Origin of the sequence: Parvularcula dongshanensis, from assembly GCF_014199615.1 — a bacterium.
In the GTDB taxonomy this organism is placed as follows: domain Bacteria; phylum Pseudomonadota; class Alphaproteobacteria; order Caulobacterales; family Parvularculaceae; genus Parvularcula; species Parvularcula dongshanensis.
In genome coordinates this window covers 280685-333730 of sequence record NZ_JACHOB010000003.1, presented here as the reverse complement: position 1 = coordinate 333730, position 53046 = coordinate 280685, and the positions used below count along the sequence as shown (strand labels likewise).

General features: G+C 68.5%; 58 protein-coding genes (1 of these 58 running past the window's edge). 28 read left to right on the top strand and 30 right to left on the bottom strand.

Annotated elements, in window-relative coordinates:
• From GGQ59_RS09580 to lpxB, 7 genes are all read left to right on the top strand, one after another.
• Window positions 1-1302: BamA/TamA family outer membrane protein (locus tag GGQ59_RS09580; protein WP_183817932.1), on the top strand; the 1302-nt coding region annotated here is incomplete at its 5' end.
• A gap of 89 nt (window positions 1303-1391) precedes the next feature.
• A complete protein-coding gene (locus GGQ59_RS09575) occupies window positions 1392-1982 on the top strand; it encodes an OmpH/Skp family outer membrane protein (protein ID WP_183817930.1) in 591 nt (196 codons plus the stop codon).
• Window positions 1983-2063: 81 nt separating this feature from the next.
• A complete protein-coding gene (gene lpxD, locus GGQ59_RS09570) occupies window positions 2064-3086 on the top strand; it encodes a UDP-3-O-(3-hydroxymyristoyl)glucosamine N-acyltransferase (RefSeq protein ID WP_183817928.1) in 1023 nt (340 codons plus the stop codon).
• Entirely contained in the window at window positions 3083-3559 is a 477-nt protein-coding gene (gene fabZ, locus GGQ59_RS09565) for a 3-hydroxyacyl-ACP dehydratase FabZ (protein ID WP_425511355.1), read from the top strand. The genes lpxD and fabZ overlap by 4 nt, the downstream gene beginning before the upstream one ends.
• Window positions 3559-4344: an acyl-ACP--UDP-N-acetylglucosamine O-acyltransferase gene (gene lpxA, locus GGQ59_RS09560; protein WP_183817926.1), complete on the top strand. Its 786-nt coding sequence runs from the start codon at window positions 3559-3561 to the stop codon at window positions 4342-4344. Before fabZ ends, lpxA begins: the two co-directional genes overlap by 1 nt.
• Before the next feature lie 5 nt (window positions 4345-4349).
• Window positions 4350-5219 (top strand): LpxI family protein, encoded by an 870-nt coding sequence (locus tag GGQ59_RS09555; protein ID WP_183817924.1) that lies wholly within the window; start codon window positions 4350-4352, stop codon window positions 5217-5219.
• A gap of 3 nt (window positions 5220-5222) precedes the next feature.
• Window positions 5223-6407, top strand: a complete 1185-nt coding sequence (gene lpxB, locus GGQ59_RS09550) for a lipid-A-disaccharide synthase (RefSeq protein WP_183817922.1) — start codon at window positions 5223-5225, stop codon at window positions 6405-6407.
• Here lpxB and GGQ59_RS09545 read toward each other — a convergent pair.
• Together GGQ59_RS09545 and GGQ59_RS09540 are read right to left on the bottom strand one after the other, a co-directional pair.
• Window positions 6357-6812, bottom strand: a complete 456-nt coding sequence (locus GGQ59_RS09545; RefSeq protein ID WP_183817920.1) for a RidA family protein — start codon at window positions 6810-6812, stop codon at window positions 6357-6359. The genes lpxB and GGQ59_RS09545 overlap by 51 nt on opposite strands.
• Window positions 6809-8104 carry a DNA polymerase IV gene (locus tag GGQ59_RS09540; RefSeq protein ID WP_183817918.1) on the bottom strand — a complete coding sequence of 432 codons (1296 nt, stop codon included), beginning with the start codon at window positions 8102-8104 and terminating at the stop codon, window positions 6809-6811. Before GGQ59_RS09540 ends, GGQ59_RS09545 begins: the two co-directional genes overlap by 4 nt.
• A gap of 105 nt (window positions 8105-8209) precedes the next feature.
• Here GGQ59_RS09540 and GGQ59_RS09535 point away from each other — a divergent pair, with 105 nt between their 5' ends.
• Window positions 8210-8593: a response regulator gene (locus tag GGQ59_RS09535; RefSeq protein ID WP_183817916.1), complete on the top strand. Its 384-nt coding sequence runs from the start codon at window positions 8210-8212 to the stop codon at window positions 8591-8593.
• 35 nt (window positions 8594-8628) lie between these two features.
• The gene (locus GGQ59_RS09530; protein ID WP_183817914.1) at window positions 8629-10020 is read left to right on the top strand and encodes a PleD family two-component system response regulator; all 1392 of its coding nucleotides are present in this window, start codon (window positions 8629-8631) and stop codon (window positions 10018-10020) included.
• 27 nt (window positions 10021-10047) lie between these two features.
• Here GGQ59_RS09530 and GGQ59_RS09525 read toward each other — a convergent pair whose 3' ends face one another.
• On the bottom strand, window positions 10048-10386 hold the full coding sequence (locus tag GGQ59_RS09525; RefSeq protein WP_183817913.1) for a UrcA family protein: 339 nt from the start codon (window positions 10384-10386) through the stop codon (window positions 10048-10050).
• A gap of 278 nt (window positions 10387-10664) precedes the next feature.
• Here GGQ59_RS09525 and GGQ59_RS09520 point away from each other — a divergent pair, with 278 nt between their 5' ends.
• Window positions 10665-11297 (top strand): winged helix-turn-helix domain-containing protein, encoded by a 633-nt coding sequence (locus tag GGQ59_RS09520; protein WP_183817911.1) that lies wholly within the window; start codon window positions 10665-10667, stop codon window positions 11295-11297.
• Window positions 11298-11314: 17 nt separating this feature from the next.
• Here the strand turns inward: GGQ59_RS09520 and GGQ59_RS09515 are convergent, their stop codons facing one another.
• From GGQ59_RS09515 to ruvX, 8 genes are all read right to left on the bottom strand, one after another.
• On the bottom strand, window positions 11315-12064 hold the full coding sequence (locus tag GGQ59_RS09515; RefSeq protein WP_183817909.1) for a proteasome-type protease: 750 nt from the start codon (window positions 12062-12064) through the stop codon (window positions 11315-11317).
• A gap of 28 nt (window positions 12065-12092) precedes the next feature.
• Entirely contained in the window at window positions 12093-12899 is an 807-nt protein-coding gene (locus tag GGQ59_RS09510) for a transglutaminase family protein (protein ID WP_343074313.1), read from the bottom strand.
• A 13-nt stretch (window positions 12900-12912) separates the two neighbouring features.
• Window positions 12913-13833 (bottom strand): alpha-E domain-containing protein, encoded by a 921-nt coding sequence (locus GGQ59_RS09505; protein WP_183817905.1) that lies wholly within the window; start codon window positions 13831-13833, stop codon window positions 12913-12915.
• On the bottom strand, window positions 13833-15245 hold the full coding sequence (locus tag GGQ59_RS09500; RefSeq protein WP_183817903.1) for a circularly permuted type 2 ATP-grasp protein: 1413 nt from the start codon (window positions 15243-15245) through the stop codon (window positions 13833-13835). The genes GGQ59_RS09505 and GGQ59_RS09500 overlap by 1 nt, the downstream gene beginning before the upstream one ends.
• A 148-nt stretch (window positions 15246-15393) precedes the next feature.
• Entirely contained in the window at window positions 15394-16800 is a 1407-nt protein-coding gene (gene glnA / locus GGQ59_RS09495) for a type I glutamate--ammonia ligase (protein ID WP_183817901.1), read from the bottom strand.
• A gap of 168 nt (window positions 16801-16968) precedes the next feature.
• A complete protein-coding gene (gene plsY / locus GGQ59_RS09490) occupies window positions 16969-17565 on the bottom strand; it encodes a glycerol-3-phosphate 1-O-acyltransferase PlsY (protein ID WP_183817899.1) in 597 nt (198 codons plus the stop codon).
• Complete coding sequence (locus GGQ59_RS09485) at window positions 17566-18504, bottom strand: aspartate carbamoyltransferase catalytic subunit (RefSeq protein WP_183817897.1); 939 nt, start codon at window positions 18502-18504, stop codon at window positions 17566-17568.
• On the bottom strand, window positions 18501-18977 hold the full coding sequence (gene ruvX, locus GGQ59_RS09480; RefSeq protein WP_183817895.1) for a Holliday junction resolvase RuvX: 477 nt from the start codon (window positions 18975-18977) through the stop codon (window positions 18501-18503). Before ruvX ends, GGQ59_RS09485 begins: the two co-directional genes overlap by 4 nt.
• On the opposite strand from ruvX, the gene GGQ59_RS09475 reads away from it, so the two are divergent.
• The 6 genes from GGQ59_RS09475 to GGQ59_RS09450 all read left to right on the top strand — a co-directional run bounded on the left by GGQ59_RS09475 (window position 18976) and on the right by GGQ59_RS09450 (window position 22998).
• Complete coding sequence (locus tag GGQ59_RS09475; RefSeq protein WP_183817893.1) at window positions 18976-19746, top strand: hypothetical protein; 771 nt, start codon at window positions 18976-18978, stop codon at window positions 19744-19746. The two genes, ruvX and GGQ59_RS09475, sit on opposite strands and share 2 nt — an antisense overlap.
• 22 nt (window positions 19747-19768) lie before the next feature.
• Entirely contained in the window at window positions 19769-20068 is a 300-nt protein-coding gene (gatC, locus tag GGQ59_RS09470) for an Asp-tRNA(Asn)/Glu-tRNA(Gln) amidotransferase subunit GatC (protein ID WP_183817891.1), read from the top strand.
• On the top strand, window positions 20065-21570 hold the full coding sequence (gatA, locus tag GGQ59_RS09465; protein WP_183817889.1) for an Asp-tRNA(Asn)/Glu-tRNA(Gln) amidotransferase subunit GatA: 1506 nt from the start codon (window positions 20065-20067) through the stop codon (window positions 21568-21570). Before gatC ends, gatA begins: the two co-directional genes overlap by 4 nt.
• A gap of 2 nt (window positions 21571-21572) precedes the next feature.
• Window positions 21573-22013, top strand: a complete 441-nt coding sequence (locus GGQ59_RS09460) for a VOC family protein (protein WP_183817967.1) — start codon at window positions 21573-21575, stop codon at window positions 22011-22013.
• A gap of 116 nt (window positions 22014-22129) precedes the next feature.
• Window positions 22130-22564 (top strand): VOC family protein, encoded by a 435-nt coding sequence (locus GGQ59_RS09455; RefSeq protein WP_183817887.1) that lies wholly within the window; start codon window positions 22130-22132, stop codon window positions 22562-22564.
• Window positions 22561-22998, top strand: coding sequence for a DUF488 family protein, N3 subclade (locus GGQ59_RS09450; protein ID WP_183817885.1), 438 nt, complete (start codon window positions 22561-22563; stop codon window positions 22996-22998). The genes GGQ59_RS09455 and GGQ59_RS09450 overlap by 4 nt, the downstream gene beginning before the upstream one ends.
• Here the strand turns inward: GGQ59_RS09450 and GGQ59_RS09445 are convergent.
• Both GGQ59_RS09445 and GGQ59_RS09440 read right to left on the bottom strand, forming a co-directional pair.
• Entirely contained in the window at window positions 22949-23647 is a 699-nt protein-coding gene (locus GGQ59_RS09445) for a hypothetical protein (RefSeq protein WP_183817883.1), read from the bottom strand. The two genes, GGQ59_RS09450 and GGQ59_RS09445, sit on opposite strands and share 50 nt — an antisense overlap.
• Window positions 23648-23725: 78 nt before the next feature.
• The gene (locus tag GGQ59_RS09440; RefSeq protein ID WP_183817881.1) at window positions 23726-24529 is read right to left on the bottom strand and encodes a hypothetical protein; all 804 of its coding nucleotides are present in this window, start codon (window positions 24527-24529) and stop codon (window positions 23726-23728) included.
• Window positions 24530-25821: 1292 nt separating this feature from the next.
• Between GGQ59_RS09440 and gatB the strand changes: the two genes are divergently transcribed.
• Window positions 25822-27282 (top strand): Asp-tRNA(Asn)/Glu-tRNA(Gln) amidotransferase subunit GatB, encoded by a 1461-nt coding sequence (gatB, locus tag GGQ59_RS09435; protein WP_183817879.1) that lies wholly within the window; start codon window positions 25822-25824, stop codon window positions 27280-27282.
• 67 nt (window positions 27283-27349) lie between these two features.
• Window positions 27350-27982, top strand: a complete 633-nt coding sequence (locus GGQ59_RS09430; protein WP_183817877.1) for a GIN domain-containing protein — start codon at window positions 27350-27352, stop codon at window positions 27980-27982.
• Window positions 27983-27985: 3 nt separating this feature from the next.
• On the opposite strand, the gene rlmJ is transcribed toward GGQ59_RS09430, so the two are convergent.
• The 8 genes from rlmJ to GGQ59_RS09390 all read right to left on the bottom strand — a co-directional run bounded on the left by rlmJ (window position 27986) and on the right by GGQ59_RS09390 (window position 34496).
• On the bottom strand, window positions 27986-28756 hold the full coding sequence (gene rlmJ / locus GGQ59_RS09425; RefSeq protein ID WP_183817875.1) for a 23S rRNA (adenine(2030)-N(6))-methyltransferase RlmJ: 771 nt from the start codon (window positions 28754-28756) through the stop codon (window positions 27986-27988).
• Window positions 28757-28798: 42 nt separating this feature from the next.
• Window positions 28799-29122, bottom strand: coding sequence for a hypothetical protein (locus tag GGQ59_RS09420; RefSeq protein WP_183817873.1), 324 nt, complete (start codon window positions 29120-29122; stop codon window positions 28799-28801).
• A 104-nt stretch (window positions 29123-29226) separates the two neighbouring features.
• Window positions 29227-30051 carry a 16S rRNA (adenine(1518)-N(6)/adenine(1519)-N(6))-dimethyltransferase RsmA gene (gene rsmA / locus GGQ59_RS09415; RefSeq protein WP_183817871.1) on the bottom strand — a complete coding sequence of 275 codons (825 nt, stop codon included), beginning with the start codon at window positions 30049-30051 and terminating at the stop codon, window positions 29227-29229.
• Window positions 30048-31076, bottom strand: coding sequence for a 4-hydroxythreonine-4-phosphate dehydrogenase PdxA (pdxA, locus tag GGQ59_RS09410; RefSeq protein WP_183817965.1), 1029 nt, complete (start codon window positions 31074-31076; stop codon window positions 30048-30050). Before pdxA ends, rsmA begins: the two co-directional genes overlap by 4 nt.
• Window positions 31077-31098: 22 nt before the next feature.
• Entirely contained in the window at window positions 31099-32364 is a 1266-nt protein-coding gene (locus tag GGQ59_RS09405; RefSeq protein ID WP_183817869.1) for a peptidylprolyl isomerase, read from the bottom strand.
• A gap of 108 nt (window positions 32365-32472) precedes the next feature.
• Window positions 32473-33051, bottom strand: coding sequence for a DsbE family thiol:disulfide interchange protein (locus GGQ59_RS09400; RefSeq protein ID WP_183817867.1), 579 nt, complete (start codon window positions 33049-33051; stop codon window positions 32473-32475).
• A gap of 4 nt (window positions 33052-33055) precedes the next feature.
• A complete protein-coding gene (locus GGQ59_RS09395; protein WP_183817865.1) occupies window positions 33056-33718 on the bottom strand; it encodes a YitT family protein in 663 nt (220 codons plus the stop codon).
• 127 nt (window positions 33719-33845) lie between these two features.
• Window positions 33846-34496 (bottom strand): DnaJ domain-containing protein, encoded by a 651-nt coding sequence (locus GGQ59_RS09390; RefSeq protein WP_183817863.1) that lies wholly within the window; start codon window positions 34494-34496, stop codon window positions 33846-33848.
• Between the two features lie 93 nt (window positions 34497-34589).
• Here GGQ59_RS09390 and GGQ59_RS09385 point away from each other — a divergent pair, with 93 nt between their 5' ends.
• The gene (locus GGQ59_RS09385; protein ID WP_183817861.1) at window positions 34590-34862 is read left to right on the top strand and encodes a BolA family protein; all 273 of its coding nucleotides are present in this window, start codon (window positions 34590-34592) and stop codon (window positions 34860-34862) included.
• Here GGQ59_RS09385 and GGQ59_RS15450 read toward each other — a convergent pair.
• From GGQ59_RS15450 to GGQ59_RS09365, 4 genes are read right to left on the bottom strand one after another with little or no spacing between them, the layout of a single operon-like run.
• Window positions 34859-36163 (bottom strand): TCR/Tet family MFS transporter, encoded by a 1305-nt coding sequence (locus GGQ59_RS15450; RefSeq protein ID WP_221400971.1) that lies wholly within the window; start codon window positions 36161-36163, stop codon window positions 34859-34861. The genes GGQ59_RS09385 and GGQ59_RS15450 overlap by 4 nt on opposite strands.
• Window positions 36160-37422: an HlyC/CorC family transporter gene (locus GGQ59_RS09375; protein WP_183817859.1), complete on the bottom strand. Its 1263-nt coding sequence runs from the start codon at window positions 37420-37422 to the stop codon at window positions 36160-36162. Before GGQ59_RS09375 ends, GGQ59_RS15450 begins: the two co-directional genes overlap by 4 nt.
• Entirely contained in the window at window positions 37419-38516 is a 1098-nt protein-coding gene (aroB, locus tag GGQ59_RS09370; RefSeq protein WP_183817857.1) for a 3-dehydroquinate synthase, read from the bottom strand. Before aroB ends, GGQ59_RS09375 begins: the two co-directional genes overlap by 4 nt.
• Window positions 38516-39085, bottom strand: a complete 570-nt coding sequence (locus tag GGQ59_RS09365; protein WP_183817855.1) for a shikimate kinase — start codon at window positions 39083-39085, stop codon at window positions 38516-38518. The genes aroB and GGQ59_RS09365 overlap by 1 nt, the downstream gene beginning before the upstream one ends.
• Window positions 39086-39219: 134 nt before the next feature.
• On the opposite strand from GGQ59_RS09365, the gene GGQ59_RS09360 reads away from it, so the two are divergent.
• The 5 genes from GGQ59_RS09360 (at window position 39220) to rpoN (ending at window position 43451) form a co-directional block, all read left to right on the top strand.
• The gene (locus GGQ59_RS09360; RefSeq protein WP_183817853.1) at window positions 39220-39846 is read left to right on the top strand and encodes a ribonuclease D; all 627 of its coding nucleotides are present in this window, start codon (window positions 39220-39222) and stop codon (window positions 39844-39846) included.
• Window positions 39847-39956: 110 nt separating this feature from the next.
• A complete protein-coding gene (gene lptC, locus GGQ59_RS09355; protein WP_183817851.1) occupies window positions 39957-40664 on the top strand; it encodes an LPS export ABC transporter periplasmic protein LptC in 708 nt (235 codons plus the stop codon).
• A gap of 11 nt (window positions 40665-40675) precedes the next feature.
• The gene (locus GGQ59_RS09350; protein ID WP_183817849.1) at window positions 40676-41170 is read left to right on the top strand and encodes an LptA/OstA family protein; all 495 of its coding nucleotides are present in this window, start codon (window positions 40676-40678) and stop codon (window positions 41168-41170) included.
• Entirely contained in the window at window positions 41170-41940 is a 771-nt protein-coding gene (lptB, locus tag GGQ59_RS09345; protein ID WP_183817847.1) for an LPS export ABC transporter ATP-binding protein, read from the top strand. The genes GGQ59_RS09350 and lptB overlap by 1 nt, the downstream gene beginning before the upstream one ends.
• Window positions 41941-41993: 53 nt before the next feature.
• Window positions 41994-43451, top strand: coding sequence for an RNA polymerase factor sigma-54 (gene rpoN, locus GGQ59_RS09340; protein ID WP_183817845.1), 1458 nt, complete (start codon window positions 41994-41996; stop codon window positions 43449-43451).
• A 4-nt stretch (window positions 43452-43455) separates the two neighbouring features.
• On the opposite strand, the gene GGQ59_RS09335 is transcribed toward rpoN, so the two are convergent.
• From GGQ59_RS09335 to GGQ59_RS09320, 4 genes are all read right to left on the bottom strand, one after another.
• The gene (locus tag GGQ59_RS09335; protein ID WP_183817843.1) at window positions 43456-44106 is read right to left on the bottom strand and encodes a DUF2959 domain-containing protein; all 651 of its coding nucleotides are present in this window, start codon (window positions 44104-44106) and stop codon (window positions 43456-43458) included.
• 57 nt (window positions 44107-44163) lie between these two features.
• Window positions 44164-45804: an alpha-glucosidase gene (locus tag GGQ59_RS09330; RefSeq protein ID WP_183817841.1), complete on the bottom strand. Its 1641-nt coding sequence runs from the start codon at window positions 45802-45804 to the stop codon at window positions 44164-44166.
• Between the two features lie 109 nt (window positions 45805-45913).
• Window positions 45914-47014 (bottom strand): NADH:flavin oxidoreductase/NADH oxidase, encoded by a 1101-nt coding sequence (locus GGQ59_RS09325; RefSeq protein WP_183817839.1) that lies wholly within the window; start codon window positions 47012-47014, stop codon window positions 45914-45916.
• Between the two features lie 105 nt (window positions 47015-47119).
• A complete protein-coding gene (locus GGQ59_RS09320; RefSeq protein ID WP_183817837.1) occupies window positions 47120-47587 on the bottom strand; it encodes a GatB/YqeY domain-containing protein in 468 nt (155 codons plus the stop codon).
• 106 nt (window positions 47588-47693) lie between these two features.
• On the opposite strand from GGQ59_RS09320, the gene carA reads away from it, so the two are divergent.
• Both carA and GGQ59_RS09310 read left to right on the top strand, forming a co-directional pair.
• Window positions 47694-48878 carry a glutamine-hydrolyzing carbamoyl-phosphate synthase small subunit gene (gene carA / locus GGQ59_RS09315; RefSeq protein ID WP_183817835.1) on the top strand — a complete coding sequence of 395 codons (1185 nt, stop codon included), beginning with the start codon at window positions 47694-47696 and terminating at the stop codon, window positions 48876-48878.
• Window positions 48879-48963: 85 nt separating this feature from the next.
• Window positions 48964-50496 carry an FAD-dependent oxidoreductase gene (locus tag GGQ59_RS09310; RefSeq protein ID WP_183817833.1) on the top strand — a complete coding sequence of 511 codons (1533 nt, stop codon included), beginning with the start codon at window positions 48964-48966 and terminating at the stop codon, window positions 50494-50496.
• An 18-nt stretch (window positions 50497-50514) separates the two neighbouring features.
• Here the strand turns inward: GGQ59_RS09310 and GGQ59_RS09305 are convergent, their stop codons facing one another.
• Window positions 50515-51081, bottom strand: coding sequence for a type 1 glutamine amidotransferase domain-containing protein (locus tag GGQ59_RS09305; RefSeq protein ID WP_183817830.1), 567 nt, complete (start codon window positions 51079-51081; stop codon window positions 50515-50517).
• A gap of 228 nt (window positions 51082-51309) precedes the next feature.
• Between GGQ59_RS09305 and GGQ59_RS09300 the strand changes: the two genes are divergently transcribed.
• Together GGQ59_RS09300 and GGQ59_RS09295 are read left to right on the top strand one after the other, a co-directional pair.
• Window positions 51310-52191 carry a sensor histidine kinase gene (locus tag GGQ59_RS09300; protein WP_183817828.1) on the top strand — a complete coding sequence of 294 codons (882 nt, stop codon included), beginning with the start codon at window positions 51310-51312 and terminating at the stop codon, window positions 52189-52191.
• A protein-coding gene (locus GGQ59_RS09295; RefSeq protein ID WP_183817826.1) for a helicase HerA domain-containing protein crosses the window boundary here: on the top strand, window positions 52188-53046 show its 5' portion. It continues 794 nt past the right edge of the window; 859 of the gene's 1653 nt are visible here — the first part of the coding sequence; the start codon lies at window positions 52188-52190; its stop codon lies beyond the right edge, outside the window. Before GGQ59_RS09300 ends, GGQ59_RS09295 begins: the two co-directional genes overlap by 4 nt.

Below are 53046 nucleotides of genomic sequence, written 5' to 3'. Positions count from 1 at the left end.
TCGATCCAAGAGCTTCCGGGCTCCGCCCCGGACCGCACGATCCTCGACGTCGACGTGACCGAACAATCCACCGGCAGCTTCCAGATCGGCGGCGGTCTCAGCTCTTCCGACAACTTCATCATCAACGCGCAGCTCGAAGAGCGGAACCTGCTCGGCAAGGGGCAGTACCTCCTGCTCGACCTTCAGGCGTCCTCGCGGACCCGGCGGGCGCAGGTGCGCTTCACCGAGCCGCGCTTCTTGGGCCGCAACCTGCTGGCGGGCTTCTCGGTCTTCGCGAACCAGGTCGACTTCCGCGAGGCGGGCTACACCGCGGACTCGATCGGCGGCGGCCTGAACGTGGGCTTCCCCGTCTCCGACTTCGGCCGCTTGAACCTGAGCTACCAGCTCAGGAACGACGACATTCAGTTCGACCGCCGGCGGACCTATCGCAACGGCATCGACGTGCTGGTGCCGGGCGCGGAGGTCGACGCGGACGGCACGGTCGACATCTGCGATTTGACGGCCGGTTCCCAGGACCCGACCTGCGACAGCGTCGGCGAGTACCTCTCCAGCCAGGTCGGCTACTCGCTGTCGCTGAACCGGGTGAACGATCCCTTCCAGCCGTCGAGCGGTTTCTACGTCTCCCTCGGCCAGACCTTCGCGGGCGCGGGCGGCGACGTGCAGTACCTGCGCACCCAGGCGCGCGGCGCGATCTACAAGCCGTTGCCCTTCGATCTCGTCGGCGCGTTCAAGGTCAATTTGGGCTACATCGACGGCTTTGGCGGTGACGACGTCCGCCTCAACGACCGCTTCTTCGCGGGCGGCAACCGTGGCTTCCGCGGCTTCGACGTGGCCGGCGTTGGGCCGCGGTACTTCGCGCCGGGCGCCGCAACCAGCATCGCTACGGTGCAGAACCCCGACACTTACGGCCGGGCAATCGGGGCCAAGGCGCAAGCGATCGGGACGCTCGAATTGGCGATCCCGGTCCCGCTGCCGGAGCAGTACGGCATCCGCGCGGCGCTCTTCACCGACTTCGGTTCGGTGGGGATCGTCGACGAGAACGATAAGATCATCAACCAGGACCTGCGCAACTATGGGGTGATCGGCCCTGATGGAGAGGTCGATTGCGCCGTGGACTTCAACGGCGACGGGTTCTGCGATGCGCCCGTTCAGGACGACTTCTCCCTTCGTGCGACCGCCGGCATCTCGATCAACTGGAACTCGCCGTTCGGCCCCGTCCAGTTCGACATCGCCGAGCCGATCAAGAGCGAAGACTATGACGAGACCCAGTTCTTCCGCTTCTCAGCGGGGACCCAGTTTTAACCGCCCGGCACTCTAACGGTTTTTAACGCCGCGTCGCGAACGCGTGAGCTAGAAGCCCGGCAAGCAGACCCGATTCAGGGGGAACAAGAATGCGTATCTCACCAATCCTCGGCGGCCTCGTCGCCGCTCTCGGCCTCCTCGTCCTTCCCACCGCCGCCCTGGCGCAGAAGATGGACGTGCTCGTCATCGATCAGAACCGCCTGATCGCCGACTCGAAGGCCGGCCAGTCGATCGCCAGCCAAGTCGAGGCGCTCGCGCAGAGCGCCGGCGGCGAGGTCCAGGCCCAAGCGCAGAAGGTTCAGGCCGAAGGCCAGGCACTCGACGCGTCCAAGGACTCGATGAGCAAGGAAGACCTCAACAAACGGATGCAGGGCCTCGCGGTCGCTTCGCAGAACGTGCAACGGTTCCAGCAGCTTCGCCAAGCCGAGGTCGCTCAGGCCGAAGCCGCCGCCCTCGCGGACCTCTCGAAGCGTATCGAGCCGCTCGTCGCCGAGATCGCCCGCAAGCGGCGGGCGAAGGTCGTCGTGCGGCGTTCGGACGTCGCCTGGCTCGACGACGACGCGGACATCACCGCGGAGTTGATCCAGGACCTCGACCGGACGGTCACGACGATCACGGTCACCAAGCCCGACCTGCTCGCCCAAGCGCGCGCCGCGCAGGCCCAAGGTCAAGCGAACTAACCCACCACACGTCGCCGAAAACGAGGCCGGACCTTCGGGTCCGGCCTTTTTCTTTGCGCCGAACCGGGCTTAACCAAGAGCATGAGCGCGCCAGATTCCCGCTTCTTCACCACCGCCCCGCCGCTCAGTGTGGCGGCGGCCTGCGCCGCGGCGGACGCCACGCTCCGCCGCGGGGGCGAAGGCGCGGTCGATCACGTCTCGTCCCTTACCGGTGCAGCGGTTGGGAGCGTGGTGTTCGTCGAGACGGCGCGCGCGGCGTCGCCTGCGTCCGGCACACCCACCTTGTGCCTCGTGACGGATGCCGCAGCCGACGCGGCGGCCGATGCGTTTCCGACCGCGGCGATCGCGATCACGAAGACGCCCAAGCTAGGCTTCGCGCGCCTCGCGACCGCGTTGCATGCGAGCCACCTCGAGATCGGACCGCCGCCCGCCGGCATCGCGCCCGACGCCAGGATCGCGCCCTCGGCGGAGATCGCGCCCTCGGCAGTGATCGGACCCGGCGCCGAGATCGGTGAGGACGTCGTGATCGGCCCCTTCGCCTTCATCGGGCCGGGCGTCGTCGTCGGGGCAGGATCGCGCATCGGAAGCCACGCCACCATCACACATGCCGTCATTGGCGAGCGGTGCGCCATCCTCGCCGGCGTACGGATCGGCGAGCCGGGCTTCGGCTATGTCCCGGGGCCGACGGGGGCAGTGACGATGCCGCAGCTCGGCCGGGTGCTGATCGGCGACGCGGTAGACGTCGGCGCCAACAGCTGCATCGATAGAGGCGCCCTCGGCGACACGGTCGTCGGGAACGGAACGAAGATCGACAACCTCTGCCAGGTCGCGCACAACTGCCGCCTGGGGCAGGGCGTCCTGATCGCAAGCCAGACCGGACTTTCGGGCTCCGTCACGATCGGCGACGGCGCGATGCTCGGCGGCAAGGCCGGACTCGCCGATCACATCGAGATCGGTGCCGGGGCGGTCGTCATGGCGGGGGCGGGTGTGATGAACGACGTGCCCGCAGGCGAGCGCTGGGGCGGGGTGCCGGCGCGTCCGGCAAAGCGGTGGTTGAGGGAAGTCGCGACCCTGTCGCGGCTGGCGAAAGGACCGAAGACGTGAGTGAAGATATGACCGAGACCGCCGAGGGGCTGGCCGATCTCGACGTGACGGCGATCAAGCGGATCCTTCCGCACCGCTACCCCATGTTGCTCGTGGATAGGATCGTCGAGATCGACAGGACCGCCGGGGCGACGGGAATCAAGAACGTCACCATCAACGAGCCGTTCTTCATCGGCCACTTCCCCGAGATGCCGGTCATGCCGGGCGTCCTCATCGTCGAGGCGATGGCGCAGACGGCGGCGGCCTATACCGCCTATGCCGACGAGGTGGATACCGAGAACAAGATCGTCCTCTTCATGGGGGTCGAGAAGGCGAAGTTCCGCAGGCCCGTCGTGCCCGGCGATCAGCTGCGCATCCGCGTCACCGTCACCAACCGCCGCCCGCCCGTGTGGAAGTACGAGGCGAAGGCGACGGTCGACGGCAAGCTCGTCGCGGAGGCCGCCTTCGGCGCGATGCTGACGGAGCCCCGGTGATGAGCGTCCATCCGCGCGCCATCGTCGAGGACGGCGCGAAGATCGGAGAGGGCGTGGAGGTCGCGCCCTTCTGTCACGTCGGCGCGAACGTCGTCCTCGAAGACGGCGTGAACCTTCATCCGCACGCCACCGTGCTCGGCCATACGACGGTGGGCGAAGGCACCGAGATCTACCCCTTCGCGGTCCTCGGCTCGCCGCCGCAGCACCTCGGCTACAAGGGCGAGCCGACGAGGCTCAGGATCGGCGCGCGCAACCAGATCCGCGAGCACGTCACTATGCATCCCGGCACGGTGCAGGGGCACGGCGAGACGGTGGTGGGCGATGACGGCCTCTACATGGTCGGCGCCCACGTCGCGCATGACTGCGTCTTGGGCGACCACGTCATCATGGCGAACAACGCGACCCTCGGCGGGCATGTCGAGGTCGGCGACTACGCCTTCCTGTCCGGCCTCTGCGCCGTGCACCAGTTCAGCCGCATCGGTCCGTACAGCTTCGTGGGCGGCGGCGCGATCGTGACCAAGGACGTGATTCCGTACGGGACGGTCTTCGGAAACCACGCGCACCTCGAAGGGCTGAACCTCGTCGGCATGAAGCGGCGGGGCCTGTCGCGGCCGACGATCCACGCGATCCGAGGCGCCTACCGCCTTCTGTTCGCGCCCGAAGGCACGCTGGAAGAGCGGATCGACGACGCGGCGAAGCTCTACGGCGAAGTGCCCGAGGTGATGGCGATCCTCGCCTTCATGCAGGCCGACGACAAGCGGCCCCTCTGCCTGCCGGCGCGGTGAGCGCCATGACCGCGCGGCGCTGGCGCAAGCTCGGCATCGTCGCGGGGGGCGGTGCGCTGCCCGCTCGCCTGGCCGATGCGTGCCGCGCCACCGGCGCACCCTTCGCCGTCTTCCGCCTGCGCGGCTACGCAGACGCTGCGACCGAAGGCTATGACGGCGCCGAGTGCGGCATCGCCGAGTTCGGCCGTCTCCTGAAGATGCTCCGCGCCGCAGAGTGCGATGCCGTCGTCATGGCGGGAACCGTCCGAAGGCCGAACTTCGCCGGCCTCAAGCCGGACTGGCGCGGCGCCGCGCTCCTGCCGAAGCTGGTCGCCGCGGCGCGCCAGGGGGACGGCGCGCTGCTAGGCGTCCTCGTCGAGACCTTCGAGGCGGAAGGCTTCGCCGTTCTCGGCGCCGAAGAGGTGGCCGCCACCCTCGCGGCCGGCGAGGGATCGCTCGGCGCCTACGCCCCGGACGCGGCGGCGCTGCGCGACGTTGCCAAGGGCGCCGCGTTGATAGACGCGCTCGGCCCCTTCGACGTGGGGCAGGGCGTCGTGGTTCGGGACGGGTTCGTCCTCGCGGTCGAGGCGGCGGAGGGGACCGACGCCATGCTCACCCGCTGCGCCGGTCTCCCCGCCGACCTGCTGGGCGCAGGGGGTGGCGACGGGCCGCCTCGCCGCGGCGTGCTCGTGAAGCGCCCCAAGCCGACGCAGGAGCGCCGTGTGGACCTGCCGACCGTTGGCGTGCGCACGATCGAGGGCGCGAAGGCGGCTCACCTCGCCGGTGTGGCGGTGGAGGCGGGGGCCGCGCTCATCGTCGACCGGGAAGCGGTGGTCAGCGCCGCCGACGAGGCGGGCTTGTTCCTCTACGGCTTTACGGCGGCGGACCTCGGCTGAAACATGGCGCGCACCTTCCTCTTGAGCGCGGTCGAACCTTCCGCCGACGCGATGGGCGCCGACCTGATGCGCGCGCTGCGTGGCGCGCTTCCCGTTCCGCCGCGCTTCGTCGGGTGCGGCGGGGACGCGATGCGGGCGGAGGGTCTCGACAGCGCCTTCGACGTGCGGGCGTTGAGCGTGATGGGCCTCGGCGATGCGGTCCGCGCCGTTCCCGCGGCGCTCGCCGCCGCAGGCCGGCTCGCCAAGATCGCACGCGAAGAAGCCCCGGAGGCGGCGGTCCTGATCGATGCCTGGGGCTTCTCCCGGCTGGCCGCGCCCCGCATCAAGCGCGCATCGCCTTCCACAAGGCTCGTTAAGCTCGCAGCGCCGCAGGTCTGGGCGTCGCGGCCGGAGCGGGCCGCCACCGCCGCCTCGCTCTTCGACCTCATCCTCACCCTCTTGCCCTTCGAGCCGCCCCTCTTCGAGGCAGAGGGGGGCAGGGCGGCCTTCGTCGGCAACCCGAACTTCCAAGCCGTCGCCAAGACGCCGCGGTCCGGTGACGCCTTCCGCGCGCGGCACGGGCTGGGGGAGGAGCGTTTGCTGGCCGTCTTGCCCGGAAGCCGCCGGAGCGAAGTCGAGCGACTGATGCCGACGTTCGGCGACGCCGTGGACGGCGTCTCGAAGGAAGTTCCGGGGACCCGAATCGTCGTGGTCGCCGCTCCGGCCGTCGAGGCCGAAGTGCGGTCCGCCTGTGCCCGTTGGACGAACGAAGCGCTGATCGTTCCCGCCGCCGAGCGCTTCGACGCGTTCGAAGCCGCCGAGGCGGCCCTGGCGGCTTCGGGCACGGTGACGACGGAACTCGCTCTTTGCGGCGTGCCCATGGTGGTCGGGTACAAGGTCGGACGCCTGACCGCCGCCTGGGCGCGGCGGATCCTGATCACCGATACGGTGACGATCCTCAACATCGCCGCGGGCGAGCGCGTCGTGCCCGAGCGATTGCAGGAGGACTGCACGCCCGAGCAACTCCGTGCCGACGTCGTGCGCCTTCTCACGGACGACGAGGCGCGGCGCCGACAGCTCTCGGCCTTCCGCCGCGTCCTGCCGCGGCTCGTCGGCAGCGGCGACGCGGCGGCGCGCGCCGCCGAGGAGATCGTCGCCCTACTTAAGCGCGAAGACGGCGCCGATCTCGACGCAAGCGCCCAAGGGTAGGGAGGGCGCGCCGACCGCGAAGCGGGCGTGGCGTCCCGCCTCGCCGAGCACGTCCTGCATCAACTCGGACGCGCCGTTGATGACCTTCGGGTGGTCGGTGAAGTCCGGCGTGCAGGCCACGAACCCTTCGAGCCGGACGCAACGGGCGATCCGTTCGAACCCGACCGCCGCCTTTGCCTGCGCGAGGATCATCAGCGCGCAAGCCTTCGCGGCCTCTGCGCCCTCCGAGACGCTGACGCGTTCTCCGAGGTGACCGGTCATCACCGCGCCGTCGCGAAAGGGAAGCTGACCCGAGACCATGAGGAGGCCGCCCGCCTCGACCGCGGGAACGTAGGCGGCGACGGGCGCGGCGGGCGAGGGCAGCGCGAGACCCAGCTCTTCCAAGCGGACTTCGATGGCGGTCATGACGGGCTCCTCGGTTTTCGTAGTCGGGCGTCCCTTAGCGTACCGATCGCCTCGTCGCCGAACCGCGCGCGCAGCGCATCGAGCGCGGCTTCCTGCGAGCCGATCTTCCGGTGGGCTTCGGGGTAGGCGAAGTCCCGCGTCATCGCCTCGGCAAGGGTGAGGTCCGAAAGCCCAAGGCCGATCAGGCGAAAGGTTCTGCGCGAGGCCCGGCTCGGAACCTCTTCGCGCAGGAGGCTGACGCCTTCGTCGTAGAGCACGCGGGCGAGGTTGGTATGAACGCCGAGCGTGCGCCGACGGGTCAGGAGCTTGAAGTCGGACGTCTTGAGCTTGAGCGTCACGACCCGTCCGGCGAACCCCTTCTCCTTCGCGCGCCGCGCGGTCTTCTGGGCCATCGCGTAGAGACGGTCCTCGAGCGCGTCGCGGTCGCCCACGTCCTCGCCGAACGTCGTTTCGGACGAGATGCTCTTGGTCTCCCGTTCCGGCGTCACGGGGCGGTCGTCGCGGCCGAAGGAGAGGCGGTAGAGGCGAAGGCCCGCTTCGCCGTAACGGTCTGCCATGGCGCGGGGGCCGGCGGCCTGCACGTCGGCTAGGGTTCGGAAGCCGTCCCGTTCGAGCTTGCCCGCGAAGGAGGTCCCGACGCCCCGGACGAAGCTCGGCGGCTGACCGCGAAGGAAGTCCTCCGTCTCGGCTTTGCCGATGATCGCGAAGCCCCGCGGCTTGTCGAGGTCCGACGCGGTCTTGGCGAGGAACTTGTTGTGGCTGAGCCCAATGGAGACGTCGATGCCGACCTCATCGCTGATCTTGCGCACCAGTCGCGCGAGCGAGGCGGCCGGCGGGCGGCCGTGCAGGCGAGCCGTGCCGCGAAGGTCGAGATAGGCCTCGTCGATCGATACGGGCTGGATGAGAGGCGTGAGCGCCGTCATCAGTTGGCGTATCTGATGCGCGGCCTCGCGGTAGGCTTCGAAGCGGGGGCGCACGATCGTGGCGTCCGGGCAGAGCCTCAGCGCCTGGAACATCGGCATGGCCGAGCGCACGCCGTAGGTCCGCGCCACGTAGCAGGCCGTCGAGACCACGCCGCGCCGCCCACCGCCGATCACGACCGGCTTGTCGGCAAGGTCCGGGTCGTCCCGTTTCTCGATCGCGGCGAAGAAGGCGTCGCAATCGAGATGGGCGATTCCGAGCGTGCCGAGCTCGTCGTGCTTGAGAACCCGAACGGAATCGCATTGAGGACAGCGAGGGGACGCCTCGCCGAACCAGTCGCAATCGCGGCATATGCCGAGGTCTCGATCCATGGGGTTACGGTCAACGCCGGCTTAACCTAAGTCCTCTATTTGAAGATATGCGGCCGAACGGAAGCGCCGCGGAGTCATCGCGGCGCGATACGGTTGGATGTGGGCATGTCGTCTCAAACTAGTCCGGGCAAGACCGTCCTCATCGTAGAGGACAACGAGCTCAACATGAAGCTCTTCAACGATCTGCTCGAGACGCAGGGCTACCGCGTCGTGCAGACCGACAACGGCAACGATGCGTTGTCCTTGGTCAAGGCCCACCAGCCCGACCTCGTGCTCATGGACATTCAGCTGCCCGGCAAGTCCGGCCTCGAGGTGACGAGCGAGCTGAAGGCCGACCCCGAAGTTTCCCACATCCCCGTCATCGCGGTGACCGCCTTCGCCATGAAGTCCGACGAGGAACGCATTCGGGCGGGCGGGTGCGAGGACTACCTCGCCAAGCCGATCTCGGTGCCGGTCTTTCTTGAGAAAGTGAAAAGGTATCTCGGGTAAGCCCCGGGGGTAACCGGAACTCCCTGGGGAGCGAGATGACCGCACGCGTTCTCGTCGTCGACGACCTCTTGCCGAACGTAAAGCTGCTCGAGGCGAAGCTGCGGGCGGAGTACTTCGACGTTCTGACCGCGCTCAGCGGCGAGGAAGCGATCTCGATCGCGAACGAGCAGCAGCCGGACATCATCCTTCTCGACGTCATGATGCCCGGCATGGACGGGTTCGAGACCTGCAGGAACCTCAAGTCGAACGCCGCGACCTGCCACATCCCCGTGGTCATGGTCACGGCTCTGGACCAGCAGGCCGACCGGCTCGCGGGCCTCAACGCCGGCGCCGACGACTTCCTGACCAAGCCGGTCCAGGACATCGCGCTCTTCGCACGGGTACGCAGCCTCTCGCGCCTCAAGCAGATGACGGACGAGCTTCGCCATCGCCACGCGCAGGGCGCTGAGCTCGGCGTCGTCTCTCCGGCGGCGCTCGAGGAGCTCGGCGACGAGGAGCGGCAGATCATGGTCGTCACCGACGATGACCTCATCGACGGTCTCGAAGGCGGCGTGGCCGAGCTGCCTGCCGCCTGCAACTTCACCTACGTGTCCGATGGCCGCGCGGCGCTCGAAGCGCTTCGCGAGGGAACGCCGGACGTGATCCTCGTCGACCTCGGCATGGAGAGCTACGACCCGCTGCGCCTGTGTTCGGCGGTGCGCAGCTTCGAAGGCTCACGGCTGGCGCCGATCCTCGCCATCGCGCGCAGCGCGGACACGCGCCGCCTGGTCCGCGCCCTCGACATCGGCGTCAACGACTACATGATGCGGCCGGTCGATCCCCAGGAGGCGGCGGCCCGCATCCGCACGCAGCTCAAGCGCATCCGCTACGTCGAGAACCTGCGCGCGAGCTTCAACGAGACGCTCGAGCTGGCCGTCACCGATCAGCTGACCGGCCTTTACAACCGCCGCTACCTCGCCACGCAGCTGCCGCGGCTGATGCAGGAGGCGCGCAGCAAGGGCAAACCGCTCTCGCTGATGCTGCTCGACATCGACCACTTCAAACGGGTCAACGACACGCTCGGGCACGACGTCGGCGACATGGTGCTGAAGGAGACGGCGGAGCGCCTGCGCCTGTCGGTCCGCGGTGTCGACCTCGCCTGCCGTTATGGCGGCGAGGAGTTCATCTTCGTCATGCCGGACACCGACACCACCTTCGCGGAGATCGTGGCGGAGCGCCTGCGCGCCTCGATCGCGAAGGATCCAGTCAAGCTGCCCGATGACGGGCTCGGCTCCTCCGAACTCGGCGTCACCGTGTCGATCGGCGTCGCGAGCATGGACCCGAACGACACGATCGAAACGCCGCAGAGCCTGATCAAGGCGGCGGACGAGGCGCTCTACCGCGCAAAGGACGAGGGCCGGAACCGCGTGGTGCTCCGCGCGGCCTGACACCGGCCCCCGCCCGCCCGTCGGGGTTCAGAGCGTCGGGCGGACCGGCTTCGCGTCCGCATCGGCCAGGGCAAGGAGGTCGGCGGGCATCTTCTGCACCGCTGCGGCCATCACTTCGGCCCTACAGCTCTTCATCGCCTTCAGCGCCGTAAGGCCGCGCTCGCCGGAACGGTCGCAGTATCGTTTGACGGCGCGCTCGAGCTTTACGTACTCGGCTTTCGCAGCGGCCGAACTCGTCAGTGCGCCGACGCTGATCGCGTAGGTGAAGTCGTCGCCGGCAACCTCGCGCCCACCTGCGGAAGCGGTCGCGAACGGAATGAGGGTTGTGAGGGCAGCGGCGCCGACGAGCAGGGTCTTGAAGGTCATGTCTGGTCTCCCGATGCCCGGACGAGCGGTCCGGGGCGCGCCGCGCTGTCGAAGCGCGACGATGGGAAGCTGGGCCCGATCCGAAGGCGCCGCTTGAGCGGAAGCCAAGCGCGACCTGATCATTCCCTGCTTTTCGCGCTCAGGATCCGCTCAGGAACGACGAAGGTCGTATTATTGACAAACGATAAGGGCGCGAACCTGATCATCACCTTCCCGCAGCTTGCGACGCCCTGTCGCACTGCCTAGCTTCAACACGGGAAACGTCGACGGAGGCAGCATTGGGCAGCCGGAGGGGAGTTCAGGATCACGAGGCGGGGGCGCCGCTTTGCTCGCCCTTCAAGCTCGGCGAAGTCGTCGTCGATCCGACTAGAAACCGAATCGTCCATCGCGACGAAGCCTTCTGTGTCCAACCCAAGACCATCGCGCTCGCTTGCCTCTTGGCGAGCGAGCCTGGGCGGACCTTCACCCGGAACGAGTTGATCGAGGAGGTCTGGGACGGCGTCGTCGTCGGCAGCGCGGCGATCGACCGCTGTGTCTGCAACCTGCGCAAGGCGCTCGGCGACGATGCGCGGTGTCCTCGGTTCGTCGAAACGATCCGAAAGCGAGGCGTCCGTCTCATGGTCGACGTCGAGCTCGTCTCGGTCGCGAAGATCGACACGAAGAAGGCCAGGGCTCGCAGCGTCTGGCCCTTCGCCGGCGCTGCCGCGGCCGTGCCGATCATGCTCACCGCCGCGTTGAAGCTCGTCGGTCCCGACGCCGGACCGACCCCCGTCGTGGAGGCCGAACCGCAAACCCTGGTCCAGCCCGCCGCGTTGCGTGCCGGTCTCGACGTCGTCGGCGCCATGTGCGCGCGCGAAGGCTTGTCGTTCGGCGGCCTCGTCCGCCTGGACGACTTCCTGCACCGGGGGTGAGGGCGCCTGCTCAGCCTCTAGCGCAGCAGCCGGTCCAGATTGGGCAGGTTGTGCAGCGACTCGGCAAGCGCGCGCGACCACTGCGCCGACAGGGCAGCGTAGGTCTCGTCGTCCTCTTCGATCCGCCGCCACGTCGCGAACGACAGCGCGTCGGTATGGATGATCGAGAGGTCGAAGGGCGGACCGACGGAGAGGTTGCTTCGCACCGTTGAATCCATGGACACGAGGCAGGCGCGAAGCCCGTCGGCGAGCGGCGTCGCATATGTCAGCGTGCGCGTCAGGATCGGCTTGCCGTACTTGGTCTCGCCGATCTGATAGTAGGGCGAATCCTCGCCGCACTCGATGAAGTTGCCGGCCGAGTAGACGAGGAAGAGGCGAGGGGCTTCGCCCGCGATCTGACCGCCGACGACGATCGATGCGCCGGACGCCGCGCCGTCCTTCTCCATCGCGTCGCGATGGATCGACAGCACCTCCTTCATCAGGGCGCCCACGATCTGCGCGATGCGGAAGATGCTGGGGACGTTGAGCACTGTCTCGACCGTCTCGTCGCCCGCCTCGGACTGGCGGATCGCGGCGTCCAGGCGCGTGATCACCCCTTGGGTGACGGAGAGGTTGCCCGCCGTCATGAGGGTGATCGCCCTGTTGCCGGTGTCCTCGTAGGTGAACATCTTGCGGTAGCGCGAGACGTCGTCGATCCCGGCATTGGTCCGCGTGTCGGAGAGGAAGACCAAGCCCTCTTGGAGCTTGAGGGCGACGCAGTAGGTCATCGATCGGAGCTTTCGGTCGGCGCGCAGGTCACTGCTGCTGCTGAGAACTGATGGCGACGGAGGCGGTCATCCGCTCTTCAGAACTCCCCGTTGCGGGCGCCGCGACCGCGCCCGATATCAGGGCTGCCCGGCTGGCATCAAGACCGATCGCGACGCGGACGTGATCACGAGTCGGACAAGTCCTGTTCGCGACGTCGAATCCGACCCAGCCGAGGCCTTCTGCGTACCCTTCGGCCCAGCCGTGGGTCTGGCTGAGCCCTGCGTCCTCGCCCGGCAGGTAGTAGCCCGCGACGTAGCGGGCGGGCAGGCCGAGATGGCGGGCGGCGGCGCAGAAGACGTGGGCATGGTCCTGACAGACGCCGGCCTTCTGCGCGAGCGCCTCGGCCGCGCTCGTCGCCATGTCCGTCGTCTCCGGCCTGTAGTCGACGGCGTCGCGGACAGCTGCCGCCAGCGTGTGAAGCGTGTCGAGGCGATCGGGACGCCGTGCGCCCTCGGCGAGGCCGCGGATCGCTTCGTTCGTCGTCGTAAGGTCGGTCGGTCGCAGAAACAGCTCCGTCGGCGTGCGTTCCTTGAGCCCACGAACCACACCGGCGTCGTCGGAGCGCTCGACGTCGCCTTCGGCCACGATCTCGAGCATCTCGGTCGGGCCGTCGCCGGACCAGACGCCTTCCGGCACGGCGCAGCCGTCGGTCAGGTTCGGATGCACGGCTTCGCCGTTCACGCTGACCCGCCAGCGGCTCACGAGTTGGGTGTCGAAGGTTGTCGGGAAGAGGCGCAGGCGCATCACCGCCCGGCCGGAGGGCGGCGCGTAGGTGTAGGTCGTCAGGTGGCGGATGGTCAGGCGGGTACTAGAAATCGTACGCCTCCCCGATCGTTGCGTGGAGGGACAGGACCTCGGACAGCGTCGCCGTGACGAACTCGTGGAGACCGTCCGCGAAGACCTGCTCCATGGTGACGCCCGCTAGTCGCGCGTTGAGCGCTTCGACCTGGTCGTGGCAGGCGTGACGCTGGCCGTAGCGGTCCTCCAGGCGGCCGAGCGCCCCGCGTACCCGCTCGATGCAGAAGGCGGCCGAACGTGGGAACTCGCGGTTGAGGACGAGGAGGTCGGCCACGTTCCACGGCGCATAGTCGCCGCGATAGACGTGATGATAGGCGCGGAGCGCCGAAGCCGCGAGAAGGAGCGCCGTCCACTGATAGAGGTCCCGTGCGCCGCCGATCACGTCGCGCTCGGGCAGGAGCGCCAGGTACTTCACCTCGAGGAGGCGAAGCGTCATCGCCGCGCGTTCGAGCTGTCCGCCGAGCCGAACGAAGTCGTACCGGTCGTCGCGCAGCATGGTGGTTTCGGTCGCGCCGCGGAAGGTCGCCGCCCGTCTGTGCGCCCAGTCGATGTAGGCGGGCAGGTGCTGGGAAGCCTCGGCTTCCGTCACCGTATCGAGGTGCCGCCAGTCGTCATTGAGCGCTTCCCACATCTGAGAGGTGAGGGCGGTACGCTCCGCCCGGCCGTTCGCGCGGGCCCGGATGAGGCACGCGCGGATCGAGCCGCCCTCGCCGTCGAGCAGGAGGTGGCGGATCGCTTCCCTCCGGCCGATCACGTCGCCCTCGGGCATGCCCGCGGCGGCCGCTTGCAGCACCGATTGCCAGTCGCCGCGTGCGGCCGCGCCTGGCAGCATGGTCATGCGGGCGCCCATGGTGAGGAGGCGTGCGGTCGCGTCCGCGCGCTCGACGTAGCGGCTCATCCAGTAGAGGTTCGCGGCGGTGCGGCTCAGCATCAGCGCGCGTCCTCGGAAAGGACCCAAGTGTCCTTCACCCCGCCGCCCTGGGACGAGTTCACGACCAGCGAGCCCTTGCGCAAGGCGACGCGGGTGAGCCCGCCTGGCGTAAGGCGTATCTCTTTCCCGACGAGGCAGTAGGGGCGAAGGTCGACGTGCCGTCCCTCGATCTCTCCGCCGACGAGTGTCGGCGCGGTCGAGAGGTCGAGCGTCGGCTGCGCGATGAAGCCTTCGGGGTCGGCCTCGACGCGCTTGCGATAGGCGTCGACCTCCTGCTTCGTCGCGCGGGGCCCGACGAGCATGCCGTAGCCGCCCGAGCCGTCCACCTCCTTGACGACGAGTTCGGGCAGGTGGGCGAGGACGTGCGCGAGGTCGTCCGGGTCCGAACACTTCCACGTCGGCACGTTGGCGAGGATCGGCTTCTCCCCGAGGTAGAAGTCGATCATCTCGGGCACGTAGGTGTAGATCGCCTTGTCGTCCGCAACGCCCGCGCCCGGGGCGGAGCAGATGGTGACGCCGCCGGACAGGTAGGCGTTCATCAGGCCCGGCACGCCGAGCATGCTGTCGGGCCGGAAGACGAGGGGGTCGAGGAAGTCGTCGTCGATCCGCCGGTAGATGACGTCGACCACGCGCGGCCCCCGCGTCGTGCGGCGCCAGACCCGTCCGTCGCGCACGAAGAGGTCGCGCGCTTCGACCAGCGCCGCGCCCATCAGGTCGGCGAGGTAGGAATGCTCGTAATAGGCGGAGTTGAACGGGCCGGGGGTGAGCACCGCGACCTCCGGGTCCTGCCGACAGGCGGGCGGGGCGACCTCCTCGAGCGTGCGGCGCAGGTCGTTCGGATAGCCGTCCACCGGCCGCACCCGCCCTTCCGCGAAGAGGTCGGGGAAGAGCCGCATCATGATCTCGCGGTTCTCGAGCATGTAGGAGACGCCCGACGGCGTGCGGCAGTTGTCCTCCAGGACGGCGAAGTGGTCCTCCGCCGTCCGGACGAGGTCGATGCCGACGACGTGGCTGTAGACCCGCCCCGGCGGATCGAAGCCGATCATCTCGGGCAGGAAGGCCGGGTTCGACGTCACGAGCCGGCTCGGCACACGGCCCGCGCGGAGGATCTCGCGCCGGTGGTACACGTCGTAGAGAAAGGCGTTGAGCGCGCGGGCCCGCTGCTCGATCCCCGCGGCGAGCTGCGCCCACTCCGCCGCGCCGATCACGCGAGGGACGAGGTCGAAGGGGATGAGGCGTTCGGGGTCCCCGCCCTCGCCGTAGACGGCGAATGTGATGCCGACGCGCCGGAACAGCGCCTCCGCCTCCTTCGCGCGCAGGTCGAGAAGCGGAAGCCCGGTCTCGTCCAGCCAAGCGGCGACCGGTGCGTAAGGTGGACGGACCTGTCCGCCCACGGTCATCTCGTCGAACATCTCGCCTCCGATGATCGACTGTAGGGGGAAAGCGCGCCCTGGCACAAGTTGCCGCGCTGTGCTGCGACTGCGAAGGTTCAGACGACCGATGGCCGGAAACGAGTGCGGCCCCCGAAGGGGCCGCATCGTCACCGAGGTGCAGGCGAGCTCAGTTCGAGTAGTACATGTCGAACTCGACGGGGTGCGGCGTCATGTTGAACCGCACGACCTCTTCCATCTTCAGGTTGAGGTAGCCGTCGATCTGGTCGTCGTTGAACACGCCGCCCTTCTTCAGGAACTCGCGGTCGCCGTCGAGCGAGGAGAGCGCCTGCTCGAGCGAGGAGCAGACCGTCGGGATGTTGGCGGTCTCTTCGGGCGGCAGGTCGTAGAGGTCCTTGTCCATGGCGTCGCCCGGATGGATCTTGTTCTCGATCCCGTCGAGGCCGGCCATGAGCAGCGCGGCGAAGGCGAGGTAGGGGTTCGCCATCGGGTCGGGGAAGCGGGCTTCCAGGCGCTTGGCCTTCGGGCTCGTCACCCACGGGATACGGATCGACGCGGAGCGGTTGCGCGAGGAGTAGGCCAGCATGACCGGCGCTTCGAAGCCCGGGACCAAACGCTTGTAGCTGTTGGTCGAGGGGTTCGTGAACGCGTTCAGCGCGCGGGCGTGCTTGATGATCCCGCCGATGTAGTGAAGGCAGGTGTCGGACAGGTCCGCATAGCCGTCGCCCGCGAAGATCGGCCCGCCGTCCTTCCAGATCGACTGGTGGACGTGCATGCCGGAGCCGTTGTCGCCGAAGACCGGCTTCGGCATGAAGGTCGCGGTCTTGCCGAAGGCGTGCGCGACCTGCCGCACCACGTATTTGTAGCGCTGCATCTGGTCGGCCATCGTGACCAGCGTGTTGAACTTCATGCCGAGTTCGTGCTGCGACGGCGCGACTTCGTGGTGATGCTTTTCGACGTCCAGGCCCATCTCGGCCATGTACATCAGCATCTCGCCGCGCATGTCCTGCTCGGAATCGACCGGGGGCAGGGGGAAGTAGCCGCCCTTGGCGCGGGGCCGGTGGCCCATGTTGCCGCCCTCATAGGCGGTCGCCGAGTTGTAGGGCCCTTCGCGGCTGTCGATCGCGTAGCCCATGTGGTTCTGGTCGGTGGCGATCTGGACGTCGTCGAAGACGAAGAACTCGGCTTCGGGACCGAAGAAGGCCGTGTCGCCGATGCCGCTGGACTTCAGGTAGGCCTCGGCCGCCTTCGCGGTCGTGCGCGGGTCGCGGTTGTAGGGCTGACCGGTGTCGGGCTCGAGGACGTCGCAGAAGACCGCGAGCGTCGGTTGCGCGAAGAACGGATCGCGCACGGCCGTCTTGGTGTCGGGCATGAGGATCATGTCCGACTTGTCGATCGACTTCCAACCGGAGATCGACGAGCCGTCGAACATCTGCCCTTCCTCGAAGAAGTCCTCGTCGACGAGGCCTTTGTCGAAGGTCACGTGGTGGCAGACGCCGCGCGGATCGGTGAAGCGCAGGTCGACGTACTTGATGTCGTCGTCCTTGATGGTCTTGAGAACGTCGGATGCGGACATGGGTACCTGTTCGTAGCTCCGGCCGGACGGCCTTGGGTGAGACGATCGCACCCTGGGAGGGCGCAAACCGCGCGGCAAGGACGAGCCGCAGGGCGCGACTCGCTGCTGCGGAAGCGATTAGCGTGAGCGTTCCCTGCTATCAAGCGGCCCGAACGGGGCCGAATGCGCTCAGGTGGTCTTCCGTTGCCCGATCTTGGGCTCGGTCCGGTTTCGGATACGCTCGATGTTGCCTTTGTGGCGGTAGAAGACGAGCGCGGTCATGAAGGCGGCCGCGACGGCGAAGGCCACGCCGCCCAGCAGCAGGAACAGAACGGGCGCGCAGAGCGCCGCCGCCAGCGCGCCCGCCGACGACCAGCGCGTGGTCGCCGCGGCGAGAAGCCAGATGATCGCGATCATGATCCCGACGCGCCAGTCGAAGGCGAAGGCGGTCCCGAGGTAGGTCGCGACGCCCTTGCCGCCGTGGAACCGCAGCCAGACGGGAAAGCAGTGGCCGAGGAACGCGCCAGCGCCCGCAAGCGCCATCGGCCAAGGCGCCCAGTGCGTCAAAAGGCCGGCGGCAACGACCGCGAAGGCGCCCTTGCCCGCGTCTAGGATGAGCGTCGCGAGCGCGAGGTCCTTGCGTCCCGTGCGCAGCACGTTGGTCGCGCCGATATTGCCCGAGCCCTGGGACCGCACGTCGCCGAGGCCCGCCATCTTGACGATGACGAGGCCGAACGGGACCGAACCCAAGAGGTAGCCTAGGGCGAAGGTGACGATCTCCTGCATTCAGCGCCCCTTGAGCGTTTCGAGCACCGCCATCCGCGTCGCGACGCCCTGGCGCACCTGGCTGAGGATCAGCGAGCGGTCCGGGTCGTCCGCCACCGCGCTGTCGATCTCCACGCCCCGGTTCATCGGCCCGGGGTGCATGACGAAGGCGCCGGGCGAGGCGGCCGCGAGCGCGTCCCAGCTGATGCCGTAGTCCTGGTGGTAGTCGGCGGAGCCTGTGTAGCGGTCCTCCGGCATGCGCTCCTTCTGAACGCGCAGCGGCATGACCACGTCCGCGCCGTCGAGGCCTTCGGACCGGTCGGTCGTCATCGCGATCTCGGGCAGGAAGGGCTTCGTCGGCAGGAGTTCCGGCGGGCCGATCAGGCGGACCGTCGCGCCGAGACGCACGAAGAGGGGGGCGGTCGAGGCGGCCACCCGGCTGTGCGCGACGTCGCCGCATATCGCGACGGTCAGACCCCTAAGGCCGTCCACCGCGCGGCGCCCCGTCGCGTGCATCAGGGTCGCAGCGTCGAGGAGCGCCTGGGTGGGGTGCCCAAAGGCGCCTTCGCCCGCATTCACGATGGCCGTGCCGAAGCCCGCGTCGTCGGCCGCATCGCGCGCCGTGCTGACGGCGCCGCTCTCGCCGGAGCGCAGGACGAGGATGTCGGCGCCCTGCGCGCACAGGGTCAGCACGGTGTCGCGGAGCGATTCGCCCTTATGGACCGAGGAGGCGGCGACGGGGACGACCGAGACCATGGCGCCGAGCCGCATCGCTGCCGTCTCGAAGGACAGGTTCGTTCGGGTCGAGTCCTCGTAGAAGAGGTTGAACTGCAGGCGTCCTGCGAGCCGCGGCGGCACCGCGCGCCCCTCGTCGAGGTCGGCCCGGCGATCGAGCGACAGGTCGAGGAGGGCGGCGAGCCCTGCGTCGTCGAGCCTGCTGAGGTCCGTCAGGTGTCTCATAGGCCGCCGGTCTGCCGCGCCGCGCGCAGACGGTCCAGGGCGCCTTGCAGGATGTAGGCGGCGGCGTGCGCGTCGATCACCTGCGCCCGCTTCGCCCGCTTGGTGTCGAGCGCGATGAGGCTGCGCTCCGCCGCCGCCGTCGAAAGCCGCTCGTCCCAGAAGGCGCAGGGGATCGGGTCGAGGCGCGCGAGGTTGCGTACGAAGGCGCGGGTCGACTGCGCGCGCGGTCCCTCGGTGCCGTCCATGTTGAGCGGCAGGCCGAAGACGAGGCCCGTGACCTTGCGCTCGGCGGCGAGGCGCAACACCTCCGCGGCGTCGTGGCCGAACTTCGTCCGCTTGATCGTCGTCACCGGCGAGGCCAGGCTGCGCTCGGGGTTGCTGACCGCGACGCCGATCGTCTTCGTGCCGAGGTCGAGGCCCAGCAGCGGCCCCTCGGCGAACGCGCCTGCGGCGGAAAGGAACGCCTCGTTCATGGCCCTTTGGCGGTGGCTTCTCGTCGGTCTGTGCGTCGTGTCGCTCGCGCTCGCAAGCCCGCTTCGCGCGGAGACGGCGGATGCCCGCGCCGAGCTGGACGAGGCGGCCTGGGCCTTCGCGCTCTGGGCGGGGGCGGTCGGGGACGCCGCCGCCCTCTTCGAGATCAGCGGTCCCGAAGTGAAGACGATCTGGGAGCACGACCCCAGCCTGCCGGATGCCGCCCGGAACCTCTTCGGGACGGCGGAGCCGGGCGGCGTCACGCTGCAGCTCTCGGGCCGGGGCTGGCGCATGCGATCGGGCGGGGCGGAGCGGCTCCTGACGCGGAACGCCGCGCATGAGGTCGCCCATGTGTGGCAGTACTCTCTCGGCGATGCCGATCGGGCCCCCCGCTGGCTTCACGAAGGGTTCGCCGACGCCCTCGCTCGCGAGGCGCTCGGCGCGGAGGGCGCCCCCGCCGCGCCCGCGGCGCGATGCCGGGACGTGCTGCGCAAGCGTCCCGTAAGCTTGGCCCAGAGGGCAGGGGACGAGAACGCCATCTACGACTGCGGGTCCGTCATCGTCAGCGCGGTGGCGGCGGCGCGCGGCGAGAGCGTGCGCGACCTCTACCGCGCCTTCGCGGCGAACGGGTTCAGCCGCGCGGGCCTGCTCACGCTCGCCGACGAGGCGAGCCCCAAATATGGCCGCAGCGTCACCGCCTTCCTGCGCACCGACTACAGCATGGCCGACCCGGCATGGGTCATCGAACAGCTTCGCGCTGGACGGCTTTGAGAGCCGCTGATAGCTCGCGCGCATGAGCATTGACGAGAAGACCGTCGCCAAGGTCGCGAAGCTCGCGCGGATCGCGCTGCCCGAAGAGCGCCTGGCGCCGATGACGCACGAGCTGAACGGGATCCTGAACTGGATCGAGCAGCTGCAGGAAGTCGACGTCGAGGGCGTCGAGGCGATGGCCTCGAGCGTCCACGCCGCGCTGCCCCTGCGCAAGGACGAGCTGAAGACCGACGAGACCGGCGGCGGCCGCCCCGAAGAAGTCGTCGCGAACGCGCCGCGCACGGAGGACCACTTCTTCGTCGTCCCGAAGGTGGTGGAATGAGCGACCCGACCGATCTGAGCCTCGCCCAGCTGCGTGACGCGCTGGCCGCGAAGGACGTCTCCTCCGCCGAGGCGACCGACGCCTATCTCTCCAAGATCGAGGGCGCCTCGGCGCTCAACGCCTACGTCCGCGTCGAGGGCGACAAGGCGCGCGAGGCCGCGAAGGCGTCCGACGATCGCCGGGCGAAGGGCGAGGCGGGCCCGCTCGAAGGCGTGCCGCTCGGCATCAAGGACCTCTTCTGCACCAAGGGCATTCCGTCGACCGCCGCGAGTCGCATCCTCGAGGGCTTCACGCCGCCCTACGAGAGCACGGTGACGTCGAACCTGCTGCGAGACGGAGCGGTGTTCCTCGGCAAGCTGAACATGGACGAGTTCGCCATGGGCTCGTCCAACGAGACGAGCGCCTTCGGCCCCGTCATCAACCCCTGGCGGAAGTCGGGCTCGAACGCGACGCATATCGGCGCGGACGGCAAGGTCGAAGGCGGCCTGACGCCGGGCGGCAGCTCCGGCGGCTCGTCATCGGCGGTCGCGGCGCACCTCTGCGCGGCGGCGACGGCGACCGACACCGGGGGCTCGATCCGCCAGCCGGCCTCTCTTACGGCGACGGTCGGCGTGAAGCCGACCTATGGCCGGTGCTCGCGCTGGGGAATCGTCGCCTTCGCTTCCTCGCTCGACCAGGCAGGGCCGATCGCGCGGGACGTCCGCGACGCGGCGATCATGCTGCGAAGCATGGCGGGGCACGATCCCAAGGACTCGACCTCGATCGACCGACCGGTGCCCGACTACGAGGCGGCGCTGGGGCAGGGGGTCAAGGGCCTGAAGGTCGGCGTGCCGAAGGAGTACCGCCTCGACGGGATGCCTTCCGAGATCGAGGCACTCTGGCAACAGGGCATCGACTGGATGCGCGACGCGGGCGCGGAGGTCGTGGAGATTTCCCTGCCGCTGACCAAGTACGCGCTGCCGGTCTACTACATCGTCGCGCCGGCGGAGGCGTCGTCGAACCTCGCACGCTATGACGGGGTCAAGTACGGGCTTCGCGTCGAGGACCCCGACATCCAGACCATGTACGCCAAGACCCGGGCTGCGGGCTTCGGGCAGGAGGTGCAGCGGCGCATCCTGATCGGAACCTACGTCCTGTCGGCCGGCTACTACGACGCCTACTACCTCCGCGCACAGAAGGTCCGTAAGAAGATCGCCGACGAGATGAACGAGGCGTTTGGGTCGGTCGATCTCATGCTGACGCCCTCGACGCCGTCCGCCGCCTTCGGCCTCGGCGAGAAGTCGTCCGATCCCGTCGAGATGTACCTCAACGACGTCTTCACCGTGACGGCGAACCTAGCCGGCATCCCGGGCGTTTCGGTCCCCGCCGGGATCGACGCGCAAGGGTTGCCGCTGGGGCTTCAACTCCTCGGGCGTCCCTTCGACGAGGAGACGCTGCTGCGCGGCGCGAAGGCGATCGAAGATGCGGCGGGCTTCACGGCGCGCCCTGAGAAGTGGTGGTGAGCATGGAGTACCTGCACACGATGGTTCGCGTGGCGGACCTCGACGAGTCGCTCGCGTTCTACCGCGACGCGCTCGGCCTCGAAGAGGTCCGGTGGATGGAGAACGAGAAGGGGCGCTTCACGCTCGTCTTCCTCGCGGCTCCCGGCGACAAGGACCGCGCCGAGCGGGACAAGTCGCCGATGGTCGAGCTGACCTATAATTGGGATCCCGAAGAGTACTCGGGCGGGCGGAACTTCGGTCACCTCGCCTACCGCGTGGACGACCTTTACGCCCTTTGCGAGAAGCTGCAGGCGGCGGGCGTGACGATCAACCGTCCGCCCCGCGACGGACACATGGCTTTCGTCCGATCGCCGGACGGCATCTCGGTCGAGCTTCTGCAGAAGGGCGACGCCCTGCCGCCGCAGGAGCCCTGGGCGAGCATGCCGAACGAGGGGACCTGGTAAGGGCCCCACCGCTTAGCTCTGCTCGTTCCGAGGCTTGCACCCTACTGCGCTAAAGCGTTGCGGCGTCGCGCCCTGCGCGCGTACAAAAGGGGAACATTCGCGAAGGGAGAGTGGCCATGACCGAGATGACGCAGCGGGTCTACGCCGGCATGGTCGTCAAGGACACGAAGACGGCGCTGGCGCTCTACGAGAAGGCGTTCGGCGCGAGGCTCGGCGACGTCATGGAGCACGACGGCGCCGTCCTCCACGCGAGCTTCGAGCTTCAGGGCAACACGGTCTTCATCAACGACGACCTCGAGATGATGCCGCGGCGGATGCATGACGGCGTGCAGTCGGTCGGCTTCTACGTCTACTTCGACGACGTCGACGCGGCGCATAAACAGGCGGTGGACGCGGGCTGCGAGGGCCTGAACGAGCCTTCCGACATGTTTTGGGGCGACCGGACCTCGGTCGTGAAGGACCCCTTCGGCTACGTCTGGACGCTGGCGCAGCAGGTCAGGCAGATGACGCCCGAAGAGATGGAAGAAGCGCGGAAAGCGGAGGGTTGGTGACGGAAGCCACGCTCGCCACGATCGGCTACGAGAACGCAACGCTGCCCGAGGTGATCGAGAAGCTGAAGGCGGCGAAGGTCGAGGTGCTGATCGACGTGCGCGCCGTCGCCGCGTCCCGGCGGCCGGGCTTCTCGAAGACCATGCTGTCGAACTCCCTGCGCGAGGAGGGCATCGACTACCTCCACCTGCGCGCGCTCGGTACGCCGAAGCCGGGCCGGGAGGCCGCCCGTAAGGGCCGCATCGACGAGATGCGCGCCATCTACGACGAGCACTTGGCCGACCCCGCCGCCATCGCGGAACTCGCCAAGGCGGCGGAGGTCGCCCGTGGGCGTAAGGCGGCGCTCCTCTGCTACGAGCGCGAGGCGCATGGCTGCCACCGCCGCGTCATCGCGGAGCGGCTGGCGGCGGAGGGGTTTGTGGCAGAGGATCTGTAGGCTCGGCGACGCCGACCTCGCCTCTCGCCGCGAAGTAGCTCCGCCAGAGCGCCTCGATCGGATCGTGCGGCGCAGGGCACTCGGCGATCGGCTCCGGCGGCTCCTCCTCGTCCATGCTCGTCGTCCAGCACTCGCCGAATACGGAGCAGTAGCACAAGGACAGCGCCATCTTCTCCTGCGCCGCCTGGGCGCCGGTCGCGAGGAATGCGAGGAAGTCCTCGCGGTTCTCTTCGTTCTCCGGCCAGCGGAAGGTCATGGCCTTCTGGCTCTCGTTCGCCTGGTAGTAGCCGCGTAGCGTCGCCCAGCTGAAGTCGGCGCTCCGAGCCAGCGAGGGCGGCAGGATCGCCGAGGCGAAGGCCTGGTAGTCCTCCGCAGGCTCGGCATCGATGAGCAGGTCGGCCGACTTCACGTAAGCGACGCCGTTGCCGCTGTTGCGGACTTCGATGCTGACGCGAAGGTCATCCGCCGCCGTGCTGAGCGTCGTCTGCACTTCTAGGATCGGCATGAAGGCCGCGCGCTGGCTCTTGCGCAGGAGCCGGCTTTCGTCCCACGCGACGAAGACCGCCACCACGCTGGTGACGAGCGCGGCGAGCGCGATGATCGTGTTCGAGTTGAAGTTCCGCCCCCAGCGGCGTGCGCGTTCCTGCACCGTTCCCCCCGGTCGTCCCCTTGGCGAGGTCAGTCGAGAAGAGGCTAACGGAGGGGAACCGGAACTGCCAGCGGCCCGCTACCCGTCCCGACCGAAGAGGTCCCTCGGCCTGACCGCGTTGAACTCGTAGGTCAGGATCGTCTGGAACAGGAGGTCGTCGGACTTGTCGTTGAGGCCGACGGCGACGCCCGTGTGCAGCGTCAGCAGGTTCGTAAGCCCGATGTCGAGCGTCGGCTCGGCATATTGGAAGCCGCCTTCGCCTTCGAACGCCGGGCCGTAGCCGCCGTGATACTCGATCCCCGGCTGGAAGGTGGCGTGGCGCCGATAGTAGGCGCCGAGGTCGAGCGACAAGGACGGCGTGCGCCAATCCTCCTCGCCGGTCGTCGCCATGGACAGGCGCGGGTTCGCGACGAGGCGGACGTCGTCGAGATCCTTGTCGAGGATCAGCCGCGCCTCGATCTCCTGCTCTGCGTAGCCGTCACGGGGAATGTAGTACTCGACGTACAGGCCTGTGTTCACCGGCCAGTCGTAGCGGTTCGCGAAGCGGTAGCGGGCGATGAGGCGGCCTTCCGTGAACCGCATCGGCTCGCCCCGCGCGTCGCCGAAGTCGAGGTAGCCGCCGACCGTCAGCTTGTCGGTCAGGCCGTACTCGACCTCGGCAGAGTAGGCCGTCAGCCCGTCCCGTGTCGTATCCGCCCCGAGCGCGTCGTACGGCATGTCGCCGTCCGCCACGTGCGTCGCCAAGCCGTTGAGCTCCAGCCATCCCTTCATCGGCTGCTCGTAGTCGTAGGTCCGCAGGAAGGTCGGCGGCATCTCGCCCGACTCTTGGGCGAGGACAGGCGTGGCGAGGAGGCCGAGCGGGAGGAGGAGAGCGAAGCGCATCACCGCGACCCTGCCTCGAAGGTGACGCCGTCGAAGGCGACCGCGACGGGCGACCAGAGGACTTGCCTGTCTGCCGCCCGTAGTGGGGCATGTCCGTTGGCGTCACGGTCACCTCCATCCGGTACTCGCCGGTGCGGGGGACGCGCCAGTTCTTGCCGTAATGATAGAGCCAGCTGTGCCAGAGCATCGGCACCTCGTCCGTGACGGTGTAGCCGTCGCCGTCCGTGACCGTCGCCGCCACGTCCGCCAGGCCGTAGAACGCGCCCGTTCGGGGGTTGCGCGGCGCGACCTCGACGTGAGCGTTCTCCGACATCGAGCCGTCGTTCTCGATCGAGTAGCGGAACTTGCCCTTGTCCGAGAACTGCCAGAACCCCTCGGCGTACTCGACGGCGTAGTCGACGATCATGCCGCCGGACTGCTTCTCGCCGCCCGACGATGCCTGGCTCCACATGGTCTCGAGCGTCGCCTCCAGCGCCGCGCGGCGCTCGGCGATCAGGTCCTGCGGCGGCTGCGCCTCTGCCCGCTCGCTCGCCGTCGGCCCGGCTAAGTCGAGGCGCGAGGGCAGGTCGAAGCTTGCTTCGACAGGCTCCGAGTAGCGGTCGCCATTGTAAGGATCGTGCCGCATCAGGCGTAGCGGCTCGATGTGCACGGCGAGCCGGGAAGCGCCTCGCGGCAGCGTCACGTTCGCGCCGTAGGCGTCGGTCACCGGGTAGAGCGCCTGAACAAGCTCGGTCTCGCGCGCCCCGCGCGGCTGCGCCGTGACCGTCAGGTTCGGCACGAAGCGACGCGTCGCGCGATCGAGGACGAACAGCCGTAGCTGCGCCTCGCCCTTGGGCGCATCTTGCCAGGAAGCCGCAGTGCCGCGGCCAAGCCGCCAGTAGCCTTCGGCCGGCGTGAGGACCGCGACGAGCGTATAGTCGCCGGCGTTCGTCTCGGCAGACCAAGCCGCGCCCTGCCGTTCCCACGCGACCAGGACCTCGTAGGCCCGGCCCTGCCGCGCGGCGAGGCCCAGCTGTTCTCGGTTCGCCTCGTTGCTGACGACGTTGGGCGGAATGTGGGGCGGGGTCTGAGCGGCGGCGGCGGAGAGCCCGAAGGCGGAAAGATAGGTGACGGCGGCCTGCGTCGATCGCATCGTGGCCTCCTGTCTCCGAAGCGCGCCGGACGAACAGCCTGGCAACTTATTGGTTCATGGAGGAGCGAAACCTCTTCGGATTTGGCGGACCTCTTGCCTTGCGGGACGGGAAGGACTTCAACCGAGGCCGACCGAACGCGACCCATCAGGACGACACGACATGACCCAGCCCCGTAAGCTCCTTCGCGGCGAGACCGGCGACTGGGAGGTCGTGGTCGGGCTCGAGGTGCACGCGCAGGTGTCGTCCGTGGCGAAGCTCTTCTCGGGCGCCTCCGCCGCCTACGGCGCGGGGCCGAACGAGAACGTCTCGCTCGTCGACGCGGCGATGCCGGGCATGCTGCCAGTGATCAACGAGTTCTGCGTGGAGCAGGCAGTGCGCACCGGGCTCGGCCTCAACGCCAAGATCAATAAGTGGTCGCGCTTCGACCGCAAGAACTACTTCTACCCCGACTTGCCGCAGGGCTATCAGATCAGCCAGTACCAGGACCCGATCGTCGGGGAGGGCGAGATCGAGGTCGAGGTCGGCGACGAGACCGTCACCATCGGCATCGAGCGGCTGCACCTCGAGCAGGACGCCGGCAAGTCGATCCACGACCTCGCGCCGAACGCGTCCTACGTGGACCTCAACCGCTCGGGCGTCGCGCTGATGGAGATCGTCTCCAAGCCCGACATGCGCTCGGCGGAGGAGGGCGCGGCCTACTTCTCGAAGCTTCGCACGATCCTTCGCTACCTCGGCACCTGCGACGGCAACATGGACCAGGGCTCGATGCGGGCCGACGTGAACGTGTCCGTCCGCCGTCCGGGCGAAGCCCTCGGTACGCGGACCGAGACGAAGAACGTCAACTCGATCCGCTACGTCCGTCAGGTCATCGACTACGAGGCGCGTCGCCAGATCGAGGTCTTGGAGAATGGCGGCACGATCGATCAGGAGACGCGCCTCTTCGACGTGAAGACGGGCGAGACGCGGACCATGCGCTCCAAGGAGGATGCGCACGACTACCGCTACTTCCCCGATCCGGACCTCCTGCCGCTCGAACTGCCCGACGCGTTGATCGAGCGCGTGAAGGCCTCGCTGCCGGAGCTGCCGGACCAGAAGAAGCACCGCTTCATGGAGAGCTTCGGCCTGTCGCCCTACGACGCGGCCGTCCTCGCCGCGGACAAGCCCGCGGCGGACTACTTCGAGGCGGTCGCCTCGGGCCGCGACGGCAAGCTCGCCGCGAACTGGGTCACGACGGAACTCTTCGGCGTGCTGAACAAACGCGGCGAGACGATCGAGGAGAGCCCGATCTCGGCGCGCCAGATGAACGGCCTCCTCGGCCTGATCGAGGACAAGACCATCTCCGGCAAGATCGCCAAGCAGGTCTTCGAGATCATGCTCGAGGAGGGTGGCGACCCCGCCGAGATCGTCGAGAACCGTGGGTTGAAGCAGGTCACCGACACCGGCGCGATCGAGGCGGCCGTGGACGAGGTCATCGCCGCGAACCCCGATCAGGTCGCCAAGGTCAAGGAGAAGCCCAAAGCGCTCGGCTGGTTCGTAGGCCAAGTGATGAAGGCGACGGGCGGCAAGGCCAACCCGCAGGCGGTGAACGAGATTCTTCGGGAAAAGCTCGGGGTCGAGTAGCGCGGCCCCTTGAAACCGGGTTCAGCCATTCCGATAAACGATAAACCATCGGAACGGGGACTCATCCATGCTTCAAGCCCGCCTTCTCGCCGCGCTACCTGCGGCGTTCGCCCTCAACGCCTGCGTCATCGTCGTCGACGGCGATGGCAGCGATGGGAACTACCGTGGAAGCTTCGACGCGGAGAGCAAACGTCCTGCGCCGCCTGCCGATGCGGAGGTGCGTGCGTTCGACGAGCTTCATGCGGCGTCCGGCGCGACCGTTCGCCTGCGTCCAGGTGCCACCTACCGGGTCGTCCTCGATGAGCGCGCGGTCGAGACCGGCAACTACGACGTCGACGACGGCGTCCTGAAGGTCGAGTGCCGCAAGCCCTGCCGCAACGGCATGCGCGGCGAGGCGGTCGTCTACGCGCCGACGGTCTCGGCGCTGCAGGCCAGTTCGGGCGCCGACCTGATCGTCGAGGACGGCTTCGACAGCGTCGCCTCGTTGAGCCTCCGCGCGAGCTCCGGCGCCGACCTCGATGCCCGCCGCCTCGCCGCTTCCGAAGTGACGGCCCAGGCGAGTTCGGGCGGCGCTATTCGTCTGACGGCGCTCGATACCCTCGACGGCAGCGCCTCGTCGGGCGGCGACGTGCGCTACTGGGGCCAGCCGCGCGTGGACGCGTCGGAAAGCTCCGGCGGAGACGTTCGGCGCGGCGACTGAGCCTCAAGCCGAAAGGACCTGCGGTGCGAGGATTCGACCCGCGCCGAGGTCCGCGGCCGCCCCGAAGGGCGGATTCCAAAGAACGAGGCCGGAGCCCTCCATGCCGCCCGGCCTCAACGGCTCGAAGCCGACCTCGTGGCGTGCCGCCCCGGCCCCTTCCAAAGCAGACGCCATCGCTTCGTGCCGCCCGGTGGGCAAGAGGGGATACCAGACGAGGATCGCCGCCTCGGGCCACTTCGCGGCGAGCTGAGGAACGAAGTCCGCGACCCGTCCGTACTCGTCCTTCACTTCGTAGGACGGGTCTATCAGGACCAAACCCCGCCTGGGCTTCGGCGGACTGACCGCCAGAACGCCCTCGTAACCGTCCCTCGCGTGAACCTCCGCCCCCGTCGTCTTCATCGCTCGCTTGAGGGCGCTGGCCTCCTGCGGGTGCTTCTCCATCAGGACGATCCGGTCCTGTTTTCGCAACAGATGCGCCGCTATCGCGGGAGAGCCGGGGTATGCGGAAGGACCATTCGCCGCCCGCGCCGACATGACGGCGTCATGGAAGGGGGAGGGGGGCAGGCCTTCGAGCCGCCCGATCCCCGCTGCCGCCTCGCCGGTCTTCGCCGCCTCCGCACCGCTGAGATCGTAGAGCGCGCGTCCGGCATGGGTCTCCATGTAGGTGACGCCGCGATCCTTCGCCGTCAGCCGGGCGAGGAGGGCGGCAAGGGCCGCATGCTTGTGCAGATCCGCTGGGCCGCCGGCATGGTAGGCATGTTGGTAGGAGAGCATAGGTCTTGTTGCCGGAAGCCGGCGGGCGGCGGAAGGCCGACCTTAGAGGCGATCCTTCAGGTGCCTTACGGGATCGTAGTCCCGTCCGGGCTCGCTGTGCCGTTTGAGCGCCCCGCGGATGCGCTGATAGCCCTTCCTCGGATCGGCGATGCCCGGCTCCCGCCAGATGCAGTCCGGACCGTAACGCCGGGCGGGGCGCCCCCCGCCAGTAACGAGCGCGGACACGAAGGTCATCGTCGCCTCTTCCCAGCGGTGACGGCCGAGGACGGGCGAGTAGGCGAGGTGGATCTCCTCGTCGACGAGCACGTGGATCGGGTCGGGTTCGGCTTCACTGGTTTGAAACGGCTCGCGAAAGGCAGGCTGCATGGCGGGCTCTCTCCAAACGATACCCCCTTAGAATAGCGCAAGTCCCCTTCGCGTTCCCCTTGATTTTTCAACGTTTTGCTAACCTCGATGTGACCGCGTGGGGCTCACATTTCACTTGCCGTTAACCACGCGGAAAGCTTCTCGTACGCCGCCACGGGTATCGCTTCCGCCCGCGCGGTTTCGATGACGTCCGCCGCCTCCAGCGCCTCTTCGAGACGCGGACCGAAGACGGGCTTCAGGCTCGACCGGACCATCTTCCGGCGCTGCGAGAACGCGGCCTGCGTCACCCGCTCGAGGGCGGGCAGGTAGGGCGGCAGGGGCTTGTCGTCGAAGACGAGGACGGCGCTGTCGACCTTGGGCGGCGGGGTGAAGGCGCGCGCGGGCAGATAGAAGCCGAGCCGCGGCACGCTCGCGGCCTGCGCGAGGACCGACAGGCGGCCATAGGTCTTGGAGCCGGGCTCGGCGAGGATCCGCTCGCCCACCTCGCGCTGGAACATCAGCACGCAGCGAGACCACCAGCGCGGCCGGACGGTGAGCCACTTCACGAGGAGTTCGGTCGAGATGTTGTAGGGCAGGTTCGACGCGATGACCGCGGGCGTACGTGGCAGGAGAGCGGTCTCGTCGGCGGCCAACGCGTCGGCCTCCGCCCAGGACAGCCGTCCCTCGTAAGCCTCCGCCATCTGCGCGAGGATCGGCGGGATCCGCCGGTCTCGCTCGATCGCCACGACGTCCGCACCGGTGTCGAGCAGCGCCCGCGTCAGCCCGCCGGGGCCGGGGCCGACCTCGAGCACGACGTCGCCAGGACCCGCTTCGGTGAGGCGCGCGATCTTCGCCGTCAGGTTGAGGTCGAGGAGAAAGTGCTGGCCGAGGCCCTTGCGCGCCGCGAGGCCATGCTCGGCGATCACCTCTCGCAGCGGGGGAAGGCTCACGAGGCGAACGCCGCCCGCGCCGCTGCCATCCGTGCCGCTTGAAGGATCGCCCCGGTCATGCTGTCGGCGCGCGCGACGCCGCGGCCGGCGATCGGGAAGGCGGTGCCATGGTCCGGCGAGGTGCGGACGACGGGAAGGCCGAGTGTGACGTTGACCGCGTCGTGGAAGGCGACCGTCTTGATCGGGATCAGCGCCTGGTCGTGATACATGGCGAGGGCGGCGTCGTAGGCGACGCGGGCCTCCTCGTGGAACAGCGTGTCCGCTGGGATCGGACCGAAGGCCTCGACGCCTTGCTCCCTCAACGCGGCGATAGCGGGTTCGATAACGTCGCGTTCCTCCGTACCCATCGCGCCGCCCTCTCCGGCATGCGGGTTGAGGCCGGTCACGGCGAGCCGAGGCTCGCGAACGCCGAAGTCGCGGCGAAGCGCCTGCGCCGTCACCATGCCGGTCCGGACGATCCTGTCGGCGGTCAGAAGGGAAGGAACGTCCGCCAGACGTTCGTGGATCGTCACCGGCACGACGCGGAAACGTCCCGCGGCGAGCATCATCACTGGTCCCCGGACGAAGCCCTGCGGCAGCGCAGCGTCATCCGTCAGCGCGCCAAGATACTCTGTATGCCCGGGATAGGAGAAACCGGCGTCCAGCAGGACCTTCTTGTGGATGGGCGCGGTCGCAACGCCGGCGGCTTCGCCCGCAAGGCAGAGCGCGACGGCCTGATCGATCGAACCGGTAACCGCATCGGCCGTCGCACCCGACGGCGTGCCGGGCGTCACGTGCAGCAGGGCATCGGTCACGCCGCGCGCCAGCGGCAGGACGGGAAGCGCGGCCGGAAACACGGCCGCCGCGTCCGCGGCCCTTTCGATCGAGCCGACCCGGACCCCGACGCCAACCGTGCGGACGATCTTCTCGACCCGTGCCGGATCGTCGATCAGGAAGAAGACGGGCGCGTTTCCCGGCGGCTCGGCGGCGAAGCGGGCGTAGGACTTGAGCACGACCTCGGTGCCGATCCCCGCCGGCTCGCCCATGGTGACGGCGACGGGGACGGGCTCAGCCACCCGTGCCGAGCCGCATCTGAACGGCGCTGTCCCGCTCGACGTCGCGAAGGTAGCGGCGCGATATGCGGTCCAGGGCTTCCGTGTAGAGCTGGTTCTCGATCTGGCTTCGGCTGGGCAGGCCGAGTCCCTCGTCGCGGGCGCACATCATCACGGCGTGATAGGCGCCGTTCGACTCGATGAGGTCCGACGTCTCGCCGCGCTGAAGGGTCGAGAGGGCGGGGCGGAAGGGCGCCTCGAAGGCCGACTCCGGCAGCATGGGCAGCGCCGTGACGCCGATCCCTTCGCCGAGGTCGACCGAAAGCGTCTCGGCGTTGCAGGCATTGGTCAGGCGCAGGCGGTCGAACGCCGCAGCGGCCGTGTCCCGGCCGACCGACATCGGCGCACCGGCATAGGCGACCTCGTAGGACCGCTCGCCCGCCTGCGCCGCGCTTCGCCGTTCCCGCATGGCCAACAAGACGAGCATGTCGCCCGAGGGGACGGGCGCCGAGACGCTGCCGGGTTCGAGCGTGCTCGCGAGCTGCGCGATCTCGGGCCGCATCTCGCTGGCCCGCATCCAACCGAGGTCGCCGCCTCGCGCCGCCGAAGGACAGGCCGAGAACTGTTGGGCGAGCGCGCGGAAGGGAACGCCCTGCCGCATCTGCTCGATCATCTGAAAGCCGACCTGCTGCATCTGCTGCGCCTGGCTCGGATCGTCGAGCGGCAGGCAGATCTCCGACACGAGGAACTGTTCGTCCTGAGTCCGGGCGCGCAGGTCGGTGAGGACGTCCTCGACCTCTTCGTCGGTGACGTTGACGCGGCTGCTATAGCGGCCGCGGACGAGCTGCTCCCAGGTGATGTCGGCGCGAATGCGTTCGCGGAGGCTGTCGAGGGCGATTCCCTGTTGCGCGAGGTCGCGTTCGAGTTCGGCGACCGTGCCGCCGCCCGAGCTCGCGATCCGCTCGAGCTCGGCGTTGACCTCTTCGTCGCTGACCGTGAACTCGAGACGCTCGGCCTCGGACAGCTTGAGACGCTCCTCGATCAGGTCGCGCAGCGCCTGTCCCTGCATCTGCTCGAGCGCGCCCTCGGGAAGCTGTGCGCCGGCGGTCGCCATCATCAGGCGCACGCGCTGCTGGACGTCGAAGGTGGAGATCGGGTCGTCGTTGACGACCGCGGCGACGGCGGTGCCGACCTGTGGCCGCGGCTCGGGCTGCTCGTCCTGCGCAGCCGCTGCGCCGAGCGCCGCCGTGCCCGCAAGGATCGCCGTTAGTAGTGCGCGCATGCTCGCCCGTTCCTCATGGTACCAGCCCCGGCACCGATTCCGGCACGGACAGTAGACGGGGCGGGGGACCGTGCAAACCGCCCGGCGGTGAAACTCTCGCAACCGCCCTCAGCCGCCACCGGGCGCGCCTCCCGGCATGACGGGATCCGGGTCGGGTTCGAGGGCCTTCAGCGCTTCGAGCTTGGGCGCGAGGTCCCGGCGCCAGGCGTCCGGCGTCATCATGCCGACGTGGCGATGACGGATCACGCCGTTCGAATCGATCAGGAAGGTCTCGGGCGCGCCGGTGACGCCGAGGTCCAGGATGGCCGTGCTCTTCGGCTCGATCCCGACCTTCACATAGGGGTTGCCGCGCCGTTCCAGCCACGCGGCGGCGTCCTCGGGGGTGTCGCGCCAGTCGAGGCCGTAGATCGCCACCCCCTCGCTGGCGAGCTGCATCAAGAAGGGGTGCTCCACCGCGCAGGGCGCGCACCAGCTGCCGTAGACGTTGAGAAGGTGGGGCCTGCCGCGCAGGTCATCGTCGCTCAACGCCTCGCCCCGGCCCGGTACGGGTTCGAGCGACAGGCCCGGCACCGGCTCGTTCAACAGCGCGGAAGGCTGGACCGAAGGGTCGATCGCCAGCCCACGCACGGCGAAGACGAGGATCACGCCGAGGACGAGGACGGGCAGGATGTAGAGAGCGCGGTTCATAAGGTCAGTAGCCGAGGTAGCGGCCTGGCTTGTGGTTGACGATGAGGACGCCGTTGATCGCCGCCGCGGACATCACCGAGAGCGCGAATTGCTGTGCCGTCTCCACGATCGGCAGCGACAGGGCAAGGATGACGACGTCGCCGATCAGCTGTGTCCGGCCAGCGTTCCAGCCGCGGGTCTTCTGCAGGGACAGGGCGACGACGCCGGACCCGCCGACGCCCGCGGCGTGCCGCGCGAGCGACAGGATGCCCATGCCGATGATCGTCCCGCCGAACAGCGATGCGACCAGCGGCTCGATGTGATCGAACGCCACGACACGGTTCACGACCGCCCCGAGGACGACGATGAGGACGCTGACGATTCCGGTCTTGACCGTGAACCCCTTGCCCATCACCCGCCACGCCAGGAGCAGGAAGGGCAGGTTCACGAGGAGGAACAGCGTACTCGGCGAAACCGGCACGAGGTAGGAGAGCAGAAGCGCGATCCCGGCCATGCCGCCGGTCACGAGCCCGGCTTCGCGCAACATGACCATGCCCGCGATGAGGAAGGACGATCCGATCGCGAAGGCGTACACGTCCTCGCCGAGACTGTGCCGACGCCCGGCTTCGGGCGGCCGGACGTCGCGACGGACGCTGCGGTATCGGGCGAAGCGGGAGAGCAGAAACATTCTTTCGCAGTGCAGCAAGCACTGGCCGGTCTGGCCGCTCAAGACGGTGATGGCAAGACGGGCCGCCGCCCACGCTATTCGAAGCGCAGGCCGTCACGGTCCTCGGAAGTCGCCCGTCGCCAAGGGCTCAGACGAAACCGGCCTTCTTCAGGAGCTGGTGCGCCTTCACCACGTCCTGCAGCTGCGCCTCGGCCGAGCGGTCGCCCTCGTTCGAGTCGGGGTGGTAGCGCTTGACGAGCTCGGCGTAGCGGCGGCGGATGTCGGACTTCGCCGCGTTGTGCGGGAGGTTCATCGTGCGGAAGGCCTGGACCTGAAGCTTGGTCAGTCGCCGGCCCTCGCGGTACACGCCATCGTCCCGGCCGCTGCCCGGCTCCATGCGCGTCTGGCCGCCGAGCGCATCGTCGATCTCGTGCATGCCGTTCAGGCCGGCCTTGGCCGCCGCGGACGCCCGGCCATTGGCCGAGAACTTCCACGTCGGACGATCGCCATAGCGCGCGGCGTGGCGCATCGCTGCGGCCTCGGAGTCGGTCTTGCCGGAGAAGAAGTTCCAGTTCTTGTTGTGCTCGCGCGCATGCGCCGTGCACAGCCACAGGTACTCGTTCATCTTCTCGGGACTCTTCGGCGCGCGCGCTTCGGCCGGCGCATCGCAATCATCGCGATCGCAAAGGCGCGCCTCGGTCTTCGCCCACGACTTCTTCGCGGTCTTGGACGTGCCGGAGGGTTTCACGCGGATGTCGAAGCCGTGGCGGGGCTTGTAGCTGAAGTCGTCCTTGGGCATGCGCGGAATATGGCGCGCGAAGCCTTACCGAACCAGACTTGACAGGAAACGCTTTCGCGCGCGTGCTGCCCGGCTTTTTCTCGGAGGAACCCGATGTCCGTCGCCGCCACGATCGAGACGAAACTCGACGCCGCCTTCCGCCCGCTCGAGCTCCAGATCGTGGACCAGAGCCACCTTCATGCCGGTCATGCCGCCGCACCCGAAGGGGGCGAGAGCCATTTTCGCGTCCGCGTGGTCTCCGAACTCTTCGAGGGTGTGAGCCGCATCGAACGGCAGCGGAAGGTCAACGCCGCGCTGAGGGATGAACTGGCGGGCCCGGTCCACGCCCTGTCGATCGAGGCGCTGGCCCCGTCCGAGGCGCGCTAGCTCGCGTGCTGGGCGGCGAGGCGGCGGCGCACGCCCTCTCGTTGCATCGTCCGCCGGAAGGGAATGAGCGCCGCTGCGAGCACGACCGCGGCGACGACGAAGGGGGCGCCGGGGAAGTAAGGATCGGCGCCGTCATGCGTGAAGCGGGCGAAGACCTGCGTCATGACGAGCGGACTGACCACGGTCGTCACGGACATGACCGACGCGATCGCGCCCTGAAGCTCGCCCTGCTCGCTCTCCGGCGTCGCCGCGGACATCAGGCCCTGCATGGCGGGCATCAAGAAGCCGCCGAAGGCGCCGACGACGATCCACAGGTAGACGAACCCGCCCTGGGGCGTCGCGAAGGCGTAGCCGAGGAAGCTCGCGGTCATCGTGAAGAGGCCGAGATAGACGGCCCGCCGCTGACCGATCTTCGGGATGACGACGCACGTGAGGCCGCCTTGGACCAGTGCCGCCGTTACGCCGACGAAGGCCAGCGAGGTGCCGATCGCGCCGGGCCCCCAGCCGAACTTCTCCGCGCCGAAGAACGCCCAGACGGCGGGCAGGGCGCCATGCGCGAGCTGCATCAGGAAGTAGGCGCAGAGGACGCCGATCACGACCGGGTGTCGCCCGACGCTGATCAGGCCGCCGAGCGGCCATGCGCGCCGCCACTCGAACCGCCGCCGCCGCGACTTCGCCAAGCTCTCGGGCAGGACGAAGACGCCGAAGAGGAAGTTCAAGAAGCAGACGCAGGCGGCGGCGTAGAAGGGCCAACGCACGCCCGCCGCCTCGCCATGCAGCTCTGTCCCGAGCTCGGCGAGCCAGCCGCCGAGCGCCGGGCCGACGATGAAGCCGAGGCCGAAGGCGGCGCCCAGGAGTCCGAAATTGCCGGCCCGCTTCTCGGGCGGGGAGACGTCGGCGATGAAGGCGTTGGACGCCGCGAAGGTGGCCGCGGTGGCGCCCGAGAGCGCGCGGCCAAGAAAGAGCCAAGCGAAGGTCGGCGCGACCGCCATCAGGAGAAAGTCGGCCGCGTAGGCCGCGACGGATGTGAGGATGACCGGACGGCGCCCGAACCTGTCCGAAAGCGCGCCGAGGATCGGCGACATGATCAGCTGCATCAAGCCGTAGACGCCCAAGAGGTAGCCTTGAAGCGCAGCCGCCCCCGCCTCGTTCCGCCCGGTGAGCGACATGATCAGCTCGGGCATCACGGGGATGATGATCCCGAAGCCGATGATGCTCATCAGCACGGTGATGAAGATGAAGAGGATGGCCGCGCGCGGGGCTGCGGTCCCCTCGTACCCAGGAGTGGCGGTGTCGGTCACGCAGGCTCCACGACCGGCGCGATCCTCAGGCTCGTCACCTGGTTCCGGCGCTTCTTCAGCACCTCGAAGCGGAAGCCGAAGAAGGAAAAGACCTGGCCGATGTCGGGAATGGTGCGCGCCTCGTGGATGACGAGGCCGGCGATCGTCACCGCCTCTTCGTCGGGCAGACGCCAGTCGAGGGTGCGGTTCAAGTCGCGAATCGTCACATCCCCATCGACCACGACCGAGCCGTCCGGCTGCTTCCTCACGCCGACGACGGGGGCGTCGTACTCGTCCTCGATCTCGCCGACGATCTCCTCGAGGATGTCCTCGAGCGTGACCAGGCCCTGGATCGATCCGTACTCGTCGACGACGAGCGCGAAGTGCTGCTGGTTCGCCTTGAAGGCGTCGAGCTGCTCTTGCAGCGTCGTCGTCTCCGGCACGAAGTAGGGCGGCATCGCGATCGCGGTGACGTCGAGGCCGTCCACCTTGTTTCCATTGGCCCAGATCGCGCGGAGAAGGTCCTTGGCGTGGAGGACGCCGACGACGTTGTCGGGCTCCTCGGCGTAGAGCGGAATGCGGGTGTGGTTCGAGGCGAGGACCGCCTCCACGATCTCGAGCACCGGCTTGTCCGCATCGAGCATCTCGATGTTCTTCCGGTGACGCATGATCTCCTCGACGGAGATCTCGTCCAGCTCCAGCGCGCCGCGCAGAAGGTCGCGCGCGTGCTTGTCCATCGCGCCTTCTTCGTGGTGCAGCTCGACCGCGCCGATCAGCTCCTCGGTCGCGGAGAGCACTTGGGCCTGCGCGGAGACGTCGAGCCCGAAGAGGCGCAGGGTCGAGCGGACGATGAACTGAATGACTCCCGTGATCGGCGCGAGGAGCCGCACGAGGAACGCCATCGGCCGTGCGACCGCCATCGCGAAGGGGTCCGGTCGCGCGATCGCCGCGGTCTTCGGCGCGACCTCTGAGAAGACGAGGACGAGCACCGTCATCACGGCCGTCGCGATCGCGACGCCCGCGCCGCCCGGGAACATGGCCGCGAAGACGGAAGTCGTGAGCGCCGAAGCGAGGATGTTGACGAGGTTGTTGCCAAGTAGGATCGCGCCGATCAGGCGCTCCTTGTTCTCGGTCAGGCGGATGACCGCCCCGGCGCTCTTCACGCCCTTCTCCTCCATGCTGCGCATCCGCGCGCGCGAGGTCGCGGTCAGCGCCGTCTCGCTGCCCGAGAAGAAGGCCGACATGGCGAGGAGGAGGAGAACGAAGAGAAGGACGCTCATGCCTCGGCAAGCTCCTGAGCGAGGAAGGCCCGCACCGTGTCGCCCGCGACGCTCTTGGCGACGTAGGAGTCGCCGACCGCGCGCGGAAGGATGAGGGTCAACGCGCCCCCCTCGACCTTCTTGTCCTGATACATGGCGGTCAGGAGGCCATCGGCGGTGAGAGGTTCGGCGGGAAGCTCGCCTAGGGTGGTCGGCAGCCCGCCGCCCGCGATCAGCGCGACGGCGCGTTCCGCCTCGGCGCCGTCGCAGATCCCTTGCGCTTCGGCGTAGCGATAGGCCATCGCCATGCCGACGGCGACGCCTTCGCCGTGCAGCACGCGGCCGTCATAGCCGTAGGCTGCCTCGATCGCGTGACCGAAAGTGTGGCCAAGGTTCAGGAGGGCCCGGCGCCCGCCCTCGCGCTCGTCCTCGGCCACGATCCGCGCCTTGGCCCGGCAGGAGGTCTCGATCGCTTCGGCCAGAGCCGCAGGCGCCCGTCTTAGGACGTCGCCGCCATGCGCTTCGAGCCAGCTCGCGAAGGGTGCGTCGCCGAGAAGGGCGTACTTCACGACCTCCGCATAGCCCGCCCGCATCTCCCTGTCGGGCAGGGTGTCGAGAAGGGCGGTGTCGATCACGACGAGGCTGGGCTGGTGGAAGACGCCGACGAGGTTCTTGCCCTGCCGGCTGTTGATGCCGGTCTTGCCGCCGACCGAGCTGTCGACCTGCGAGAGGAGGGTGGTCGGCAGCTGGATGAGGTTGCACCCGCGCCGCAGTGTCCCGGCGCAGAAGCCCGCAAGGTCTCCTGTGACCCCGCCGCCGAGCGCGATGACCGTGCCGTCCCGCCCGACATCGGCGGCGAGAAGCGCTTCCGAAACCCGGGCATACTCGCTCCAGGACTTCGTTGCCTCGCCGCTCGGCACGGTGACGATGGGCAGGTCGCCGAGGACCGCGGTCACGACGTCGCGGTGCAGCGCCCAGACGGCCTCGTCGGCGACGATGGCGGCGCGGCCTCGCCCGATTGCCGCGCGCAGCCTGCCTTCCGACGCCGGCAGGGCGCCCGGTCCGATCAGGATGTCGTAGGCGCGCTCGCCTAGCTCGACCCGAACTTCACGCATCAGACCATGAGTCCTTCTTGTTGCCGCGTTCTTAGCGCTTTGAGCACCTTCTCGGTCGTCCTGGCGTGCGGGCCGTCGGCCGAGTCGATGGTGATGTCGGCCTGGGCGTAGACCGGTCCGCGCTCTTCGAGGAGTCGGCTCAGGATCTCGCGGGGGTCGCCTTGGCGCAGGAGCGGCCTCGTGTCGCGAAGCGCCGTGCGCTTGACCAGAAGGTCGAGGTCCGCGCGCAGCCAGATCGAGGTCGCGCTCGCCTTCACGAGGGCGCGGGTCTCCGCGTCCATGAACGCGCCGCCGCCGGTCGCGAGGACGTGCGGGGGGCCGGACAGAAGCCTCTCGATCACCTTGCGCTCGCCCTCGCGGAAGTAGGCCTCGCCGTAGATCTCGAAGATGTCGGCGATCCGCATGTTCGCTGCGGTCTCTATCTCGTGGTCGGCGTCGTGGAAGGACACCTTCAGCCGCTGCGCCAACCGGCGCCCGACCGTCGTCTTGCCCGCACCCATGAGCCCGACGAGCACGATGGGCCGGTCGAGGCGGAGGTCGGCGGTCTTGCTGCGGGCGGCGGACGGCATGAGCAGCGCTTAGCTGTTGCCGCCGGGCGCGACCAGACGGGGCCGTCCGCCGGCGCGGCCGGCGATCGTCATCGCGTCGTTGACGTATCGCTTAGGCTTCGCGAACAGGAGCGCCGCTTGCGAAGGACACGCCGATGACCATTCACCTGCACCAAGGCGATCTGCCCGACGGGCTCTCCTTCGCCGATGCGAGGGACGCTTCGGTCGCGGTCGATTCGGAGACCCTCGGGCTCAACCCGCACCGGGACCGGCTCTGCGTCGTGCAACTCTGCGCCGGGGACGGGGACGCGCACCTCGTTCAGCTGCCTAAGGGCCAGTACGCCGCGCCGAACCTGAAGGCGGTGCTGACCGATCCTTCCCTGACGAAGATATTCCACTTCGCCCGGTTCGACGTCGCCGCCTTCATGCGGTGGTTGGATGTTTCCACCACGCCGCTCTACTGCACCAAGATCGCCTCCAAGCTGGTGCGGACCTACACCGACAGGCACGGCCTGAAGGACGTCCTGCGCGAGACGGTCGGCGTTTCCCTCGACAAGCAGCAGCAGTCCTCGGATTGGGGCGCGGCCGAACTGACCCAGGCGCAGAAGGAATACGCGGCGTCCGACGTCCTCTACCTTCACGACGCGCGTCGGCGTCTCGACGAGATGCTGGCGAGGGAGGGGCGCACGGCGTACGCGCGCGCCTGCTTCGACTTCCTGCCGACGCGGGCGCGGCTCGACCTCGCCGGGTGGGCGGAGACGGACATCTTCGCGCACGCTTAAGCCGTCATTAAGCTCGCCGCTGTCCTTTTGTTCACCCTAGTGCGACGGTGCGGCGCCTTTCGCGGTCGCGGTACGGGTGCCATACCCAAGGTCGGTCAAGAGGGTTTTTCATGTCTGCGACGATCGCGACACAATCCGGCGCGAACGCCTACTTCGGCGGCGTCGCGGCTGCGCGTCGGCTGACGCCCAAAGCGGCGCAGCGGCACAGCCGCCTCGTGCGCAACCTTCGCCTGGTGGTCCCGGCGCTCGCCGCCGCGCTCGTCGTCACCTACGCGCTGAGCGCCACGCCGCCCGAGGTCGACCGCGAGTTCCTGCGGCAGTTCTCCGACATCGAAGCGTCCAGCACCGAGATGCGCCTCGACAAGCCTCGCTACGTGGGCGAGGACCTCGAAGGCAATCCGTTCGAAGTCTCCGCCCAGGCCGCGCGGCGTAACCCGAACACGCCCGACCTCATCCGCCTCGACAACCCCGAAGCGCTCCGCAACGCCGGAACGGGCGACCAGATCCACCTGCGCGCCGCGAACGGGGCGCTCGACACCCAGGGCAAGACCGTCGACCTCGACACCGACGTGACGCTGGTCCAGGGCATTGGCGGCCGCGCCTTCGAGTTGCAGACGGATAAGGCCCGGATCGACCTCGAAGGGCGGACCGTCACTTCCGGCGCCCCCGTAAAGGGCCGCTCTCAGTCCGGCGACGTTGAAGCGGACAGCCTCACCGTCTACGAGGACGAGGGGCGAGCGGTGCTGGAAGGCAATGTTCGCCTGCACTTCGACCCGTCCAAGACCAAAAAGGGCGGTGACGAGGGCCTGAGGAACTGAACGGGGCACGCGTGAACTCTAGAAGCTTCGCCGGCGGCATTCTCGGCCTCGCCCTCCTATGCGTCCCGGCGGCGGCGCAGCAGCCCTTCGCCGGCCTTTCCTCGGACGAGCCGATCTCGGTCGACGCGCAGCGATGCGACGCGCTGCAGCGCGAGGACAGGGTGATCTGCACCGGCGAGGTCATGATCGCGCAGGGCCCCGCGCTTCTGACGGCCGATCGGATGGAGATCACCTTCGCCCCCGGCACGCAGGACTTCACCCGCATCGAGGGAGAGGGCCGCGTTCGCTACGCAAGCGGCGAGGACGCGATCTCGGGCCGCGCCGGCGTCTTCGACGCCGCGACCAGCACCATCACGGTCACCGGGGACGTCGTCGTCGTGCAGGGCGAACAGGTGATCACGGGCGACAGGCTCGTCTACAACACCGAGACCGGCGCGCTTTCCTTCTCCGCCGCCGATGGCGGGCGCGTGCGCGGCCTGTTCCAAGCCACCAAGGAGCGCGGCTGATGGATGCGGGCTCACCGGACCCGAGGGCAGATGCGGCCTCGCCGCTGAGCCAGGGTCTCGTCGCGGAGAACCTCCAGAAGAGCTACCGCCGCCGTCAGGTGGTGAACCACGTCAGCTTCCACGTCCGTAGGGGCGAGGCGGTCGGCATCCTCGGGCCCAACGGGGCGGGCAAGACGACCTGCTTCTACATGGTGACGGGCCTCGTCCCGGCGGATGCCGGGTGCGTCATGATCGACGGGTTCAACGTGACGCGCCTGCCCATGTATCAGCGCGCGAAGCTCGGCGTCGGCTACCTGCCGCAGGAGGCCTCGATCTTCCGGGGCCTTACGGTCGAGCAGAACATCCTCGCCGTGGTCGAGCTCGTCCATAAGGACAAGGCCGCGCGCCGCGCCGTGGTGGACAGCCTGCTCGAGGAGTTCAAGATCACGCATGTGCGCAACTCGCCCGCGACCGCGCTGTCGGGCGGGGAGCGCCGACGGCTTGAGATCGCGCGGGCGGTGGCGACCGGACCCGACTACATGCTGCTGGACGAGCCCTTCGCCGGCATCGACCCGCTCGCGATCGCGGATATTCGCGACCTTGTGAGGCACCTCAAGACGCGTGGCCTCGGCGTTCTGATCACGGACCATAACGTGCGGGAAACGCTGGAGATTATCGACCGGGCCTACATCATCTCCAAGGGTGAGGTCCTGGCCGAGGGCACGCCGGCGGAGATCGTGGCCAACGAGGACGTCCGTAGAGTTTATCTGGGCGAAACCTTCCACCTGTAGGATTGGGGCGAAGCTGGGGCACATCCCCAGCGCGTGCAAACCACAGGGTTACGATGGCGCTCACCCCCAAGCTCGACCTGCGTCAGGGCCAGCAGCTCGTCATGACGCCGCAGCTGCAGCAGGCGATCAAGCTGTTGCAGCTGACCAACCTCGAGCTCGCCGAGTTCGTCGAGAGCCAGCTCGAAGAGAACCCCTTCCTCGAGCGTGACGAGCGCGCCAACGAGAAGGACCGCGGCGAGGAGTCGAGGAGCGAGGAGCGGCGCGACGCGGACGCCTCGGCCGACGTCTCCACGCTCGATACCGACTACTCGAACGTCGATAGCGACGCTGGACCCGGCGACGCGGCGGCCGGCGACTGGTCGAACGTGTCGGGCAGCCGTCAGCCCGTCTCCGAGGACTACGACGTCCTCGCGCAGACGGCCGAGGAGATCACGTTGCGGGAGCACCTGACGAAGCAGCTCCACCTCGCGACGCGGGACGAGGTGCAGCTGATGATCGGCGCGCACCTGATCGACCTCATCGACGACGGCGGCTACCTGCGCGCCGAGGTCGAGGAGGTCGCCGAGCGCCTGGGCGCCGAGCCGCTCTTCGTCCGCCGGGCACTCCGCCTCATCCAGGGTTTCGAGCCCTCGGGCATCGCCGCGCGGTCTCTCGCCGAGTGCCTCCGCCTGCAGCTGCGCGATCAGAACCTGATGACGCCGCAGATGGATCTGTTCCTAGAGAACATCCACTACCTCGGCACGCACGACCTTCCGAGCCTCCGCCGCGCCTGCAAGTTCTCGGAGGACGACCTTCGCGAGCACATCGCGGCGATCAGGAAGCTCAACCCCAAGCCCGGCCTCGCCTACGGCCGGGACACCGTTCAGGTCGTCATCCCCGACGTCTACGTCACCGAAGCGTCCGATGGCGGTTGGAAGGTGGAGCTCAATCAGGAGACGCTTCCCAAGGTCATCGCCAACGAACGCTACTTCGCCCGCATGTCGTCGAAGTCGGACGGGCAGGAGACCAGGAGCTTCCTCAACGAGCAGATGTCCAACGCCAACTGGCTCGTCAAATCGCTCGACCAACGCGCACGGACGATCCTCAAGGTCGCGCTTCAGATCGTGAAGCATCAGGACGTCTTCCTCGTCGAAGGCATCTCGAAGCTCCGTCCGCTGAACCTCAAGACGATCGCCGACGCGATCGACATGCACGAGTCCACGGTCAGCCGGGTGACGTCGAACAAGTTCATCCACACGCCGCGCGGCGTCTTCGAGATGAAGTACTTCTTCACCGCCTCGATCGCCGCGAAGCACGGCGAGCAGAGCTACTCGGCGGAAAGCGTGCGCCAACGCATCCGTGAGCTCATCGGCAAGGAAGACCCGCATCAGCCGCTCTCGGACGATCGCCTCGTCGAAGTGCTCGCGGCGGAGAACGTCGACATCGCCCGCCGGACCGTCGCGAAGTACCGCGAAGCGCTAGGCGTCCCGTCCTCGGTTCAGCGCAAGCGCATGGCGAAGCGAGCGATCTGAGCGTTCAGGCCTGCATCGCGTCGATGAAGCGGTTCGCCTCGGCGATCGCGGCGTCCATCTCGGCGATCAGCTCGTTGACGCGCTGCTCGATCACCGCACGCTCGTCCTCGAGCCCGGCGATGGCGCGGGCGTTGAGGCTGTGCTTCAGGTAGAGGACCTGGTCCTGATAGATCTCGAGCACCGGGTCCATCTTGTCCGCCGCGCGGTTCATCGCGCGGACGACCTGGGCGTACTGGGTCTGGGTCTCGCGTAGCTGCCGGGCCGAGGCGTTGCGCAGCTCGGCGGACTGATACTCGCCGAGCTCGTCCTCCCACTCATCGAACAGCGCCTCGCCGACGTCCTCGATGGCGTCGATGCGGCCGCGGACCTCCTCGGCCTCGCGCTGCATCCGGTCGTAGGATCGCGAGACCTTGTCGTACTGCTTCTCGAGCTCGCCGCCGTCGAAGGCGACCAGTTCGCGGAACTGGGTGAGCGCGTCCTTGAACTCCTCCTGAGCGTCGGTCTGCGCCTCCCGCCCGTCTTCGACCCGGTCGACCAGGATGTCCCGCTTCTCGAAGCCGAACTTCTCCATCGTGTCGTAGTAGACCGACGAGCAGCCGACGGTCGCGGGCAGCAGCACGAGCGCGGCCAGGGCGGCGCGGAGCGATCTTCTCATTCGGGCGTCCCCTCCGTTCTTCGAAGGTTAACGTAAGCGCTTCGCGCCGCTTCGCAATCAGGCGGCGGACCGGACCTCGGCGTAGTAGCCGCCGAGTCCCGGAATGACCGGCGGCAGTTCGGCGTCCTCCGGCCCCTCCGAAGAGAGGACGACCCTGGCGCCCTCGAACCCTTCGGGTGTCCAGGCCACCGGGTCCGCCGCGACGTTGAGCACGCAGAGGACCGCCTCGGCGCCGTCCCGGCGCAGCATGGCGAGGACGCCGCCTGGCGTATCGAGGAACTCAAGCTCGCCGAAGCGCAGCGGGGCCGAATCTCGCCGATAGGCGATCAAGCGGCGGAAGAAGTGAAGCGTGCTGCGCGGATCGCGCTCCTGCGCCGCGACGGCGAGGGGGACGTGGCGGGGGTCGACCGGAAGCCACGGCTCGGCGTCGGAGAAACCGGCCTGTCCCTCGCTAGGGAACCAGGGCATGGGCGTCCGCGCGCCGTCGCGGCCCCGGGTATGGGGCCAGTTGGCGATCGCTTCGGGGTCGCGCAGGCGCTCGAACGGCACGTCGGCCTGCGGCAGGCCGAGCTCTTCGCCCTGATAGAGGAAAGCGTTGCCGCGCATCGCCATCAGGAGCATGCCGGTGACCCGCGCGAAGGCCTGCGCGTCGAGGCCCTTCCCCCACCGCGTCACCACCCGCGGCGCGTCGTGATTCGAGAGCGCCCAGGACGGCCATCCCGCCTCTTCGCCCTGCGGCCACTCGGCATGGGCGGCGCGGGCGAGGGCGGGAGACAGGCGTTGCGCGTGGAGGAACACGAAGCTGTAGGCAGAGTGCAGCCGGTCCGGGCCTTGCGTGTACTCGGCCATCTCGACAGGCGCGAGCGGACCGTCGACCTCCGCGACCGTGAAGGCGCCGCCGTAGGATTCGGTCAGCGCCCGGATGCGCGACAGGAACTTCGGGATGTCCGGATGCGACTTGTTCCGAAGGTGGTCCTGGAAGTCGAAGGGCGTGTCCTGCTTGCGTCCGTCACGCGGCGCCGGCGGATTGTCGGTCAGATCCGGGTCGTGCATCGCGAAGTTGATCGCGTCGAGCCGGAAGCCGTCCACGCCTCGTTCCAGCCAGAACCGCGCGACGTCCAACAGTGCGTCCTGAACGGCCGGATTGTGCAGGTTGAGGTCCGGTTGCTCGGTCAGAAAGTTGTGCAGGTAGTACTGCCCGCGCCTGCTGTCCCAGGCCCAGGCCGAGCCGCCGAAGACCGAGAGCCAGTTGGTCGGCGGGGTGCCGTCCTCCTTCATGTCGGCCCAGACGTACCAGTCCGCTTTGTCGTTCGTGCGCGACGACCGGCTCTCCTGGAACCATGCGTGCTGGTCGGAGGTGTGGCTGAAGACCTGGTCGATGACGACCTTCAGCCCGAGCTCGTGCGCGCGCTCGACCAAACGGTCGAAGTCCTCGAGCGTGCCGAACATCGGATCGACGGCACGGTAGTCCGCAACGTCGTAGCCGTAATCCTTCATCGGCGAGGCGAAGAAAGGGGACAGCCAGACGGCATCCACGCCGAGGCCCGCGATGTAGTCGAGCTTGGCCGTGATGCCGGCAAGGTCGCCCGTCCCGCTACCCGTCGTGTCGAGGAAGCTGCGCGGGTAGACTTGATAGACGACGGCGCCACGCCACCAGGGGCGGGCGGGTTCAGTGTCGAGCTTCGGGGTCGCGGACATCGCTTACGCTCCGGCTGGACTGAGACTTCTCGAACGACGCGGCGCGGCGGAACTCCGAGAAGGAGCCGCCGCGCGAAGCCTTGGTAGCGCCAATTGCACTCGTTTGCATCTACTCCGTACGATAGCTCGAAAGCCAGTGGGCGTAAGGAGCGGGCAGGGTCGCCCAGGCGGGCTTCTCGACGCTTAACGTCTTTGCGGCCGCATAGGGCCAGCGGGGGTTCGCGAGCAGCGGCCGGCCGAGCATGACGAGGTCCAGCTCACCCTTGGCGACCGACGCGTCCGCCGCCTCGGCATCGCTGATGTACCAGCTCGTCGAGACCGGAAGGCCCGTCTCCTCCCGAACCCGCGCGGCGGTCGGCACCATGAAGTGCGGGCCCCAGGGAATGTTCGCTTCGGGCGTCGAGAAGCCGATGCTGACGTCGAGAAAGTCGAGGCCCGCCTCGCGGAAGCGGTGCGACAGCCCGATCGCTTCGGAGAGGGTCTCCTCGTCGCGACCGTCGAACTCGATGACGCCGAAGCGGGCCGTCAACGGCCGGTCGTCGGGCCAGACCCCTCGAACCGCCTCCAGCGTCTCCAAGAGGAACCGCGCTCGGTTCTCGGCGCCGCCGCCATAGGCGTCGGTCCGCTGGTTGGAGTGGGCCGAGAAGAAGCTCTGCCCGAGATAGCCATGCGCGAAGTGAAGGACGAGCCAGCGGAAGCCCGCGTCCCGGGCACGCACCGCCCCGGCGACGAAGTCCGCCTTCACCCGCTCGATGTCGTCGAGCGACATCTCTTCGGGCGCTCGCGAAAGGCCCCCGCCGAAGGCGACCGGGGAGGGAGCGATCGGGGTCCAGCCGCGCGGATCGCCTTCGGGAATGTGGTCGTCGCCTTCCCAGGGGCGGTTCGCGCTCGCCTTTCGTCCGGCATGGGCGATCTGAATGCCCGGCACGGCGCCCGCGTCTTCGATCGCCGCGACGATCGGACGGAGCGCCTCCTCGTGAGCGTCGCTCCACATGCCGAGGTCGGCCGGTGTGATTCGGCCTTCGGGCGAGACGGCGGACGCCTCCACGACGACCAGGCCGGCGCCACCGCGCGCAAGGCCCGCATAGTGCGGCAGGTGCCAATCCGTCGGAAGCCCGTCCTCGGCCATGTACTGGCACATCGGCGAGGCGGCGATTCGGTTGCGAAGGGTGACACCCTTCAGAGTGAAGGAATCGAAGAGAGATGACATGTGGGACTTTCGGGCGCGAGTGCGCCGGTAAGATGGCTCGCCTCCCGAGCTAGGAAGCCTCGACGCCGGGGCAAGGCCCGGAGCGTCCGTCCCGCCCCCAGCCTCTCAGGCGAGCTGTGCCTTCACGGCCTTGTTGGCGCGGGCGAAGTCCATCTGGCCGGCATAGCGAGCCTTCAGCTCGCCCATCACCTTGCCCATGTCCTTGAGGCCGGTCGCGCCGAGTTCCGCCACCGCTTCCTTTACCGCGCCCTCGATCTCCGTCTCGCTGAGCTGCCGGGGCAGGTAGTCTGAGATGATCGTCACCTCGCGGCGCTCTTGCTCCGCGAGCTCGATCCGGCCCGCCTCCTCATAGGTGGCGGCTGCGTCCTCGCGCTGCTTCACCATCTTGGTGAGGACGGCGAGCACCTCGTCATCGGTCAGGCCGGTGCAGCGATCCTGGCTGCGTGCGGCGATGTCGCGATCCTTGATCGCAGCGGAGACGAGGCGGAGGGTCGATACGCGGAGCTTGTCGTCGCGCGCCTTCATCGCGACCTTGAGGTCGTCGCGGATGCGCTGAAGCAGGGGAGAAGTCATCGGGTCCTGGGGGGGTGCCTGGAAGGGAAGTAAGAGAATGCGGCTTTCGTGCCGCGTCGGCGCGCTTTATAGCGCGAGCCGTTTGCCTGTGAGAGATCGACGCCCCATGCGCCTGTGTCAAGATGATGCCCAAACCCCTGCGACCGCACGCCTCGTCCTTGCCGACGGGACGGTCATCCGAGGCGAAGGGATCGGCGCCACGGGCGCGAAGGTCGGTGAGCTTTGCTTCAACACGGCGATGACGGGCTATCAGGAGATCCTGACCGACCCGTCCTACGCGGCGCAGATCGTCACCTTCACCTTTCCCCATATCGGCAATACGGGCGTCAACGAGGAGGACATCGAGAACAGCTCCGAGGCGGCGGCCAGCGCCGCGCGCGGCGCCGTGTTCAGGGCGCCTGCGACGTCGCCTTCGAACTACCGCGCCCGCCTCGACCTCTCCGCCTGGATGCGTAGGCGCGGCATCGTCGGGGTCTGCGGCGTCGACACCCGGATGCTGACCGCGCGCATCCGCGAGGAGGGCATGATGACCGCCGTCGTCGCGCACAACGCGTCCGGCGTCTTCGACGAAGCGGCGCTGATCGAGCAGGCGCGAAGCTGGCCGGGCCTCGTCGGCCGCGACCTCGCCAAGACCGCGTCGAGCCCGCAGCGGTTCGCGCCGGATGGCGGTGACTGGCGCTGGGGCACGGGCTTCGGCGTAGGCGACCCTGACGGCCCCCACGCCGTGGTCATCGACTACGGCGTGAAGCGCAACATCCTTCGCCGCCTCGTCGGCGCAGGCTGCCGCGTGTCGGTCGTGCCCGCGGATGCGAGCTTCGAGGACATCATGGCGATCGCCCCCGACGGCGTCGTTCTCGCCAACGGCCCGGGCGATCCGGCCGCGACGGCGGACTACGCGGTGCCCGTCATCCGCAAGCTCATCGAGGCGAAGGTGCCGACCTTCGGCATCTGCCTCGGCCACCAGCTCCTCGCCCTCGCGGTCGGGGCGAAGACCGTGAAGATGCCGCAAGGCCACCACGGCGCGAACCACCCGGTGCGAGATCACGGCACGGGCAAGGTCGAGATCGTCTCGATGAACCACGGCTTCGCCGTCGAGGAGGCGAGCCTGCCCGAAGGCGTCGAGATCACGCACACCAGCCTCTTCGACGGCACGAACGCGGGGCTGCGTCTGACCTATGCGCCCGCCGTCTCCGTCCAGCACCACCCCGAGGCCAGCCCCGGTCCCCAGGACAGCTTCGGTGTCTTCGAGCGCTTCGTGGAGATGATGCGTAAGGAGAAGGCCGCGGCGTGACCTTGCCGGCGGGCGCGCCGCCGCAGGGCGTCGCGCTGGCCCTGCCGGGCTCCGCTCCTAGCTTCCTTCCGGAAGGAGAGCGCCCATGCCCACCGCAGACCTCGGACCACTCACTGCCTTTGCCGAGAACACCCCGACCAAGGCGTCCGGGGGCGGACGCGACTTCGTCGTCGTACGCCGGGGGGAGGGCGCGTTCGTGCTCGATCACGAGTGCCAACACCTCGGCGCCCCTCTTTCGAAGGGGCACGTCGACGGCGACACGATCGTCTGCCCGTGGCACCGCGCCACCTTCGCGCTAACGGACGGCGCCCTTCTGGAGCCCCCGGGCCTCAACTGTCAGCGGGCCTACGCGACGAGCCTGGAGGACGGCGCGCTGATCGTAGCCTGGGACGAAGAGGCCGAGCCGCACCCCGCGCCCGACATGACCTCGACCGACACCGACCCCCGCCACGCTGTCGTTCTCGGCGCGGGCGCTGCCGGCATCACCGCGGCGGAATCCTTGCGCGCCTTCGGCTTCGGCGGTGAGCTGACCGTGATCGATCGTGAGAAGGCGGCGCCCTACGACCGGACGAAGCTGTCCAAGGGACTGACCGAGGACGCAGAGAAGGTGAGGCTCAGGAGCGACGCCTGGCTGGAACGCCACCAGGTCGCGATGCGCCACGAGGAGGTCGAGAGCATCGATCCGCACACGCGCACCGTCACCTTCGCGGACGGCGAGACGCTGAGCGCGGACATTCTGATCGTCGCCCCGGGATCGGAGCCGAACCGCCTCGGCGTGCCGGGCGCGCAGAGCCCGCGCGTGATCACGCTGCGCTCCGCCGAAGACGCGCAAGTCCTGTCCTCGGCCATCGCCGGGACGAAGCGGGCCGCCATCATCGGAACGGGCTTCATCGGTCTCGAGGCCGCGACCGTCCTATCGGGGCAGGGGGTGAAGGTGACCGTCATCGGCCGCGACGAGGTGCCCTTCGCCCAAATCTTGGGCGAGAGGATCGGCGCGCGTTTGAAGCGGGAGCAGGAGGCGGAGGGGGTGACCTTCGTCCGCGGCGATGTCGAAGAGATCGAGACCGACGAGGACATGCCCCGCGCGGTGCTGCTTGAAGACGGCACGCGGATCACGGCGGACCTCGTGGTCATGGCGGTCGGGGTGCGCCCGAGAAGCGGCATCCTTTCGGGCGTCGAGCCGGAGAAGGATGGCGGCGTCACCGTCGGCGCCGACCTGTCGCTGCCCGGGTGCCAAGGTGTCTACCTCGCGGGCGACATCGCCAGGCTGCCGACGGCCTGGGGCTCGATCCGGGTCGAGCACTGGCGCTTCGCGCAGCAGCTCGGCCGGCTCGCCGCCAAGGCGGTGGTGACGGGGGACGCGCGATACGAAGGTGCGCCGTTCTTCTGGACGAAGCAGCAGGCGAGCGGGTCCTACGTCTATCTCGGTCATGCCGAGGCATGGGACGACATCGTCTACGAGGGTGACGCGGATGGCGGGAAGGACTTCGCCGCCTACTACGTCGAGGGCGGCCGGATCACGGCCGTGTTCGGTCACGGCATGGCGGACAAGCTGTCCGCGCTGGAGCGGCAGATGAGCCGCGAAGGGCCCTTGCCGCGAGAGGCGGCGCCCGCCTAGGCGCCGCCCCGATCGCGCCTACGCCGCCGCGTCGCGCGACTCTACGCCGTTCTCGACCGCGTCGATGATCGCCTTGCCGAAGGCGTCGAGGTCGCCCGGGTTGCGGCTCGTGATGAGGTTGCCGTCGACGACGACTTCCTGGTCGACCCAGGTCGCGCCCGCATTGCGCACGTCGGTCTTGATCGAGCTGTAGGAGGTCATCGTCCGGTCCTCGTCCGCGAGGCCCGCCTCGATCAGAAGCCAAGGCGCGTGACAGATCGCGGCGATCGGCTTGCCCTGGTCGTCGAAGCGATGGATCAGGTCCATAACGTTGCGCTCGGTGCGCAGCTTGTCCGGGTTGATCTGGCCGCCGGGCAGGACGAGCGCGTCGTAGTCGTCGGCGTTCGCGGCATCGACCGTCAGGTCGACCTTCACGCTTTGGTCCCAGTGGTCCTTGTCCCAACCCTTGATTTCGCCTTCCTCGAGCGAGGCGACGTGCACGGTGGCGCCGGCGTCCGACAGGTCCTTCTGTGGCTGGAGAAGCTCGGCCTGTTCGAATCCGTCCGTCGCGACGATGAGAATCTTCGCTTCCTTGATTGCGGGCATGAATGCCTCCGTTGTTCGTTCGTCGTTCCCTTGGGATGAGAACAGCGAAGACCCTAGGAGGGTTCACCCCGCAGTGAAGGCTCGCGCGCGAGCGCCGATGGCGATCGTCGGATCGCCGATTTGGGACGCTTTGTCGGCCTGCTTCGGGACAAGCGCGCGTTAAGCTTAACCCCCCTTTAAGAGCCGTCACCATACCCTGAATCCCGTTCCAGAGGGATTCAGTCATCGATGAGCCTGCGCCGCGAGGACGAGGAAGAGGGTGGTGCGCTGCTGTCTCGCTACGCGGCCCGCTACGGCGACGCGATTCGGCGGCAGCAAAGCGCCGTGGCTCTTCGTGCGGCTCGGGTCGAAGCCGAACTCGCCTACCGTGCCCGGGGCACCTTCCTCGCAAGCATGAACCACGAGCTGCGCACGCCGCTCAACGCGATCACCGGCTTTGCGGGCCTCCTCAAGGAAGCGGACACCTACGGCTTCGGCGACGATCAGCGCCGGGAGTACCTGGACCACATCCTTCAGTCGGCGGAACTCCTCCTTTCCCACATCAACACGATCCTGGAGGTCGCCGACGCGGAGAGCGGCGGGACGAAGCTGCGCAAGGCGATCTTCGGCGTGAGCGAAGCGACGGACGACGTCGCCCGGACCCTGACCGAGAAGCTCGCGAAGAAGGACGTCGCGCTGCGCCTCGACGTGCCGGGCAACCTGCCTATGGTGCACGCCGATCCCGAGAAGATCACCACCGCGCTCAGCCACCTCATCGAGTTCGCGGCCGCGCGGTCCCGGCCCGGCATGACGGTAACCGTCACGGTGCGGACGGGGCTCGCCGGCAGCGCTGCGAACTGGGTCTATCTCAGCGTCGAGGACGACGGTCCTGGCCGCACCTCCGAGGAGCTCGCGGCTGCGATGCGGGTCTTCGAACAGGTTCATGAGGGCTTGAACCGCCGCTTCGCGAGCGGCGACCTCGGATTGCCGATCGCCAAGAGCTTCATCGAACTCAATGGCGGCCGCTTCAACATGAAGACGCGGCCGGGCGGCGGACACCTTTTCCGCTTCGCTCTGCCCGTCGCGGCGCGCGCGGCTGCGCCCGAGGCCGAAAGGGCGATGGCTTCGTGACGGCACAGGACGTCCTTACCCTGACAGACCCCACGCCGGGCGGCGAGGGCGCGGCAACGCGGCGCGTGGGCCGGGTCATCGCGAATGCGGGCGCGCAGATCCTCGTCATGCTGGAGCATGACCCTGCCACCCCGACGCCGCGAACGGGCGAGGTTCTGCTTCTCGGCAAGGCGCCGCGCCGTGCGGTCGGGATCGTCACGGCGGTCACCATCCCCGCGCCTGCGGTCCAAGACGACGCGAGCGAGCTTTGGATCGCCGAGGTTTCCCTCAGCGGCGTCCTCGACGAGGCGTCGGGCTTCACCCGCGGCGGCGGTACGACGCCCGCGCTGGGCGATCAGGCCTGCTTGGCCGGCGAGGCGGACCTCGGTCGCCTCTATGGCGGCGAGACTGGCCAATTCGGCCAGATCGGGCGCGTGCCCTTGTGCGCGAGGATCCCGGCCCTGTCTTCCGGTTTCGGCATCTTCGGCGGGCGAGGGACAGGCAAGAGCAGCACGCTGGCGGTTCTCCTGCGCACCATGCTCCGCGCCCGAGCGCCCGTGCGCCCGATCCTTCTCGATCCCCATGACGAGTACGGACGGAGCTTCGGCCGCGCCGCGCGCATCCTGCGTCCGGGACCGGGCTTCGCGCCTCACTGGCTCCTCACGGTCGAGGAACTCGCCTGGGTGCTGTCGCTGAACGGCGGTACCCTCGCCGAGGACGAACGGGCCCTTCTCGAAGAAGCGATCCCCGCCGCCCGGCGTCGGATGCTGCAACGAAGCGGCAGCGATGGCGGACAACCCTTCTCCGTCGACGGGCCGCTTCCTTACCGCGTCATGGACCTGCTCGGCTGGCTCGATCGGAACGCCTCGTCAGACC

Bases quoted from the DNA above. Each gene is read 5' to 3' on its own strand.
- GGQ59_RS09575 (WP_183817930.1), top strand. From the start codon at position 1,392: ATGCGTATCTCACCAATCCTCGGCGGCCTCGTCGCCGCTCTCGGCCTC.
- lpxD (WP_183817928.1), top strand. From the start codon at position 2,064: ATGAGCGCGCCAGATTCCCGCTTCTTCACCACCGCCCCGCCGCTCAGT.
- lpxA (WP_183817926.1), top strand. From the start codon at position 3,559: ATGAGCGTCCATCCGCGCGCCATCGTCGAGGACGGCGCGAAGATCGGA.
- GGQ59_RS09555 (WP_183817924.1), top strand. From the start codon at position 4,350: ATGACCGCGCGGCGCTGGCGCAAGCTCGGCATCGTCGCGGGGGGCGGT.
- lpxB (WP_183817922.1), top strand. From the start codon at position 5,223: ATGGCGCGCACCTTCCTCTTGAGCGCGGTCGAACCTTCCGCCGACGCG.
- GGQ59_RS09545 (WP_183817920.1), bottom strand. From the start codon at position 6,812: ATGACCGCCATCGAAGTCCGCTTGGAAGAGCTGGGTCTCGCGCTGCCC.
- GGQ59_RS09540 (WP_183817918.1), bottom strand. From the start codon at position 8,104: ATGGATCGAGACCTCGGCATATGCCGCGATTGCGACTGGTTCGGCGAG.
- GGQ59_RS09535 (WP_183817916.1), top strand. From the start codon at position 8,210: ATGTCGTCTCAAACTAGTCCGGGCAAGACCGTCCTCATCGTAGAGGAC.
- GGQ59_RS09530 (WP_183817914.1), top strand. From the start codon at position 8,629: ATGACCGCACGCGTTCTCGTCGTCGACGACCTCTTGCCGAACGTAAAG.
- GGQ59_RS09525 (WP_183817913.1), bottom strand. From the start codon at position 10,386: ATGACCTTCAAGACCCTGCTCGTCGGCGCCGCTGCCCTCACAACCCTC.
- GGQ59_RS09515 (WP_183817909.1), bottom strand. From the start codon at position 12,064: ATGACCTACTGCGTCGCCCTCAAGCTCCAAGAGGGCTTGGTCTTCCTC.
- GGQ59_RS09505 (WP_183817905.1), bottom strand. From the start codon at position 13,833: ATGCTGAGCCGCACCGCCGCGAACCTCTACTGGATGAGCCGCTACGTC.
- GGQ59_RS09500 (WP_183817903.1), bottom strand. From the start codon at position 15,245: ATGTTCGACGAGATGACCGTGGGCGGACAGGTCCGTCCACCTTACGCA.
- glnA (WP_183817901.1), bottom strand. From the start codon at position 16,800: ATGTCCGCATCCGACGTTCTCAAGACCATCAAGGACGACGACATCAAG.
- plsY (WP_183817899.1), bottom strand. From the start codon at position 17,565: ATGCAGGAGATCGTCACCTTCGCCCTAGGCTACCTCTTGGGTTCGGTC.
- GGQ59_RS09485 (WP_183817897.1), bottom strand. From the start codon at position 18,504: ATGAGACACCTGACGGACCTCAGCAGGCTCGACGACGCAGGGCTCGCC.
- GGQ59_RS09475 (WP_183817893.1), top strand. From the start codon at position 18,976: ATGGCCCTTTGGCGGTGGCTTCTCGTCGGTCTGTGCGTCGTGTCGCTC.
- ruvX (WP_183817895.1), bottom strand. From the start codon at position 18,977: ATGAACGAGGCGTTCCTTTCCGCCGCAGGCGCGTTCGCCGAGGGGCCG.
- gatC (WP_183817891.1), top strand. From the start codon at position 19,769: ATGAGCATTGACGAGAAGACCGTCGCCAAGGTCGCGAAGCTCGCGCGG.
- gatA (WP_183817889.1), top strand. From the start codon at position 20,065: ATGAGCGACCCGACCGATCTGAGCCTCGCCCAGCTGCGTGACGCGCTG.
- GGQ59_RS09460 (WP_183817967.1), top strand. From the start codon at position 21,573: ATGGAGTACCTGCACACGATGGTTCGCGTGGCGGACCTCGACGAGTCG.
- GGQ59_RS09455 (WP_183817887.1), top strand. From the start codon at position 22,130: ATGACCGAGATGACGCAGCGGGTCTACGCCGGCATGGTCGTCAAGGAC.
- GGQ59_RS09440 (WP_183817881.1), bottom strand. From the start codon at position 24,529: ATGCGCTTCGCTCTCCTCCTCCCGCTCGGCCTCCTCGCCACGCCTGTC.
- gatB (WP_183817879.1), top strand. From the start codon at position 25,822: ATGACCCAGCCCCGTAAGCTCCTTCGCGGCGAGACCGGCGACTGGGAG.
- GGQ59_RS09430 (WP_183817877.1), top strand. From the start codon at position 27,350: ATGCTTCAAGCCCGCCTTCTCGCCGCGCTACCTGCGGCGTTCGCCCTC.
- rlmJ (WP_183817875.1), bottom strand. From the start codon at position 28,756: ATGCTCTCCTACCAACATGCCTACCATGCCGGCGGCCCAGCGGATCTG.
- GGQ59_RS09420 (WP_183817873.1), bottom strand. From the start codon at position 29,122: ATGCAGCCTGCCTTTCGCGAGCCGTTTCAAACCAGTGAAGCCGAACCC.
- pdxA (WP_183817965.1), bottom strand. From the start codon at position 31,076: ATGGGCGAGCCGGCGGGGATCGGCACCGAGGTCGTGCTCAAGTCCTAC.
- GGQ59_RS09405 (WP_183817869.1), bottom strand. From the start codon at position 32,364: ATGCGCGCACTACTAACGGCGATCCTTGCGGGCACGGCGGCGCTCGGC.
- GGQ59_RS09400 (WP_183817867.1), bottom strand. From the start codon at position 33,051: ATGAACCGCGCTCTCTACATCCTGCCCGTCCTCGTCCTCGGCGTGATC.
- GGQ59_RS09395 (WP_183817865.1), bottom strand. From the start codon at position 33,718: ATGTTTCTGCTCTCCCGCTTCGCCCGATACCGCAGCGTCCGTCGCGAC.
- GGQ59_RS09390 (WP_183817863.1), bottom strand. From the start codon at position 34,496: ATGCCCAAGGACGACTTCAGCTACAAGCCCCGCCACGGCTTCGACATC.
- GGQ59_RS09385 (WP_183817861.1), top strand. From the start codon at position 34,590: ATGTCCGTCGCCGCCACGATCGAGACGAAACTCGACGCCGCCTTCCGC.
- GGQ59_RS09375 (WP_183817859.1), bottom strand. From the start codon at position 37,422: ATGAGCGTCCTTCTCTTCGTTCTCCTCCTCCTCGCCATGTCGGCCTTC.
- aroB (WP_183817857.1), bottom strand. From the start codon at position 38,516: ATGCGTGAAGTTCGGGTCGAGCTAGGCGAGCGCGCCTACGACATCCTG.
- GGQ59_RS09365 (WP_183817855.1), bottom strand. From the start codon at position 39,085: ATGCCGTCCGCCGCCCGCAGCAAGACCGCCGACCTCCGCCTCGACCGG.
- GGQ59_RS09360 (WP_183817853.1), top strand. From the start codon at position 39,220: ATGACCATTCACCTGCACCAAGGCGATCTGCCCGACGGGCTCTCCTTC.
- lptC (WP_183817851.1), top strand. From the start codon at position 39,957: ATGTCTGCGACGATCGCGACACAATCCGGCGCGAACGCCTACTTCGGC.
- lptB (WP_183817847.1), top strand. From the start codon at position 41,170: ATGGATGCGGGCTCACCGGACCCGAGGGCAGATGCGGCCTCGCCGCTG.
- rpoN (WP_183817845.1), top strand. From the start codon at position 41,994: ATGGCGCTCACCCCCAAGCTCGACCTGCGTCAGGGCCAGCAGCTCGTC.
- GGQ59_RS09335 (WP_183817843.1), bottom strand. From the start codon at position 44,106: ATGAGAAGATCGCTCCGCGCCGCCCTGGCCGCGCTCGTGCTGCTGCCC.
- GGQ59_RS09330 (WP_183817841.1), bottom strand. From the start codon at position 45,804: ATGTCCGCGACCCCGAAGCTCGACACTGAACCCGCCCGCCCCTGGTGG.
- GGQ59_RS09325 (WP_183817839.1), bottom strand. From the start codon at position 47,014: ATGTCATCTCTCTTCGATTCCTTCACTCTGAAGGGTGTCACCCTTCGC.
- GGQ59_RS09320 (WP_183817837.1), bottom strand. From the start codon at position 47,587: ATGACTTCTCCCCTGCTTCAGCGCATCCGCGACGACCTCAAGGTCGCG.
- carA (WP_183817835.1), top strand. From the start codon at position 47,694: ATGCGCCTGTGTCAAGATGATGCCCAAACCCCTGCGACCGCACGCCTC.
- GGQ59_RS09310 (WP_183817833.1), top strand. From the start codon at position 48,964: ATGCCCACCGCAGACCTCGGACCACTCACTGCCTTTGCCGAGAACACC.
- GGQ59_RS09305 (WP_183817830.1), bottom strand. From the start codon at position 51,081: ATGCCCGCAATCAAGGAAGCGAAGATTCTCATCGTCGCGACGGACGGA.
- GGQ59_RS09300 (WP_183817828.1), top strand. From the start codon at position 51,310: ATGAGCCTGCGCCGCGAGGACGAGGAAGAGGGTGGTGCGCTGCTGTCT.